22 protein-coding genes (2 of these 22 cut by a window edge) are annotated in these 57,671 nt (G+C 73.3%); 9 read left to right on the top strand and 13 right to left on the bottom strand.

The window, feature by feature from the left end:
- Positions 1 to 2,325 carry the 5' portion of a hypothetical protein gene (locus tag J2S44_RS30840; protein WP_310421033.1) on the bottom strand. It extends 3,771 nt beyond the left edge of the window, so the window shows 2,325 of its 6,096 coding nt (coding positions 1–2,325); it begins with the start codon at positions 2,323 to 2,325; the stop codon falls past the left edge of the window.
- A 676-nt stretch (positions 2,326 to 3,001) separates the two neighbouring features.
- On the opposite strand from J2S44_RS30840, the gene J2S44_RS30835 reads away from it, so the two are divergent.
- A complete protein-coding gene (locus tag J2S44_RS30835; protein ID WP_310421031.1) occupies positions 3,002 to 3,457 on the top strand; it encodes a MerR family transcriptional regulator in 456 nt (151 codons plus the stop codon).
- A gap of 244 nt (positions 3,458 to 3,701) precedes the next feature.
- Positions 3,702 to 4,790: an oxidoreductase gene (locus J2S44_RS30830; protein WP_310421029.1), complete on the top strand. Its 1,089-nt coding sequence runs from the start codon at positions 3,702 to 3,704 to the stop codon at positions 4,788 to 4,790.
- A gap of 124 nt (positions 4,791 to 4,914) precedes the next feature.
- On the opposite strand, the gene J2S44_RS30825 is transcribed toward J2S44_RS30830, so the two are convergent.
- From J2S44_RS30825 to J2S44_RS30810, 4 genes are all read right to left on the bottom strand, one after another.
- Positions 4,915 to 5,832 (bottom strand): alpha/beta hydrolase, encoded by a 918-nt coding sequence (locus J2S44_RS30825; RefSeq protein ID WP_310421027.1) that lies wholly within the window; start codon positions 5,830 to 5,832, stop codon positions 4,915 to 4,917.
- Positions 5,833 to 6,010: 178 nt separating this feature from the next.
- Positions 6,011 to 7,108, bottom strand: a complete 1,098-nt coding sequence (locus J2S44_RS30820; RefSeq protein ID WP_310421025.1) for an MBL fold metallo-hydrolase — start codon at positions 7,106 to 7,108, stop codon at positions 6,011 to 6,013.
- Positions 7,109 to 7,173: 65 nt separating this feature from the next.
- Positions 7,174 to 8,448 (bottom strand): hypothetical protein, encoded by a 1,275-nt coding sequence (locus J2S44_RS30815; RefSeq protein WP_310421023.1) that lies wholly within the window; start codon positions 8,446 to 8,448, stop codon positions 7,174 to 7,176.
- A 215-nt stretch (positions 8,449 to 8,663) separates the two neighbouring features.
- The gene (locus tag J2S44_RS30810) at positions 8,664 to 10,235 is read right to left on the bottom strand and encodes a Na+/H+ antiporter (protein ID WP_310421021.1); all 1,572 of its coding nucleotides are present in this window, start codon (positions 10,233 to 10,235) and stop codon (positions 8,664 to 8,666) included.
- Between the two features lie 189 nt (positions 10,236 to 10,424).
- Between J2S44_RS30810 and J2S44_RS30805 the strand changes: the two genes are divergently transcribed.
- Complete coding sequence (locus J2S44_RS30805; protein WP_310421019.1) at positions 10,425 to 11,168, top strand: MerR family transcriptional regulator; 744 nt, start codon at positions 10,425 to 10,427, stop codon at positions 11,166 to 11,168.
- 4 nt (positions 11,169 to 11,172) lie between these two features.
- On the opposite strand, the gene J2S44_RS30800 is transcribed toward J2S44_RS30805, so the two are convergent.
- From J2S44_RS30800 to J2S44_RS30790, 3 genes are all read right to left on the bottom strand, one after another.
- Positions 11,173 to 11,394 (bottom strand): hypothetical protein, encoded by a 222-nt coding sequence (locus J2S44_RS30800; RefSeq protein ID WP_310421017.1) that lies wholly within the window; start codon positions 11,392 to 11,394, stop codon positions 11,173 to 11,175.
- 79 nt (positions 11,395 to 11,473) lie between these two features.
- The gene (locus J2S44_RS30795; protein WP_310421015.1) at positions 11,474 to 12,604 is read right to left on the bottom strand and encodes a hypothetical protein; all 1,131 of its coding nucleotides are present in this window, start codon (positions 12,602 to 12,604) and stop codon (positions 11,474 to 11,476) included.
- Positions 12,601 to 13,119 carry a SigE family RNA polymerase sigma factor gene (locus J2S44_RS30790; RefSeq protein ID WP_310421013.1) on the bottom strand — a complete coding sequence of 173 codons (519 nt, stop codon included), beginning with the start codon at positions 13,117 to 13,119 and terminating at the stop codon, positions 12,601 to 12,603. The genes J2S44_RS30795 and J2S44_RS30790 overlap by 4 nt, the downstream gene beginning before the upstream one ends.
- A gap of 133 nt (positions 13,120 to 13,252) precedes the next feature.
- On the opposite strand from J2S44_RS30790, the gene J2S44_RS30785 reads away from it, so the two are divergent.
- From J2S44_RS30785 to J2S44_RS30760, 6 genes are all read left to right on the top strand, one after another.
- Positions 13,253 to 13,639, top strand: coding sequence for a nuclear transport factor 2 family protein (locus J2S44_RS30785; RefSeq protein ID WP_310421011.1), 387 nt, complete (start codon positions 13,253 to 13,255; stop codon positions 13,637 to 13,639).
- A gap of 65 nt (positions 13,640 to 13,704) precedes the next feature.
- The gene (locus tag J2S44_RS30780; RefSeq protein WP_310421009.1) at positions 13,705 to 14,490 is read left to right on the top strand and encodes a helix-turn-helix domain-containing protein; all 786 of its coding nucleotides are present in this window, start codon (positions 13,705 to 13,707) and stop codon (positions 14,488 to 14,490) included.
- Between the two features lie 67 nt (positions 14,491 to 14,557).
- Positions 14,558 to 16,339 (top strand): multicopper oxidase family protein, encoded by a 1,782-nt coding sequence (locus J2S44_RS30775; protein ID WP_310421007.1) that lies wholly within the window; start codon positions 14,558 to 14,560, stop codon positions 16,337 to 16,339.
- 111 nt (positions 16,340 to 16,450) lie between these two features.
- Positions 16,451 to 16,822, top strand: a complete 372-nt coding sequence (locus tag J2S44_RS30770; RefSeq protein WP_310421005.1) for a hypothetical protein — start codon at positions 16,451 to 16,453, stop codon at positions 16,820 to 16,822.
- Positions 16,822 to 18,354: a sensor histidine kinase gene (locus J2S44_RS30765; protein ID WP_310421003.1), complete on the top strand. Its 1,533-nt coding sequence runs from the start codon at positions 16,822 to 16,824 to the stop codon at positions 18,352 to 18,354. Before J2S44_RS30770 ends, J2S44_RS30765 begins: the two co-directional genes overlap by 1 nt.
- Complete coding sequence (locus J2S44_RS30760) at positions 18,351 to 19,004, top strand: response regulator (protein ID WP_310421001.1); 654 nt, start codon at positions 18,351 to 18,353, stop codon at positions 19,002 to 19,004. The genes J2S44_RS30765 and J2S44_RS30760 overlap by 4 nt, the downstream gene beginning before the upstream one ends.
- A gap of 168 nt (positions 19,005 to 19,172) precedes the next feature.
- Here J2S44_RS30760 and J2S44_RS30755 read toward each other — a convergent pair whose 3' ends face one another.
- The 5 genes from J2S44_RS30755 to J2S44_RS30735 form a co-directional block, all read right to left on the bottom strand.
- Entirely contained in the window at positions 19,173 to 19,451 is a 279-nt protein-coding gene (locus J2S44_RS30755) for a hypothetical protein (RefSeq protein ID WP_310420999.1), read from the bottom strand.
- A 112-nt stretch (positions 19,452 to 19,563) separates the two neighbouring features.
- Positions 19,564 to 27,261: a hypothetical protein gene (locus J2S44_RS30750; protein WP_310420997.1), complete on the bottom strand. Its 7,698-nt coding sequence runs from the start codon at positions 27,259 to 27,261 to the stop codon at positions 19,564 to 19,566.
- Positions 27,262 to 27,431: 170 nt separating this feature from the next.
- Positions 27,432 to 29,459, bottom strand: coding sequence for a hypothetical protein (locus J2S44_RS30745; protein WP_310420995.1), 2,028 nt, complete (start codon positions 29,457 to 29,459; stop codon positions 27,432 to 27,434).
- A 14-nt stretch (positions 29,460 to 29,473) separates the two neighbouring features.
- Positions 29,474 to 36,562: a hypothetical protein gene (locus J2S44_RS30740; protein WP_310420993.1), complete on the bottom strand. Its 7,089-nt coding sequence runs from the start codon at positions 36,560 to 36,562 to the stop codon at positions 29,474 to 29,476.
- A 102-nt stretch (positions 36,563 to 36,664) separates the two neighbouring features.
- A protein-coding gene (locus J2S44_RS30735) for a toxin glutamine deamidase domain-containing protein (RefSeq protein WP_310420991.1) crosses the window boundary here: on the bottom strand, positions 36,665 to 57,671 show its 3' portion. 3,089 nt of this gene lie beyond the right edge of the window; only the last 21,007 of its 24,096 coding nucleotides appear in the window; its start codon lies off the right edge, out of view; the stop codon is at positions 36,665 to 36,667.

Genomic DNA, 57,671 nt, shown 5'->3' with positions numbered 1-57,671 from the left:
ACCGAGGAGGCCGACCGCTTGAATGAGATCGCCCGGCAGCCACGCGTTGAACTTCACAAAGGCATCCATGGCCATTGTGCCGCAGACCGCCTCACGGTACCGATCAGCCATGATTCCCATTCGGGCGTAGTCGATCAGCGTCTTTTCCGCGTCGTCGTAATACCGGCCGTTGCCGGCGGGATCGGCACCGTTCAAGTCGCGGAACGCATCCTTATTTCCGACTTGCCCCGCCGCGATCGCTATGCTCCGCCCGGCGCTTCTCTCGTATTCGGGGCGTTGATTTGCCACACGAATGTGCGCTTGTGACGCCTGGACTTCTCGTGCAGCCTCTCGGCGTGTCCGGTATAGCGCTTTCTCTCTGGCATCAAGGCTGTTCACGATAGCCGTCCACCCCGGCACGTCCTGCCGTATGAGGCTTCCGTCCGCAGCCAAAGAGGCCCAGGCCGCGTACCGGCCGAGATTACTGAACGCGTCGGCCAGATTCCCATAGATCGCGTTGTAGTTCCGGTAAGCGCTGTCGAACCAGGTCTGCTCTGCCGCAGTCAGGCTGGCAAAGTTTTCGCGCCCATCGACGAGGATCCGAAACGCGTTCGCGGCGGAGGCGAACGCTTGCGATTGATCGGCCGGAAGGACACGGCTCGCGGTGGCTGTCGCTGCCGGAAGAGCATCACGAATTGCCCGGCGATACGCGGTCAATTCTGCCTGCTTCTGCGGGATCTCATGTCTTTGTACCCGCTGCGCCTGTCCCGGCACGCTCCCGGCCTGCAGCATCCTCACTACCAGGGGCTCAGCAGCTTCCGGCACCTTGAGGCCCAGTTCTTCACCCACTATCCGGTCGACGCCGGGCAAAACCACGCCGGATGCCGGCGCCGGCGGTGCGTCCTCTTGCCCGTCGACCCGGCCCATGTGGCCTCTGACCCAGGCGATCTGACCGAGCATGTCCTCGGTCTTCGCCACCACGGCGGCGAAGACCGCTCGAGCCTCGGCATCATCAGAAGAGTCCCGAAGCGTCAGATCGGCGAGGTCGGACCCCACCACGGACCACATCCGCAACGCGTTCTCCTCGGAGTCACGCAGATCCGACTCAAGAACACCACGCATCGCATCAGCCGAACTGAACAAACCGTCCAGCAGGAGCTGAGCCTCGCCCGCGACATCACCCACCGTTGCCGACTCAGCGACACCGGCCGCTCCGACCAAGGCATCCAGCAACCCGAACTGCTCGGCGAAGCCATCGTGAACCGGCCCCGGCCGCACCGGCACACCCGCCACCGCAGGACCGCTCGGGGTACTCGGCGCCGTGCCCGGATCCGTGATCGGCGGGTCCGGTAGGGCGGTGGCCGGTGCGGGCACCCGCAGCGCCATCGGGCTCGGCCCGGGCAGTGCGCGCAGCAGCGACACCGCGTCCTCGGGCGGCATCACTCGGATCGCGGCGCCGTCGTGCATCTCCGGGTCGATCCAGGCCAACCCGTCCGGGCGGGAGACCAGCCAGCCGAGGCCCGGACGGCCGGAGCCGGTCGGGGCCACGGTGACCAGCGCGCCCGAGCCCGGCGTCGCGACCAGCGCGTCGACCAGGTCCTCGGGGGCGGTGGGGGTCGCGTCGCCGCCCCAGGCGCGTAGCACCTCGGCCGCACTGATCGGGCGCATGCTTCGCAGTAACGCGTCCGGGTCGACGCCGTCCGGAATGCCGTAGAGCGCGATGCCGGCCGCGAGCGCGTAGGCGGCGCCGGACGGGGCGCGCTGCTCGTCGCCGCGCAGCTTCGGGCGGACGTGGAGGTCGTCGCGGATGGTGACGGCCTGCGCGACGAGTTGCTCCAGCCGTTGCCAGGACGGGGGCGTGCCGTCGAGGACGGAGCGCAGCGTCTCGCGGGCGGCGGCCTGGGAGCGGGACAGCAGACGTACCGCGGCGGGGGTGTCCTGGGTTTCAAGACCGGCGGCGTTCAGAGGTACGACACGGGGAGACGGGGTCAGGCCGGGGCCGAACGACGCGTGCTTCGGAATGCCGAAGGCGTCCGTGAGGCCGAGCCAGGCCTCCTGGTCGACGCGTTCGCCGGGGAGGGTGCCGAGCACGTAGCGGTCGCGGAGCAGGGCCGGGATGTCGTCGAGCACGCGGCGCAGCCGGTCGATCGCGCCGAGCTTGAGGCGGGTCTGCTCCTGGACGAAGACCGTGGTCGTGCCGGGCACCCGGCCGGCCCGCATGGCGCCGGTCAACAGGGTGGGGTCGATCGGCTCGGACATCGGCCCGTCGTGGTAGAAGACGCCGACCGGGATCGCGATGAATCGGCCGTCCGCGCAGAGCACGCTGATGTCACCGGCATTCGCCATGTCGTTCTCCTCACCGGCGGCGCCCCGAGGCCGAAGCGCCGATCTCCGATCGACGTAGCGCTATCCACTTTGGTTCACCGCAGAACACCAAAACTATGTCAATTGCCCAGAAATATTGAAATATCTGTCATGACGGACAATCAATCACACAGTGTGATGCAGGCCTACGCATCGGCCCAATGCGGACGGCAGTGTCAGCGTATCCGGCCCCATCCGGGTCCCGAGTGGCCACACGACGCTCATCCGCGCAGGCCAGACCGGGCTCGGCACGTAGCCCCCGCCGACCCACTCACGACGACGCCAGCACTTCGGCGGTTCACCATCAATCAACAGAAATGGCCTTCATCACGCACCATGGCCCTCTGAGGCAGCACGTGTCCGATCCGGTGCGCCGCGGCCTGATTCGTGCACGACCGCAGAGCCCGGTGCCGGGTCCTACGGCGTGAACGCGGACAGGTCGACGGCGGTGCCGTTCGGACGTGGTCGTGACGTGGCGGGCACGGCGTACCCCCGGATGGTGTGGTTGTGCAGTACCGAGCTCGGTCGGCATGGACGCGGCCGCGTCCCGGATCTCGCGCCAGCTGAGGGATCGTCGTCGTGCACCTTCCGGCCGCCGGAGCGGTGGGGTGTCACCGCAGGAACTACAGTCCGCTCCAGGTCAAGTTGAGGAGCGGGCATGTACAACAGCGGCGAGGTCACCGCGATCACCGGCCTGAGCGCGCACGCGCTGCGCTACTACGAGCGGGAGGGCCTGTTCCCGCACGCGATCGGGCGCTCCGGCGGGCGCTGGCGCACGTACACGCGGCAGGACGTCGAATGGCTGCTCGGCTGCAACCGGCTGCGTGCCTCGGGCATGCCGGTGTCGGAGATCCGGCGGTACGCGGAGCTGGTCGCGGCCGGGCCCGGCAACGAGGCCGAGCGGTTGGAGCTGATGCGCGCGCACCAGGCCCGGATGGAGGATCAGATGGCGGAGCTGCGGATCAGCCTCGACGCGATCGCGACCAAGGTGGCGGTCTACGAGGCCGCGGTCGGCGCCGGCACGGCCGGCACGCTGTGGACCGGTGACGTGCCGCTGGTCTGCCCGCTCGCGGCGCCGGAACTGGTGCGGGTCGACGCGGCGGACCGGTCCTGAGGCCGGCACGGCGGCGCTGCGGATCAAGCGGGCCCGGGCGGGCCGGGCCACAGCGGTCCGCTGACTCCGCCGCCGGAGGGGCGGGACGCCCGTAACCCCGGGCAGCCATGGATCCGGCAGCCATGGATCCGGCATCCGTGGATCGGGCATCCGTGGATCGGCGGTCGGGGGGACGGGCGGGCCCTGAATACGGCTGCCGCGGTCGGCCAGTGTGGGACTCCCGACGAGTTCCTGGAGGTAGACGGTGGCCACGACACCGAGCAACGATGAGACCGAGCCGCGGCGGCGGTTCTCCCGGCGTTCCGTGCTGCGGATGTCCGCGCTCGGCGCCTCGGCCGGCGCGGTCGGCCTGGCCGGTTTCGGTGCGGGCCGGGTCACCGCGGCGGGCGCGGAGCTGCCCGACTGGACCGCCGGTGACATCCCGCCGCAGCACGGCCGGCGCGTGGTGGTGACGGGCGGCAACGGGTACCCGAGGGACGGCCGGAGCGGGCTCGGCTATCACCAGGCGCTCGGGCTCGCACGCGCGGGCGCGGACGTGACGATCGCCTCGCGCGACCGGGTGCGCGGGGAGGAGGCGGTCCGCCGGATCAGTGCGGCGGCGCCCGGCGCGGTCGTGCGGTTCGAGACGCTGGACCTGACCAGCCTGGCGTCGATCAGCGAGTTCGCCGCGCGGATGAGCGCCGCGGGCGACCGGCTCGACCTGCTGATCAACAATGCCGGCGTGATGGCGCGCACCGGTCGCGAGGTGAGCGCCGACGGGTTCGAGCGCACGTTCGCGACCAACGCGCTCGGGCCGTTCGTGCTCTCGGCCCGGCTGCGGCCGCTGCTGCAGAACGGCACCGATCCGCGGATCATCTGGATGGCGAGCCTGCGCGGGCACGGCGGCACGATCAACTTCGACGACCTGCAGAAGGAGCGGGAGTACGACTACGTGCGCGCCTACGACGACACCAAGCTCGCCAACCTCCTGCTCGCCTTCGAGTGCGAACGCCGCAGCAAGGCCGCCGGATGGCGGATCACCAGCATCGCGGCGCATCCCGGTGTGGCACGCACGAACATCGTGCTGGACGGGCCCGGCCCGGACACCACCGAGGGCCAGCGCTTCCGCTACATCCGGCCGATGTGGCAGGACCCGGCACAGGGCGCGCTCCCGATCCTGTTCGCCGCGACCTCGCCGCAGGCGACCGGCGGCGGCTACTACGGGCCGAAGGGCTTCCAGAGCCTCCGCGGCCTGCCGGGCATGACGGTCGTCCCGGAGAACGCCCGGGACCCGCGGCTGGGAGCCGAGCTCTGGGCCGTCCTGGAACGGCTCGGTACGGTCACCTTCGGCTGATCGGGGCCGTGCCGGGTGACGGGTCAGTCCCCGGCCCGGTGCGGCCGGGACTCCTCCAGGTCCCGGCCGCGCCGGGCCCGGTGGCGCTCACCGCCCGGAACCGCTCCTTCGCCTCGCGGCGGGGTCAGAGGTGTTCGGTGTAGAAGGCGGCCAGCCGGTCGACGGCCGGGTCGACGTACTCCGGAACGTCGTACATCTCGTAGTGGCGGGCGCCTTTGATCACCATGCGGTCGACAGGGTTGGGCGCCATCTCCCAGAGCCGCCTGCCGGCGGAGTCGAAGCCGGTGCCGTCGAGGTGCTCGGCCAGGATGAGCTGCAGCGGCTGGGTCATGAGCTGGTCGACCAGGTGAAAGGCGTCGAAGCCGATGAGCAGCGGATCGCTCCGGGTGAGGCGGCGGTTCGTCGAGTTCCGGTGGCGGCCCCGGTCGGTGCGGTAGAACCGGATCGCCTGCAGGAGGTCGATGTCGGTCACGCCGGCGGCCTCGGCCTCCGCCATGGTGTCGGGCAGCCACTGCTCCCGCGTCAGCCGGCCGGCGCGGGTCTCCTCGATCCGGGCCTGAGCCAGCGCGTCCAGCGCGGCCGCCGGGCCGTCCGCCTGGAAACCGCGGAACGAGGCGCCGATCTCGCCGGGGTCGACCGCGCCGACCGCCCTGATCCGATGATCGGTACGGGCGGTGTGGATGGCGTAGCCACCGCCGGCGCAGATGCCGAGCACGCCGATCCGCTGCGGGTCGATGCCGGGGGTCACGCTGAGCGCGTCGATCGCGTAGGAGATGTCCTCACCGCGCCGGTACGGATCCTCGAGGTCGCGTGGCGCACCACCGCTCTCGCCCTGGTGCGCGGGATCGAAGACCAACGCCGCGATGCCCCGGGCGGCGAGACGCGACGCGTAGTTCGCGCCGATCTGCTCCTTCACACTGCTCCCCGGCGTCGACAGCACCACGGCGCGCCGCGGCTCCGCCGATTCGCCGGCACCGCCGGGCAGGTACAGATCTCCCGCGAGGTCGATCGGACCGCGCGGGATCGAGATGTGCTGAATCATGGGCGGGTCACCTTCGGTCGAGGGCGGCTGTGGACGGGCCGAACGTTCCGGGTCGCGGGCGGCGACGGCGCCGACGCACCGATCGGGCCGGTCGTCACGGTCAGGGCCGGTACCGGCCCGCACCACGGTTTCGCTCGATGTCCACCGCTCCAGTACGAACCATGTACCCACGACCAGGTCAACTCTCCCGGCGCCCTCGTGGTCGGAGCCGCAGCACATCGAGATCGTTACCGACGACGACCCGGCCGTCGAAGCCACGCTGTGCCTGCCGCTGCCAGCCTTCGTCCGGCAGCGCCTTTGCGCCGGGCGACAGGTGCGAGAGCACCAACGTACCGACCCCGGCACGCTGGGCGATGGCACCGACGGCGCGTACGTCCGTGTGGCTCTCGGTGAGATGTGCGATCTGTGCCTCGGTCAGGTCCGGTTGCAACCGCAGTGCGGCGAGGTCGATCACCTCGTGCACCAGCACGTCCGCGCCACGCGCGAGCCGGACCAGGTTGTCACTGACGGTCGTGTCCCCGCTGAACACGATCGCGCCGTGGTCGGTGTCGAAGCGGAAGCCGAAGGCCGGAAAGACCGGCGGATGGTCGACCAGGATCGCGCTGACCCGGACCCGGTCGTCCGCCATCACCGGGAACGGTTCCATCGGCGGGGCCACCGCGCCGGGACCGGCCACGTCGCCCGGTACCGCGATGTCGTGCGGCACGAGCATCTCGCCGATGTCCGGCCAGCCCTCGTCACGCAACCGCAGGTTGATGTCGTACGCCGCGGCATTGATCACGCCGGCGAAGAAGTCCACGGTGCCCGGCGTGGGCAGGTCCGGGTTCACGGTACGGACCGGCTGGCCCGCCCGCGGCGGTGGCAGCGCCCCCGCGCGTCCCGGTCCGTGGACGTGCAGCGGCATGCCGAGCGCGTTGACGCCGCCGAAGCGCAGCCACGGCAGGCTGAACGCGTCGGCGACGTGGTCGGAGTGCAGGTGGGTGAGGAACGCGGCCGGGATGCGTTCCGGGCTGATCCCGGCGCGGCCGATCTGGTCGAAGGCGCCGTGGCCGAGGTCGACGAGGTAGGCATACCCGTCCACCACGACGGCGGAGGCCATGCCACTGCGCCCGGCGAAGGGGACCGGCCCGCCGGAGGTTCCCAGCAGCACCAGGTGAGTGCCGGTGGCGGGTACGGTGACCGGCTCCGCGCCGGCCGCCACGCCGGGCAGGGCCGGGCCGGCCGCGGCGGCTCCCGTGACGGCGGCGGCCGAGCGGAGAAGATGACGACGGTTCATGAGGTTCTCCAGGATCGGGCACGGCGACGCCCGCCGGCCGGCGACCGGCGGGCGTCGCGCGGGCGTCAGGACAGGCAGGCCTCGGCACCGTTCCCGGTGAGCGTGCTGATCGAGCACACGCCGCTCACCGGGTAGTAGTCGCCCATGATGTCGGCCGCGGCGGCCGCGCCGCTCCCGTACGGCACCTGCAGGATGGATTCCGCGAAGCCGTCCACCGGAACCATGTTGCGGATGATCAGGACGTGCTCCGTGCGCGGCGTCCGCTGCGAGGTCGGCAGGAAGGTGAGACCGTCCGTGCCGGAGATCTGCGGTCGCGTGCTCTCCGGGCCGATGACGTAGGTGTAGAAGCCGTCGGCGTCCAGCGCGGTCTCGTCGTCGTACGCGCAGCCGTAGAGCGCGTTGCCGTCCGCGTCCTCGTTCACGACGGTCGACAGCTTGAAGTCGGTGAGTCCGGAGCACATCGACCAGTAGCGGACGTCGATGCCGTCCCGCGGCCAGGGTGCCGGTGACCGGCCCGCGATGTGCGACGGCGCCTTCCCACGCACGACCATGACCTCGTCCCGCTTCGGGGTCCACTCGGAGATGAGGTAGCCACTGTCGGGGTTCGGCAGCAGGCTGGAGTAGTCGATCCGCTCGAACGACACGTCCTGCGCGGCCCGTTCCCGCGACCGGACCGCCGGGTCGTCGCCGGGCGACAGGTACTGCTGCACCTCGGCCGGCAGATCCTGCACCCCGCCACGCGCCGTGCATCCCGGCAGCGTGGTGGACGAGCCCGCATCGGTGATCGTCACGCTCGGCAGCGGCACCTGTGAGGCGTCGCCGCCGTCCGGAACGTACACGCGATAGATCAGCAGACCGGTGTCGCCGGCCTCCGCCTCGTCCGAGGACAGCGGGATGGTGTTCCGGTCGCCCGGCCGCGCATCGTCGGACAGCGTCACGGTGAAGTGACCGCCGGGCTCGCCCGCCGTGGCGAACGGATTGACGCTGCCCTCGTCCGCCACGATCTCGTAGTCCGTGATCCACGAATCGACGCCGTTCGCCTGGAACGAGCCACCGCCGTTCTCGAACCCGTCGTAGACGACGAAGCTCGCGTACCGCACGTCCGGGTAGGTCCCGCGCAGCGTGACCGTGGTGTCGTCGCCGATGATGTAGGGCTGCACCCAGTAGGTGGCGTTGGTGTCCGGCCAGAAGACGTTGAACTGCTCCGGCGTCGACATGACCGGCCACGCGCAGTCCACCCCCCAGCGGCCGTCGGGAACACCGGCGGCCCCGGCCGCCGCCCCGCCGGTGGCCAGCGCGAGTGAGGTCGTGGCCGCCAGTACCGTTCGCACGTAGGTCAAGTCTGATCCTCCTCATCGGATGATCGGAACGCCGTACCGCGTCGGCGAACCGTCACGGATGCCAGCCTGGAGGACGGATCTGCCGCCATACTTCCGGCGGGCGACCCATTTGCTGACGATCATCGGAGTACGCGGTGCAGCCGCCCACCGTGCGCGCGACGGACGGCGAACCGTGCGGGGAACAACCGCCGCGCACCCGGTCGGCCCGAGCCGGGTCAGTCCTCGGCCCGGTGCAGCTGGGACTCCTCCAGGTCCAGGTCGCGCTGGGCCCGGGTGAGCACCTCGTCCGGGATCCGGCCCTCGTCGCGGGCGGTCCGGAACACCTCCCGTTCCGCCACGATCATGTCGTGCCGGAGCCGGCGGTAGGCCGCGGACGGCGTTTCCCGGTCCTGTCGGCCCAGCCGTTCCCACGCGCCGTGGTCGCGGTGCTCGGCCATCGCGCGGAGCCGTTCCACCACCGAGGCGGGTGCGTCGCCGGCCTGCCGCTCCAGCGCGTCCAGGGCGGCGCGGGTGGCCCGGGTCTGCACGGCGGCCTCGGCCAGCGCGTCCGCGGTGCCGGTGTCCTCGCGTACGCCGAGGCGGTTCGCCAGCCACGGCAGCGTGGTGCCCTGGATCAGCAGGGTCAGCACGATGATCGCGAAGGCCACGAAGACGAACAGGTCCCGCGGGTAGCCGCCGGGCACCTCGTCGGACGCCGGGAGCGTCAGCACGGCGGCCAGCGTGACCACGCCGCGCATGCCGGCCCAGGCGACCACGGTCGGCTGGCCGACCGGTGGGCGTTCCTCCCGGTCGCGGATCCGCGGGATCAGGCGCACCAGGTACGTCGCCGGGTACATCCAGACGAACCGGAGCACCACGATCGCGCCGAGCACCAGCGCGGTCGCCTGCACCGTGGTGACAAGGCCGGTCTCCAGGTCCGCGACCAGGTCCCGCAGTTGCAGGCCGACCAGCAGGAACACCACGCCTTCGAGCAGGAAGGTGATCAGACGCCAGACCGCGTCCATCTGCAGCCGGGAGGTCGGCGACAGCAGCTGCGGGCTGCGGTGGCCCAGGTAGAGGCCGGCCACCACGACCGCGACCACGCTGGAGGTGTGCAGCTTCTCGGCCACGACCACCACGACGAACGGGGTGAGCAGCGACAGCGCGTCGTCCAGCAGCGGATCCTCGATCCACCGGTGCAGCCGGGCGGCCAGGAACGCCGCCGCGAAGCCGAGCGCCAGGCCGCCGCCGGCGATCACCACCACGTCCCGGCCGATCTCCCAGAAGCCGACCGCGGTGCCGGTCAGCGCGGCACCGGCGATCCGCACCATGACCAGCGCGGTCGCGTCGTTGAGCAGGCTCTCGCCCTCGAGCAGCGTGATGATCCGGCGGGGCAGGCCGATCCGGCGGGCGATCGCGGTCGCCGACACCGCGTCCGGCGGGGCGACCACGGCGCCGAGCGCGACGCAGGCGGCCAGCGGCACCTGCGGCAGCAGCAGGTGCAGCAGGAAGCCGGTGATCAGCGCGGTGAAGACGACCAGGCCGACGGCGAGCAGCATGATCGGCCGCAGCGCCCGGCGGAAGGCCGGGACCGAGGTCTGCAACGCCGCCACGTACAGCAGCGGCGGCAGGATGCCGACCAGCACCAGCTCCGGTTCGACGTGCACCACCGGCACCCCCGGCACGAACGACAGGCCGAGGCCGGCCACCAGGAGCACCAACGGCGCGACGAACCCGAGCCGGCGCGCCAGCGCGGCCCCCGTCACGGCGATCACGATCAGTACGACCGTGTCCACGATCCCTTCCATGGCCGACAGCTTAGGCAGTGCGTCCAGCCGGGACCGGGTCCGCTTCCTCACACCCGCCGCGGACTTGACCCTGTTCCGGCCACAGGGTGTCGCCCCCGTCGGGCCGGGGTGCTGCCGGTGCCCCGGCCGCGCATACGCTTGGGCCTCCAGCCGCCGGCCGTGGCCGGTGCGATCCTGAAGGGGGCCGACGTGGCCTGGAGCACCCGGGAACTCGCCGAGCTCGCCGGCACCACGGTGAACACCGTCCGGCACTACCACCGGCTGGGTCTGCTCGACGATCCGGAACGCCGGTCCAACGGGTACAAGCAGTACGGCGTACCGCATCTGGTCTGCCTGCTGCGCATCCGGCGCCTGGTGGAGCTGGGGGTGCCGCTGTCCGAGATCGGCGCGGCCAGGTCGAACGGTGACGTCCCGCCGGAGGTGCTGCGGCAGGTCGACGCGCAGCTCGAGGCCGAGATCGCGCGCCTGCAGAAGGCCCGCGACGACATCGCCGTCGTCCTGCGCGACGGCGTGCCGGCCGACACCCCGGCGGGTTTCGAGTCCGCCGCGCCGCGCCTGTCCGCGGCCGACACCTCGCTCATCCACGTCTACACCCGGCTGTACGACGACGACGCCATGAAGGACCTGCAGCGGATGGCGGAGGAGGACATGGGCCCGGTCGCCACGGAGCTGGACACGCTCCCCGCGGACGCGGACGAGGCCACCCGGCAGCGGCTCGCCGAGCAGGTGGCACCGATGATCGCCCGGAACCTGGCCGACTACCCGTGGCTGAGCGACCCGGGCGCGCGGCTGACCGGGACCGAGCAGGCCACCCGGCAGACCTTCATCGACGCGGTGACCTCGCTCTACAACGCCGCGCAGATCGACGTGCTCGCCCGGGCCAGCCTGCTCGCGCACGAGCTGCTGCGCCTCGACCGCGGGGACGAACCGTGAGCCCTCACTCGCCGCGGATCTCCGCCCACCGGCTGTACGGGACCCACTCCCCGTCCATCCGCACCCGGCAGCCCTCGAGGGGCCCGTCCCACCGCGCTTCCGCGACACCCGATCTCGTCAGGTCGGCGCAGTTCGACTCCGCGAACCGAAGCGCGCCGTAGGCGGCCACGGCCATGATGACCGCCGCGAGCACGGCGAGCGGGATCCGGATACTCTTCTCGGTCACTTGATCACTTCCGTGCGCGACGATGCACCGTCGAGCGGCGCCGGGTGGCTGTCGCGGACTGCCGGCCGGAGGCGCCCGCTCAGTCCGCGCATGTCCAGGCGACGGGCGTCCGTGGGCCCTTGCCGCCGGGCTGTCCGGCGTAGCCGACGACCAGGCCGCTGTCGGAGATGTCCGTGAGGGTGACGACCGATGCGGGTTCGTACGCCAGCGACACGCTCACGCCGCCGCTGATCAGCGCGGACCCGGACGCGGCCCAGCCACGGGCGTTGACGGCGTACGACGAGGACACCCCCAGGTCGAACAGTTCGCCGGTGCGGCGGTTCCAGACCGCGCCGGTGGCGGCCGGTGCCAGCCGGCCGCTCACCCAGTCGCCGCGCGCGCCGGTGATCTGCTCGACGGTCCGGCCGTCCGGTCCGGACAGTGCCCGCACGCCGTCCGCCTCGCTCCAGGACACCGCGGTGGCGGACGACGGGGCGTCGCCGTCGACGACGCCGAGGACCGTGCCGGCGTCGGTGAACGCGTCCGCCGAGAAGCCGTGCGGCACCGGCAGCACGACCGGGGTCGGTGATCCGGCCTTCCAGAGCACCGTGCCGGCGTCGGCCGACGCGACGATGTCACCGGCCGCGTTGATCAGGGGCGCCGTGTCGAACAACCAGGTGCCGTCCGGGACGCCGAGCTCGGCCGGCACGCCGCCGGTGTAGCGCAGCACCACGGTCCCGGCAGCGGTGTCGGAGACACCGACCGCGACCCCGGCCGCGTTGACGCCGGTGAGCCGGGTCGTGCGGCCGGGGCCCGGTGGCAACGGCGCGGGCCGGCCGTCGGTCCACAGCGCCGGCTTGGCGTCCGGGCCCGCCGCCCGGGGGTCGACGGCCGCGCCGAAGTACGAACCGGCGACGTACCGTCCGGTCGGGTCCACCGCGTCCGGTGTCGCGTCGGTCACGCCGTCCGGCACCGGCAGCGGCGTCCTCGTGCAGGTCGGCGCCGCGGACGCGGCCGGTGCCGTCCCCGCCGGAGTCCGAATCGCGGCGGGGATCAGCGCGGGCGCGGCGGCCAGCGCGCCGACGACGACCAGCGCGGTCCCGCCCGCGGTCCACGCGGTCCGGCGGCGGCGTGCCCGGCGGCCCGCCTCGACCAGGCGCTGCGTGGTCAGCGCCGTGGGCGGCACCGGCAGCGCCTCCGCCCGGGCCCGCAGTTGCTCCTCCAGGGTCATGCCCGGCCTCCCGATCCGACCGCGTCCCATTCGCTCAGCCGGGCCCGCAGCGACGCCAGGCCGCGCGAACACTGGCTCTTCACGTTGCTCGTCGAGCAGCCGAGCGCGTGCGCCGTCTCCTCGACCGACAGTCCTTCGATGTGGCGGAGCACGATCGCGGCCCGCTGCCCCTTCGGCAGCGCCTGCAGCGCGGCCGCCAGTTCGTCGCGCTCACCCACGTGGTCGTCGGCGCCCGCGACGGTCGCCGCGTGCTCCGGTATCTCGCCGAGCCGCACGCGGGACCACAGCAGCCGGCGCTCGTCCAGGTAGCGGCGGACCAGGGCGCGGTGCACGTACCCGTCGAGGTTGCCGACCCGGGACGCGTGCTTCCAGTTCAGGTAGACGGCGGTGAGCGTGGCCTGCACGATGTCGTCGGCCCGGTGCCAGTCGCCGCACAGCAGGTAGGCAGACCGTCGCAGCCGGGTGAGCCGGCTCCGCACGTATTCCACGTACTGCTGTTCCAACTCGGCTTGCATCTCGCTCCGTCCGTGGACGCCGTCATCCCTTCTGAAGGCCGACCCGGGGTGGAGGTTGCGTCCCGCGGCGATCTTTTTGGGTGGTACATCCTGGCCCCGGCCGGGCCGCGCGCACCCGGTTAGCGTCGATGCCATGAGCAACGCTGTGGTGCAGCGCCTGATCGGCGCGCTGAACGGTCACGATCTCGACGCGGTGGAGGCCTGCTTCGGCCCGGACTTCGTGGGTGAGTGGCCGGCCCATCCGGCCCGGGACGTGCACGGCCCGGCCCGGGTGCGGCAGAACTGGGAGATGATCTTCAAGACGTCGCCGGACATCACGGTCGCGATGACGAACGCGGTCGAGGTCGGCGACGAGGTGTGGGGCGAGTGGCACTACACCAAGGCGGCGGGGCAGGACCTGCGTGGTGTCATTATCATCACGGTACGTGACGGCCTGATCCGCCGGTCGCGCTTCTACATGGAGCCGGTCGACGCCGCCGGTGCCGCGGTCCCGGGCGGCCCCCGGCTCGCCCGCGACTGACGCACGCCGCGGCCGGGACGTCTCGCCACCGGCGGGCTCCCGGCCGCGCCTGTCAGAATGGGCGCGTGTGGCGGGACGACGACTTCGGGACCGCGCTGCGGACCCTCCGGCATCGGCTCACTCCGGGTGAGGCCGGTGTGCCGGCCTCCCTGCCCGCGGTGCGGCGCGTGCCCGGCCTGCGCCGGGACGAGCTGGCCGGGCTCGCGGGCGTCTCCGAGGAGCATCTGAAGCGGCTGGAGCAGGGCCGGCGGCGCCCGTCACCCGGCGTGGTCGACGCGCTCGCCCGCGCGCTGCGGCTCGGCGCGGACGAGCACGCCCGGCTGCGCGCGCTGGCCGGGTTCGCCGCGGCGCCGGAACCGGACGGCCTGGTCCCGCGGCAGGTCACCGAGACGGCCCGCCGCATGCTGGACCGGCTGACCGAGGTCGCGGTCTGTATCTGCGACGCGACCTGGACGGTGCTGGCCGCGAACAAGCTCTGGCACACCGACGTGTGCACGATCCCGGACACGCCGGGCCGCGGCCGGAACGTGGTCTGGCGCGCGTTCACCGAGGCCGGACCGTCGGTGTTCCAGGTCCCGGAGCGCCTGGCCGGCTTCCGCGCCACCGTCGTGGCCGAGCTGCGCGACGCGGCGCACCGCTACCCGGCCGACACGGAACTGACCTCGATGGTCACCGATCTGCGTGCGCTGAGCCCGGACTTCGCCCTGCTGTGGGACGCGCCGCCGGTCCCCGGTGGCCACGCGGACCGGCTGCGCGTGCCGAGCCCGGTGCGCGGCGACCTCTACCTGGACCTGGACGTGCTGACGCTCAACCCGGGCGACCTGCGGGTCGCGGTGTACTCCGCGGGTTAGGCAGCGGTTGCCGAGGCGGGCGGGGCGCGCCGGGCGCGACCGTGGTGCGGTGTACGGAATCCTCATCATGACCGATCTGGTCCTCGCCACGCTGGTCCTGGTCGCCGCGCCGGTCGCCGGCGTCCGGCGGGCACGCCGTCGGCTCCACGTCCTCGCCGCGCTGGTGGCCGCCCGCGCGGCCGTCGCCGGGCTGCTGGCCACCGGTGGCCTGCTGCTCGCCGACTCCCGCCTGATCTCGCAGATCCCGCTGGCGGTGCTGCCGCTGGCCTGGGCGGTGTGGCGGCCCGGCCGGATCGCCACGCACGTCGCCGCGGCCGGTGCGCTGCTGTCGGTCTGGTGGCTGCTCGTGCCGTTCGGGCCCGGGGATGCCGCGTTCGTGGTGACCGGGTCGCTGACCGCGCTGGCCGCGGTCGCCGGCCTGTCCGCGATGATCGACCGCTGGCGCGGGTCCGGCTCGCGCCTGGCGACGATGCCGTGGCTGGCCGTGTTCGCGCTGGTGATCCCCGCGATCACGCTGGTGGTCACGGAGCGGGCCAACAGCGCGGCCGCGGACGCGCACCGGCACGGCGACGGGCAGGTGCGCGTGGATCAGCTGACCGGGCCGCGGGACCGGGAGCCGGACGTGCGGTTCACGATGACCGCGGCGCGCGGCCCGGTCACGCTCGCCTCCGGCCGTACCGTGCCGGGACTGACCTTCAACGGCACCGCGCCGGGACCGGAACTGCGGGTGGCCACCGGCCGGCTGGTCGAGGTGACGCTGATCAACACGGACGTCGCCGAGGGCGTCACGCTGCACTGGCACGGCGTCGACGTGCCGAACGCGGAGGACGGCGTGCCGGGCGTGACCCAGGACGCGGTCATGCCGGGCGGGCGGCACGTCTACCGCTTCGTGCCGACCCGGGCGGGCAGCTACTGGTACCACACGCACCGGGACGGTTCGGAGAACGTCCAGAAGGGACTGTTCGGCGCGCTGATAGTCACGGACGCCCCGGCGACGGACCGGTTCGAGCGGACCGTCTTCACGCACGTCTGGCCCGGCGGTGAGGCGGTGGCGCTGGACCGCGACGACCGGCCCGCGCACCAGGCCGTGCCGGCCGGCCGGGAGGTGCTGCTGCGCCTGGTGAACAGCTCACGGGAACCGCAGGCGGTCCGGGTCTCCGGGGTGCCGTTCACGGTCGCGGCGCACGACGGCAACCCGGTCGAGGGTGCCACGCCGCTCGCGTCCGGCACGGAGCTGCCGCTCGCGGCCGGTGGCCGCTACGACGTCGCGTTCACCATGCCGGACGGCGCGGTGACGGCCGGGTCCGGCGACGCCTCGCTGACGCTCGACCCGGCCGGGACCGCCGCGCCGGTGACCGCGGGCGGCGGGCAGGCCTTCGACCGGCTGTCCTACGGCGCGGGCGCCGCACCGGCCGCGGTCACCCACCAGCGCACGTTCGACCTGCGGCTGGACGACGGGTTCGGGTTCAGCCAGGGCACGTTCGGCTGGGTGAGCAGCTCGATCAACGGGCGCCTCTACCCGGCGGTGCCGACGCTGGAGGTGAACCGCGGCGACCGGGTGAAGGTCCGGATCGCCAGCCGGAGCATCATCGACCACCCGTTCCACCTGCACGGGCACCGGGTGCGGGTGCTCACCCGCAACGGCGTGCCGGTCACCGGCAGCCCGTGGTGGACCGACACGCTCAACGTCGGCTCCGGCGAGCTGTACGAGATCGAGTTCGCCGCGACGAACCCGGGCATCTGGATGGACCACTGCCACAACTTCGAGCACGGCGCGAACGGCATGATCATGCACGTCGCGTACGCGGGCGTCACGACGCCGTACTCGTCGGACCACTCCCCCGAGTAGCGGATGGCACTTTCGTACCACCGCCGCCCGTGAAGATCGGACTTTGCACCGACGATGCGGGCGCCGGATCCCGGGAGGCTGGAGTCATTCCAGCGATACCGAGGAGTGGTCATGCGAAAGGTCGCGATCGTCATCAGCGTCGTGCTCGTCGTGCTCTGCGGCGGCGTCGGGTGGTTCGCCTACCAGGCGTACGACATGGGAAAGCAGCTCGTCGACGCGAGCATCACGCAGCAGCAGTTCGACGCGCAGAAGGAGGGCACGCCGGAGGCGGAGGTCCGGGCGGCGCTGCCCGCGCCGCTGGAGAACGTCACCGACCGGGACCTGTACGGCGACGACCCGGCCAAGCAGGGCATGCCGGCCGGTGCGTCCTGCATCTACTACGGGGTCAAGCCGCTGGAGGACGTCGGGCAGGAGCCGATGTGGCGGCTGTGCTTCGTCGGCGGCGCGCTCGCGGAGAAGAGCCGCATTAGTCTTCCGGAGTAATGAACATGTCGTCGTGGTGGCGCGCGGTCCGGTCCGCCGGGCCGGCGCGCCTCGCCTATGAGGCCGGCCTCGCGCTCGTCCTCACCGCCACCGTCGTCGGGCTGCCCGGCGTCACCAGGGTCGAGCTGCCGGCGGTGGTGGCCGTGCCGGTCGGTCTCGCGGTCGTCGTGCTGGTCGCGCTGCGCCGGGCGTACCCGGCGACGGTCCTGGTCCTGGCCGCCGTGCTCGGCGCGGTGACCGGGCAGAACGGCCTGTTCCTGCTGTTCGGGCTCAGCGTCTCGGCCGGGCTGCGGGTGCGCGGCACCGTGCGGATCACCGGCACGTTCCTGGCGGTGCTGGTCATCCTGCTGCTCGGCGACCTGCGGGCGGCCGAGCCCGGCCTGGCCCAGGTGCTGTTCACGGCCGGCTCGTTCGTGGTCTTCCAGGCCCTGCCCGGGATCGTGGCCCGGATGACCGCGCAGCGCCACGAGCTGCTCCGGCTGATGCGGGAGCGCACCGAGTACCTGGAGGAACAGCAGCGGACCATCGCCGAGCGGGTACGGGTGCGCGAGGCGACCCGGATCGCCCGGGAGATGCACGACTCGCTCGGGCACCGGCTCACGCTGATCTCGCTGTACAGCGGCGCGCTGCGCACCGTCGCCGGCCGGGAGCCGGACCGGACCGACGAGGTGGTGTCGCTGCTGCACACCACGTCCACGCAGGCCATGGACGAGCTGCGGCAGATCCTGGCGGTGCTCCGCGACGGGCGGGACGGCGACGAGAGCGTGCCGGTCACGGCGCGGCTCGCGGACGCTGGCGCGCTGGTCGAGGGCGCGGTCTCCGCCGGTGCGCGCATCACGCTGCACCGCGAGGGCGAGCCGGCGCCGCTGCACCCGCTGATCGACCACGCGGCGTACCGGACGCTCCAGGAGGGCGTCACGAACGCGCTCCGGCACGCGCGCGGCGGCGAGATCCGGCTGGCGCTGCGGTACGAGCCGGACGCGCTGGTCGCGGAGGTGGTCAACGACCCGGGGCAGCCGACCGGCGCGCGCGGTAGCGGGCAGGGGCTGCGCGGGCTCGCGGAACGGGTCCGGCTGACCGGCGGCGTGCTCTACGCCGGGCCGGAACCGGACGGCGGCTTCCGGGTCGCGGCCACGCTGCCGCTGAGCCCGCAGGCGCCGTCGCCGGGCCCGGCCGACGACATGCGGGTCGAGCTGCGGCGGGTGGACCGGTCGCGGCGTCGCGCGTGGGTGCTGATCGCCGGCGCGGTGACCATGGTGCTGGCGCTGTGCGCGGGCACGTTCTGGGTCTCGGTCGACCAGTACATGCTCGGCCGGGACACCTACGACGCCATCCAGGTCGGCACGGCCGAGGCGGAGGTCCGTGCGCGGCTGCCGCGCCCGGACGCGGCGGTCGAGGACCCGGACCCGGCGGCCAGCCTGTCCTGCCTGACCTATCAGGCGAAGGTCGGCTTCCGTGCGGACTCGTACAACGGCCGGTACCGTTTCTGTTTCCGCGACGGTGCGCTGGTGTCGAAGGAGATGCTGGAGTGAGTCTCCTTCGGGTGGTGATCGCGGATGACGACGAGCTGACGCGCGGCGGCATCCGCCTGGTGGTGAGCGCACTGCCGGACGTGGAGGTGGTCGCCGAGGCCGCGAACGGCCGGGCGGCCCGCGAGGCGGTCGAGCGGCTCAAACCGGACGTGGTGCTGATGGACATCCGCATGCCGGTCGTCGACGGGCTGGCCGCGCTGCGCGCGATCACCGGCCCGACCCGGGTGATCATGCTGACCACGTTCGGCGAGGAACAGTACATCGACGAGGCGCTCGCGCACGGCGCCGCCGGTTTCGTGCTGAAGAGCTCCGCCGCCGAGGAACTGGGTCCGGCGCTGCGCGCGGCCGCGGCCGGTGAGGTGTTCCTGTCCCCGCCGGTCACCCGGCACGCGGTCACCCGGCTGCGCGGCCTCGGCTCCGGCGTCTCCGGTGACGCGGTGGCGCGGCTGGCCCGGGCCGAGCTCAGCGAGCGCGAGACCGAGGTGCTGCGGCTCCTGGCCCGCGGCCTGTCCAACACCGCGATCAGCGGCACGCTGGTCATCACGGAGAGCACGGTCAAGACGCACGTCAGCCGGATCCTGATGAAGCTGGACTGCGAGAACCGGGTCCAGGCCGCGCTGCTGGCCACCCAGGCGGGCCTGCTCGCATAGGCTGGGCGTCATGCATCGGAGCCGACCGTCCACCTGGCTCATCGACGCGCGGAGACCGCCCGGCCGATGCCGTCGGCCGAAGAGGGCGGCCGGGATGTCGGCGTGGAACAGCGCGGTGCCGCGGGAGAGCGACGCCTCGACCGGGCGGCGGTCCACGATGGACAGCAGTTACGGGCAGGTCATGACATGGACCGCGATCCGGTCGAGCACGGCGGCGTACTGCGGCATCTCGCCCTTGAGCGACTGGAGGCGCCGGGCCCAGGCGGCACGGCCACCGGCCCCGGCGTACGTGGGATGTCCGTGGATCGCGTCCACCACGGCATGCCGGCCGGCGCCGCGGAGGTGGAGCCGGACGGCGTCGAGCACGGCACGGCCGATGCGGTCCGGGTCGTGCACCACCGCCGGCTGCGGCCGGCGCTCGAGAAGGACGGTACCGGCAGTCGACATGTCACGCTCCCACCCGCGCCGCCGTGTTGACGACGCTCCGACGGCGTGACGACGTCGCCGGATCATCCACGGTTCACCGTCCGTTCACGACATGACCCGGATCACCGTCCGGTCAGCAGTTCGCGAGGGTGTAGTTGACCGCCTCGATCACGGCGGCCCGCGCGGGACTTCCGGAGTCACGCAGCATGTCGCGCAACGCGTCCAGACGTCCGACGAACGCGGTCCGGTCGATCGGGTCGACGCAGTCCGGTGGCGGCGCACCCGGCTTCCGCGCGGTGACGGCGACCGTCCGCACCCGGTCCAGGATGGACCTCAGCACCGGATCGGTGTGCGGGTCGCCGGCCGCCTGCTGCTCGGAGAGAGCCACCGCGTCCAGCACCGCCTCGAAGACGTCGGTCACCGCACGGTCGACCGCGGTCCGCTCGGCCGCCCGCAACAGGTCCAGTGCCTGGCCCGGGGCGATCCGCCCGGCCAGGACGAGCTGGAACAGCAGCCCGTCCATGGCGAACCGCTCCTTCCGGCCGTCGATCTGTGCCGCGAAGTCGTAGGCGAACGACGCCGGGACCGGCCCGCCCGTGTAGGCGGGTTCGACCGCGAGCACACTGCTCACGGCCGGGACCAGCCGCTCCGCGGGGCCGGGCGGCAGGCTGAGCGCGACCCGGAAGGCGGCGAGGCGCGCCCCGTCCGGGTCGTTCGCGATCGCCGTGTCGAGCGCGTCCCGTACCCCCGGGTCGGACAGCTCCTGCTCGTGTGTCCGCTGGTAGGCGACCGGGTCGTCGGCCGTGAGCAGCCCGGCCAGGACCGGGGGCAGCGCGGTGCCGTGCGGCGCGGCCGGGAGACCGCCGGCGGTCCGGAGCAGCTCGGCGGTCAGCGCCGGCGCCTCCCGCACCACGACACCGTGCTGATCGATCAGGCGCCACACCTTGGTCATGTCGCCGGTCACCGCCTGCTGGACGACGACCGGCCGGAACCGCTCACGCAGCCCGGCGAACACCTCGTCGGTGGCCTTGGTGCCCAGCGTGGTGAGCACGACCGGCACCTCGCCCCATCGCTGGTGCGCGCGCAGCGCGGGTTCGAGGTCCGTCATCGCCGCCGGGTTCACGGACAGCACCGGACGGGGCAGGCCCGCGGTGAGCGACGCCAGATCACCGTCCGCCCACGCCCCGAGGCTGCGCGCGGCCGGCACCGGCCGGGCCGGCGTCCGGCGGCCGGACCACAGCGGCCGCAGTACGGTGCGGGCCGACGGGTCGAGCTGGATCACGCCGGCCGCGGCCTGGTCCAGGAGGAACCGGAGGCTCCGCACGTCGGACTCGCCGGGCGTGCTGCGCTCGGCCCGCTCCAGCTCCCGCAGCGCGGTCCGGGCCACCTCGGCGGCGTCGGAGTGCGGGAACCGGTCGAGCACCGCGCGGACCCGTGCCTCCGCCGCGTCGACGTGCCGGCGCAACTCGGCGACCTGATCCCCCGCCGAGCGCACGCCCGGCATCCGGGGCAGCACCGGCGGATCGGCGTAGGCGACGTCGGCCCGGAAGATCTCCGGGTTCTCCGGGGCGGGCCGCGGCATCAGCAGCGGCCGCAGAAGCGAATGGACCGCGGATCCGGTGCCCCCGCCGAGGCTCACGACGCGATTCGCGGCCTGGTCCAGCAGCTGCCGGACGTGTCGGAGCTCGGCCAGGAGCTGCGCCTCGGCTATCTCACCCGAGTTCTCGGCCCGGGTGACAACCGATCGCAGGCCGCTGACCGCGTCCCGCCAGAGCCGGGCGACGACCCGGCCCTCGTCCGGATCGTCCGCCAGGGTCGAGGTGATGGCCGGGACGGCGAGCGCGACCGACTGCCGGAGGTGGAGTGCCTGGCGGTACGCGCTGCGCGAGGCCCGGTGCGCCGTGGCGAGCGCCTCCCACCCGTCCGCGTGGTACGGGTTGAGCACCAGGACGCTCTTGCCCTCGTCCACGATGTTCCGGTGCCCGACCTGGATCGACCAACCGGCTGCACGCAGCTCGGTGAGCAGGTGGTGCCCGTCGTGCGTCTGCAGCAGTTCGTCGACGGCCAACGGCGGGCGCACCTCGATGATCCGGCCGTCGGGGGCGACCTTCGCCCGCGCCATCGCCGTGCGCGTTCCCGAGGTCAGCCGGTACAGGCCGAAGCCGGGGAGGACGAGGTCGTCACGCAGCCGGGAGCCTTGCGTGACGATCGCGACGATCAGGCCGAGGGAATCGGTGTCCGCGACACCCGGTCCGCTGCGCTCGCCGATTCTCCGCTCGAAGTGTGCGAGGGGGTCGTCCGCACCGGGCCAGCCACCGCCGCGGGCGATCCTCGCGAAGTGCCGGAGGTCGTCCGGCGACAGCGGCGGCGCCGTCCACCGGATGCCGCCGTCCGGGCCGGCCGAGGATCGCAGCAGGTGACGGTCCTCGCCGGTGGCGGGATCCACCACCCGGAAGGCGTCCTCGGCCACCCGGCGCCCGGAGACCGGACGGGTACTGCCGTCGCCCATCGTCTCCGGGATCACGTCGAGCGGCTGCCCGCCCACGGCCGGCGCCCAGGTGGGCTCGGTGTCGGTCCACGCCGGCCGCAGCGTACGCGGGACCGCGAAGTCGCCGTCCGGTAACGTCCAGCCCAGCTCTCCGAGCCGCTTGCGGGCCGTCGCGTGGGCGGTCCCCCGCTCCTGGCGGTAATCGCGGGCGCCTTCGACGGAGGTCGGCCGGGCCGCCATGCGGTAGGCCCCTTCCCAGATCCTCCGCTCGTCCTCGTCCGCGACGTACACCACGTCGAGGTGACGACGGTCGCTGACGCCGGAGGCGGTGGCGTAGAAGACGGCCAGGTCCGGCCCACCCGGCACGGCCGAGGCGTTGCCCAGCCAGTTCATGACGACGCTCTCGGCGTCCTCGTCGAGCTCGACGTCGATCACGCCCCGCGGACGCCCGTCCGGGCCGTACACGTCGAATCCGAGGAAACCGTGCGGCTGCGCGTCTCCCTCCCCCGGCGCCCTGGCCACCACGTAGGAACCGTCCGCGGCCCGGCCGACGGTGTAGGGCGGCAACACCGGGGAGCCCGGCCGGAACATCACGCCCATCGGCGGCAGGGGCGTGGCACCGTGCAGCGCGTCCATCAGCCGCACGTCGGCCTCGTGATAGTGCCTCATGACGGACGACAGATCGTCGAGCGCCTCGTCGAGCGGCATCGTGCTCAGCTCAGCGGCCAGGTCGTCCAGTCGCCGGCCGACGAGGGCCAGCCCCTGGATCCCGGCGATCACCGACGCGGGTACGGTCCGGCTGTCGTCGCGGGCCAGCGCGTCGGCCCAGGTCTGCAACTCGCGCAGGCGAGCACGCGCGGCATCGACCACCGCCTCGACCTCGGCGATCGTGGTGGGCAACATCGACGTGATCTCGTCCCGGAGCGCCCGCACCGACGACGAGGTGCGCTCGGCCTCGGCTCGGCGCGTGGCGTCGTCGCTCTCCCCGACAGCGTCCAGGAGGTCCTCGGTGGGCATCTGGCCCGGGATGATCACCGGTAAGGGCTGCGGAGATTCGGGCGCCGGCACGTGGCGCCTCTGGTGCACCTCGGTCAGCGTGTCCCAGGCGGAGGCCGTGTACGGATTGAGCGTCACGGAGCGCGAATACTGGTTGCTGTCGTTCGTGCGATCGGTTTCCACCGTCCACCCGGCGTCGTAGACGTCCGCGAGACGACGGCGCGCCGGCGCGGGGTCGCGAAGGTCCGCCGGGAACTGCGACCGGTCGAACGCCAGCGGAGGCCGGGCCATGACGGCTCGCCCCTCGACGTCGACCATGGCCCGGACCAGGACGAATTCGTCGCCGAGGACCATCCCGTAGAGCCGGAAGCCGAGCAGCAGCCGGTCCAGGCGCAGGAGCTCCCCGTTCGTCACCACGTGACGGACGAACTCCTCGGCCGTCATCTCCGGCAGGCCGGCCCGGTCGCGCGCCTCCTCCCAGTGGCTCCGGTCGGCCGCCGGGAGCAGCTCGGCCGACCAGCGCTCGCCGCCACCCGGCGCGGTCCACGCGTGCAGCCGGCGCACGACCTCACCGACCTCCGGATACACCACCTCGAACACGCCGTCCGGCGCGTGACGACCGGACACCCGGCGGGAGAAGCCACCGGCCAGCGTCTCCGTCACGATCGCCAGCGGCTCCCCGTCCAGCGTCGGTGCCCAGTCCGGGGCCTCGTCCGACCACTCGGGCCGCAGCTCGTACGAGTCGGAGAAGTCCCCGCCGGGCAGGGTCCACCCGGAGGCGATCAGCCGATCCGCCATGGCCTCCGGGGCGGCGTCGCGCTCCAGGCGATAGATGCTGATGTCGTCGAGGAGGAAGGGCAGCCCCCGCATGCCGAGCTCGTCCCGGAGGAACCGCCGCATCTCCTCGTCGTGCACGTCGACCACGTCGAGGAACTCGTGATCGCTCATCAGCTCCGCCGCGTAGAAGATGTTCAGCGCGACGGCGCCGGGGATCTGGGAGACGTCCCCGAGACGGATGATGACGGAGTCGTCCGACACCTCGGTCGTCGACTCGATCGTGCCGCGGAACCGTCCGTCCGGACCCAGCACGTCGAAGCCCCGGAAGCCGTGCGGCTCGTCCACCCCCCGTGCGGCCGCCCTGGCCACGACGAACGAGCCGTCCGGCGCGACACCCACGGTGTGCTCCGGGTAACCTTCGATCAGGGATGGTCGATGCAACTCGTGGAGGGTGGGCAGCGCGTGCGCGCCGCGCACCGCGCGCGACATCAGCCGTTCCGCCTCGGTGTAGGTGCGCACCAGCTCCTGGAGCGGACTGGAATACTGATCGGGGTCGAAGCTGATGTCCCCCTCGGAGTGCCGCACCAGCAGTGCACGGAACGTGTCCAGCGCGGCGCGGGCGGCGGCCACGTCCTCCGGCCGCGCTCCCGGGTCGGCCATGGCCTCGTCGAGCCCGGCGAGTGCCCGGTCGTGCGGCCCTCCGTCCCAGTTGCGCAGTACGTCGCGGGCCGCCTCCGCCTGATCGAAGCCCGACGGTTCCGGCTCCTCGTCCCCGGCCACCGACCTCGGGCCGACGGTCGACGCGTCGGACGCCCAGTCGTCCGGGTCCTGCACCTGCATCGGGAAGACCCGCAGCTCGTTCGCGTGCGACTGATGCGCCTGCGCCGTGGTCACGGCGTTCCAGGCGAACCCGCTGTAGGGGTCGATCGTCAGCGTCCGGGTGCGCGCGTCGACGCGATTGCGGTGACCGGTCCACACCGTCCACCCGGCACGGCGCAGCTCGGCGATCGGGTCGGGTGCGGGCGCCCCGGGGCCGCCGTACACGGCCTCGTCGAGTGCCAGCGGCCGGCGCGCCCGTACGACGCGTCCGTCCGCGTCGACCGTCGCCCGGACCAGGAAGACCTCTTCGTCCAGCTCCAGGCGGTACAGGCCGAACCCGGGGATGGCCAGATCGTCCCGCACGCGCGTGCCACCGCGCACGACGGCCCGGACGAATTCGTCCGCCGTCAGGTCCTCCGCGCCGAACGCCCGGGCGACCGACGGTGAGAGCGCCTCGCCGGACCACCGGGGGACGCGGTCCTGCCCGATCCAGGAGTGCAACCGCCCGACGACGGCACCGGTGTCCGGGTTGACCACGGCGAATCCACCGTCGTCGAGGTAGCGGCCGGAGACCAGCCGGACCGACTCGCCGTCCAGCGTCTCCATGACCACGGACAGCGACTCGATGCCGTCCGCCGTGACGACCACCGGCGCCCAGCCGGGATCGACGCCGGTCCACGCCGGTCGCAGCACCCGGCTCGCGGCGAACCCGTCCGTGGGGAGCGTCCAGCCGCGCTCCTCGAGCCGCTCACGGGCCTTCTCGTGGCTGACCGTCCGTTCCTGCCGGTAGTCACGCGGATTCGCGTTCGGGCCGGACAGCTCCTCCATCCCGTACGCGTTCTCACGGATGTCCCAGACCTTCTCGTTGCCGACCCGCAGCGACAGGAAGAACTCGCCGGCGCTCACGCCGGTGGCGTAGAAGGTGGTCAGGTCCAGCGCATCCGCGACGTCGGACAGGTTGGTCAGGAAGTCCGTGGCGACGAAGCCGCCGGTCGCCGGGCCGGGCTCCGTCGCGTCGATCGACGCCTCGATCGTCCCGCGCGGGAGCCCGTCCGGGCCGAACACCTCGAAACCGGAGAATCCGTACGGCTTGTCGTCCCCGGGTCCCGGCGGCTTGGCCACGACGTAGGAACCGTCCGGCGCCACCCCCACCGTGTACGGCGGAAGCGCCGACGCGGTCGACACGGCCCATGTGGGGCCGGTGCCGTCCTGCATGAGAACGGTGAGCTCGTCGGCCGCGGGGAGCCCGGTGACCGGGCCGTCCGGCAGCGCGCCGCCGCCGGGCGCCCGGAACATCTCGGACGCGGGCGCCAGCACCCGGCCGGCCCGTACCATCTCCGACACCGGCGACAGCACCGCGGTGGCCGGGAGATCTCCCAGCAGCGCCACCAGCATCTGGTTCACCAGCTCGTACCGCTCCACGACCGCCCCGGCCCGGGTCCGCGCCGCGTCATCCGACAGACCGGGGAGCCGGCCGGCCAGCTCCTCCAGCGCCGGCCCGAACCGGTCGAACACCTCGCGCACCGCCTCCGCCGTCGCCCGGCGCGGCGCCGAGACCTCGGACGATCCGCGCACCACGTCGATGGCGGACAGCACCCGGTCGCTGGTCGCCGCCCACCGTGACAGCGCGCCGTCGACCGCGGCCCGCACACCGTCCACGGAGGACGGCAGCCGCGACGTCACCTGCAGCGGTGGTACCGGCGGCATCCCGGCCGCACCGACGTAGTAGTCGTAACCGGGCGCCGGGGCGGTGTCCGTGGCCGGACGGTTCCGCGGATCGACCCGGAGCGCGGCGGGCTTCGCACCGGGCAGGGCGCGCAGCAGTGCCACCGCGTCCCGCGCCGGCATCAGCCGGATGGCGGCGCCACCGTCCAGTCCCGGGTTGATCCAGGCCAGGCCCTCCGGCCGGGAGACCAGCCAGCCGAGGACCGGGTCCGTGCCGGTGGCGTCGGTCCGGATCAGGGCGCCGGAGCCGGGCGTGGCGAGCAGGGTGGTGACGATGTCGGCCGGGTCGGTGGGGATCGCGGATCCGCCCCAGGCGCGCAGCACCTCGTCGGCGCCGACCGGTCGCACGGAACGCTTCAGCGCCGCCTCGTCGAGGCCGGCCGGGAGTCCGAACAGCGTGATGCCGGCCGCCAGCGCGTACGTGGCGCTCAGCGGGCTGCGTTGCTCGTCGCCGCTCAGCCTCGAGGGCACCAGCAGGTCGTCGCGGATGGCGGACGCGCGGCCGGCCAGCGCGACGAGCCGGTCCCAGGACGGGGGCGCGCCGGTCAACGCGGCGTGCAGTGTCTCCCGGGCGGCGGCCTGCGCGCGGGACAGCACACGTACCGCCGAGGGGTTGTCCTGGTTCTCCAGACCCGATTCATCCAGCGGTACGACGCGGCCGGAGCGTTCCATGCCGGGCCGGTACGGCGCGTGCTTGGCGAGGTCGAGCTGCTCCGTGAGTTCCCGCCAGGTCGCCTGGTCGAGTCTCTCGCCGGGGAGGGTGCCGAGGACGAGGCGGTCACGGATCGGCGCCGGCAGGTCGGCGAGCGCGCGGCGCAGTCGTTCCATCGCGCCGGGCTTGAGCCGGGTCCGCTCCTGGACGTAGACCATGGTGGAGCCGGAGGCGCGGTCGGCCCGGAACGCGCCGGTCAGCGCTATCGGATCGACCGGATCGGCCATCGACCCGTCGTGGTAGAAGACGCCGCCCGGCACCGCGATGAAACGGCCGTCCGCGCAGATCAGTCCGAAGGCCCCGGCATTCGCCACGCCGCTCTCCTCACCCCGTCCCGCCGGACATGGCGGCACCGATGACCAACTGACGTGGCGACCGGATCAACGGTTCACCATCAATTAACAGAAGTTGCCCCTCCTAGGCTCCTTTTTCAGGTATCCGGCCCGCGGGCCCGCCTCGGTGCGGAGGCGGGCCGGGCGTCCGGTCAGGGACACGTGGTCACGTAGAGCGCGACCTGGTTGAGGCCTTCGGCGTGCTGGGGCATCTGCTTCTGCAGGTCCTGGAGACGGCGGATCCACTGGGTGCGGCCGTCCCTGGGCAGGTACGTGCTGTGGCTGTAGATCATGCCCTTGACCGTCTCGGTGTCCGCGCCCTGCAGGTGCAGGTGCAACGCCTTGAGGATGGCGCGGCTGGCGCCGTCGTCGAGCGTGCCGAGCGTGATCGCGTCGATCTCGGCGAACGCGGCGTCGCGCGCGGCCGGCTCCTGGGCGGCCACGGCCGGGACCGCGGCGAACAGGCCGTCGGCCTTGTCGTCGCCACCGGCGCGGTAGGTGAGCAGCGTGTCGGCGAACACCGGGTCGCGGTCGAGCACGTCCAGGAACGCGGCGTGCGCGGCGAACACACCGGACGCGCCGAACTCCGCGATCCGGGGCCGCAGTTCGCGCAGCGCGGTCCCGTGCTCGGCCAGCGCCGTCCGGACGGCGTCCGCGTTCTCCAGCGGCGTGGCCAGGTACGACGACAGCGCGTCCGGGGCCTTGGGCAGTGTGGACACGCGGCGCCGGCCGGCGTACGCGGCCAGCAGATCCGCGGTGATCTCCTTGGCCGGCGGCACCGCGGTCGCGCCGCCCACGCCGGCCCACAGGTTGTCCAGGCTGAACCCGGTGCCGGTGCCGGCGGTCTGGTGCAGCAGCGGCACCCGGTAGTGCTCGACGATCCGGCGCAGCTCGCCGCTGACCGTGCCACGGGTGATCACCACGGGCACGCCGCGGTTGTTGGTGTGCTGGAACAGCTGCCAGTCGAGCGCGGCCAGCTCGGCCGGGGTCGGCGCGTCGGACAGCCGCTCCGAGCCGATCACCACGACGGACTGGTCGAGCCGGGCCGCGGCCTCCGCGACGCGGTCCATGAACCGGGACGGCACCCCGCCGATCACGTCCAGCGTCCGCGACCCGCCGAAGTCGCGGTACGCGGCCGCGGCACCGGAGTGCCGCACCGGCTGCCGCGGGCCGTCCACGCCGGGCCGGTCCGCCGCCAGGTCGAGCAGGCGGGTCTCCAGGTCCATCTCGCCGCCGAGCGGGGCGATCCGGATCGGCCCGGCCGGGTCCGCGGCGAAGACCGTGGCCTGCGCGGTGCCCGGGTCCACGAAGGACAGCCCGCGCGCGTCGTTGATCGCCAGCGTGACCTGGTCGCCGACCTGCACCAGCGTGTGCGAGCCCATGGGACTGCCGGCGATCGCCGCGAGCAGGTCACCGTACCCCTGGATCAGCTGGGCGGTCTTCGGGAAGTCCGCCACGGTCAGCGGCGTGCCGCTGCGGCGCAGCACCTCGCCGTAGGCGTGCGCGACGAGCGCCGGTGGCAGGCCGATGCGCACGCCGCCCTGGCCGTCGAAGACGATCCGGGCCGACGGGTACGTCGTGGAGAGCACGCCGTCGAGCAGTTCCTTCCCCTGACCCGCGTAGGGATCGGGGGCCCAGTGCCGGGCCGGCATCACCCGCAGGAGCTGCGCCTGGTCGACCGGCACGATCCGCAGGTCCCGGGAGAAGCCGATCAGCCGGTTCCGGTCGACGCCGCCGAGGTCCACGGTCGCCAGGATGTCCACCGGCAGCCCGGCCGCGTCCGCGCGCGCCGCCGCGTCCGCGACGGTCAGGTTGTGCTCGCCGAGCGGCCGCTCCACCATCCGGTCCAGCGCGTAGTCCGGGTGCCCGTTCAGGAACTGGTAGAGCAGGCCCCGGGCGACCCGCTGACCGTGCGTGCCCGCGTTGCCCGGTGTGCGCACGCCGTCGTCGCCGACCCGGGTGGTGGCCGGCGCGAGGTCGTCGAACGCCTCCGTCATGCCCTTGCCGAGCGTGATGTACGTGTAGCCGTCCGGCGCGATCACGTCGAACGCGGCCAGCATCAGCGGGTCGTCGGTCAGCGCGGCCATCCCGTCCCGGCGCAGGTGCAGGCCGGAATCGGTCGGGATGATGTGGTCGAGGCAGATCGCGTCCATGACGCGCTGGGTCAGCGGAAGGGTCACGGCAGGCTCCCGGGTCAGCAGTTGGAGAGGGTGTGGGTCAGGGTCTCGATCAATGCGGCGCGGGCCGGGCGCCCGGTGCCGCGCAACAGGTCACGCAGGCCGTCCAGGCGGCCGACGAACGCGGCGCGGTCCACCGGGTCCAGGCAGTCCGGCGGCGGCGCGCCCGGTGGTCGGGTGGTGTCGGACACCTTCCGGACCTTGGCGAGGACGGCCCGCAGGACCGGGTCGGTGCCCGGGTCCCTGGCCGCCTGCTCGTCGGTCAGCGCCATCACCTCGGTGACCGCCTCGAAGACGACGGCCACGGCCCGGTCGACCGCGGTCCGCGCACCGGCGCGCACCAGGTCCAGCACCGCGTCCGGGGTCATCCGCCCGGCCAGCGCGATCTGGAACAGCAGGCCGTCCAGGGCGAAGCGCTCCCGGCGGCCGGCGCCGGCCAGGGCCAGGAAGTCGTAGGCGAACGACGCCGGGACGGGGCCGCCGGTGTACGGCGGCTCGACGTCGAGCAGGCTGCGCACGGCCGGGGCGAGCCGGTGCGTGGCAGTGCCGTCCAGGCCGAGCGCGACCCGGAAACCGGCCAGCCGCTCCCCGTCCGGCGCGGTGGCGATCAGCCGGTCGAGCGCGTCCCGTACCCCCGGGTCGCTGAGTTCCGCGGCGTTTCCGCGGTGGTACTCCGCCGCGCCGTCACCGGCCGTGAGCAGGCCGGCGAGCACCGGCGGCAGCGCGGCGCCGCGCGGTGCGGCGGGCAACCGTGCCGCCTCCTCGAACAGCGTCGCGGTCAGTCCCGGCCGCTGCATCACCTGCGTGCCGTCCGGACCGGACAGCCGCCACACCATCCGGAAGTCCATGCCGACGATCGCCTCCGCCTGCACGACGACCGGCCGGAAGCGCTCGCGGAGCGCGGCGAACGCGTCGTTCGTGACCCCGTTGCCGACGGTGGCGACGACGATCGGCACCTCGCCCCACCACTCGTGCGCCCGGAGCGCGCGTTCCAGCTCGTCCAGCGCGGCCGGCGTCCGGCCGCTCAGGTCCACGGTCAGCACCGGCCGCCGCACACCGGCGGTCAGCTCGCCGAGGTCACCGGCCGTCCACGGGCCGATGCTGCGCGGTGGCGGCAGCGGGCGGGCCGCCCGGTGCCGCCCGGACCACAGCGGCCGCAGCACCGGTTCGGCGCCCGGATCGAGCCGGAGCACCTCGGCCGCGGCCTGGTCCAGCAGAAACCGGAGATCCGTCACGTCGTCGTCGGTGGGCGGCTGCCGCTCCGCGCTCCTCAGCCGCTCCAGCGCGGTGCGCACCAGCTCGGCCGCGACGGAGTGCGGGAAGCGGTTCACCACCTCGGTGACCCGCTCGGTGGCCGCGTCGACGTGGGCGCGCAGCTCGGCGACCGGGTTCTGCGGCGCGAGGAGGGGCGGCGGCACCGGCGGGGCCGTGTAGGCCACCTCGACCCGCCGCACCTCGACGTCGCCGGACACCGCCAGACCCGCGTGGGCCGCCGTGTCCGCCCCGTCCATCGCGATGATCAAGGTCCGCGCGGTGAACGCGCCGGCGCCCAGGTAGGTCACCCGGTTGTCGAACGTCACCAGGCGCCAGTAGGCGTCGACCGCCCCGGTGTCCGGCTGCTCCACCTCGATCGGGTACACGATGTTGAGCCCGTACGCCCGGCGGAGATCGTTGAGCCCGCCGTCGTAGGAGGGCGCGACGAACAACGCGGTGCCGGCCAGCTCGGGCTCCGCGGCGAGCAGCGCGGACAGGCGCGCGGCCGCCATGTCGGTGCCGTCCGCGACATCGACCACCACCAGCGGGTGGCGCATCCTCGTCGCGGTCCGGCCGAGCGCGCCGGCCCAGTCCGGGGTGCCCGGCTGCGCGCTGAGCCAGCGAACGCCGGGCTCCGGTGCCCCGGCCAGCCAGGCCGTCCCGCGCCGGGCCCGCACGGCCGCGGGAAGCGCCAGCTCCGCCTCGTACGCCCGGTTCGCCTGCCGGGTCAGCTGCTCGTTCCAGTACCGGGCCTGGCCGGCGGTCAGCCGGCGCGCGCCGTACGAGCGCACCTCGACCGGCACGTGCTCGATCAGCAGCGCGCCGTCGGCCAGGTCCAGCGGCGCCTCGGTGGTGAAGTCGATCGCCTGCGACTGGGTGACCCGCTCGGCGCCGGCCACGAACGCGCTCTTCGCGTACTGCTGCAGCGTGAACGACCGATGCGTCGGCACCAGGTGGAAGTTTCCCACCGTCCACTCCGGGGCACGCCCGGTCGCGCGCAGGCGCTCGTCGTAGTCCGGGATACGCGCCCGGACGCTCGCCTCCAGGCGCTCCCAGATGGTCCCCCACCGCTCCCCGAGGAAGGTGACGGCCTCGGCCGGCAGCCGGTCGAGCAGGTCGGCGAACGCGTCCACCCGGGACAGCACCGCGATCTGCACCTTGTTGAGGCCGTGCTCGCTGACCGGCCAGGTGGCGACCCCGGCGAAGTTGTCGTAGAACAGCGCCGCGTACCCGGCGACCAGTTTCGCGGTCGCCGCCGCCTCCGGTCCGCCGGTGGCGGCGAGGAAGTCCGCGGCGAGCCGGTCGCCGAACGCCAGACCGTCGGTCAGGTGGTCCCGGGTCAGGTAGCCGTGGTCCTGGTCCCGCCAGGTGTGGTCGCGGACGTGCTCGAGGAAGTCGCGCATGCCGGACAGCACCACGCCGTGCGTGAAGTGGTAGTGGGATCCGGGCGCCTCCCCGACCGGCGGGCGGCCGACCGAGACGTCGGCGCCGAGCGGGGTGAGCGTGACGTCGACGCCGGACCGGGCGAGGAACTCGTGCAGCGACATGACCGGGCCGGCGCCGTACGGGCCGGGCAGCTTCGCGGTCTGCTCCGCCATCCGCGCGAACGCGTCGAAGACCCAATCCGGGTCGTCCCGCTGGAACTCGTGCGGGTGCGAGCGCATGATGCCGCTGACCCGCTCGATGATCGCGGTGGTCACCCCGCGGCCGTCGCCGCCGGCCGCGATCGCGTCCGCCCGGTCGATGTAGTAGCGGCCGTCCGCGCCCCGGTAGACCGTCTTGGTGTCCGTCTCGACCCGGAAGCCGCCGTACGTGCCCACCGCCAGCAGCGCGCCGCGCAGCGTGCTCAGATCCTGCCCCTCGCCGAGGAAGAGCATCACGGTCTCTTCGTCCTCGACGCCGGAGCCGCGGTATCCCTTGCTCACCGGCGGGTCCAGCAGCGACGCGGTGCGCGACCGGGACTCCGGCTCCGGTCGTTCCGGTGCCGGGACCACCACCCCGTCCGGGCCGATCACGATCATCCGGGTGTACGTGTCCGCGTCGAAGTCGGCCGGCGTCTCCCCGGGCCGGCCGGCCCGGGGCTTCCCGCCGCGATCGGTCAGGTTCACCCACCGTACGCCCTGGTCAGCGGTGCGATAGGCGGCGTAGACGTGCCCGTGCGGCGCACCGGCCCGCTCGGTCAGCACCACGGCCGTCGAGCCCGGGGTGAACCGCGGGTCGCCGGCGAGCGACTCCCAGCCGCCGAACCGCTCCCAGTCCTGCCGGTCGCCGAGCCACGTGCCCGGCAGCGGCTCCTCCCGCGTGCGCGGCACCCGCACCCCGGCGCGGTGCAGCCGCCCCATCAGGCTCTTGACCAGGGCGAGACATTCCGCGACGGTACGGTCGCCGGTGTGCCGGGCCAGGCGACGGCCGGACGCGACCACGTCCCGGAACAGGGTGGTCAGCTCCGCGGTGGTCAGGGCCGGCGTGGGCACCCGCTCCGGTTGCGGCACCGCGCGGGCCAGCGTGTCCAGCCGGTCGAGCGCGGCCCCGAGGCGATCCGGGGTGAGGTCACCCTCGCCCAGCTCGATCACCCGGTTGTCGAACGTCACCACCCGCCAGTACCGCGCCGCCACCGGATTCGCGGCACCCAGCGTCCCCGGTAACCGGGTGATCACCGGATAGATCATGTTGAGCCGGTGCGCCTGACGGACGTCGTTGAGCGCCCGGTCGAGCAGCGGCACCCAGAACAGCGCGCTGCCGGCCAGCCCCGGCTCGTCACGGAGCAGGTAGGACAGCTCGGTGGCGGCCTCCTCGCCGGCACCGTCGAGCGCCACCATCTGGCGTCCCCGCGCGGCCGCCGTCGCCTCGAGGCGGCGGACCGCGGCGGACGGCCGGCCGTACGGGCTGCCCCAGCGCAGTTCCGTGTCCGCGACCGGGCTCAGCCAGGCCCGGGCACCGGCGGCACGCTCGGCCGGGCCGACGGCCAGCGCCGCGTCGTACGCGGCGGCGGCGCGCCGGGACAGCTCCCCGTTCAGCTGCTGCGCCCGGCGGGCGGTGATCCGGCGGGCGACGTACGAACGCACCTCGACCGGTACGTGTTCGCGCAGGAGCGCGCCGCCGGCCAGGTCCAGCGGGGCCGCGGTGGTGTATCCGATCGCGTCCCACTGCGTCACCCGCTCGGCGTCCAGGACGAACGCGCTCCGCGCGTACTCCTCGAGCGTGTGCAGCCGCCCGTGGGTGAGCGCGTGCCGGAAGTCGTCCTTGAAGAAGAACCGCTCGTCGTGGTTCCTGGCCCGGTAACGCGTGGTGTAGTCCGGTATCCGGGCGCCGATGCTGAACTGCAGCTCCGCCCAGATCCGGTCCCAGTTCTCGCCGAAGAACTCGACCACGTCCATCGGCATCCGCTCCAGGATGTCGGCGAACGCGTCGACCCGGGACAGCACCGCGATCTCCACCTTGTTCAGCCCGGCGTAGATCGGCCAGGTGGCGGCACCGGCGAAGCTGTCGTAGAACAGGGCCGCGTACCCGGCGATCAGGTTCGCGGTGCCGGACGCCTCCGGGCCGTCCTCCAGGAACCACTCGGCCAGCTGATCGCCGAACCGCAGGCCGTCGGTCAGGTGCTCCTGGGTCAGGTAGCCGAGGTCCAGGTTCCGCCAGGTGTTGTCGCGGACGTGCTCGAGGAACTCGCGCATCCCGGAGAGCACGACGCCGTGCGTGTAGTGGTAGTGCGAGCCGGGCTCGTCGCGGACCGGCGGGCGCCCGACCGCGGTCCGCAGGCCCAGGTCGGTGAACTCGAGGTCGAGGTCGAGCCCGGAGAGGAACTCGGTCAGCGGCATGACAGGTCCGCCGCCGTCCGAGCCGGGCAGCGTCCTGGTCTTCGCGGCCATCCGCCCGAACGCGTCGAAGACCGGCTCCGGGGCCGGCCGGTTCACCTCGTGCGGGTGCGACCGCAGGATCCCGCTGACCCGTTCGATGATGGCGACGGTCGTCGCCCGGCCGTCGCCACCGGCCGCCCGCGCGTCCACCGGCGAGGCGTACAGCAGGCCGTCCGCGCCCAGGAAGAACCCCTTGGTCTCGACCTCGATCCGGTACGTGTGGCCCGGTCCCCATGCCAGGACCTGGCTGCGGGCGTCGTTCGGCACGATGCCCGGCGGGAGGAAGAGCATCACCGACTCCTCGTCCTCGACACCGGAGCCGCGGTAGCGCCGGTCGGCGCGGTCGGTCATCGCCAGCGCGGTCGCGTCCGGTCCCGCGGACTCCGGCGGCGCGACCGGGACGGTCACCGCGGTGCCGTCCCGGCGGAAGATCCGGGTGCGCAGGTCGACCGCGCCGGCGGCCTTCGGGAGCCCGTCGCGGCCGGGGACGGTCATCTCCGCATGCGTGCGGACCCGGTCCGCCTCGCGCGTCGCGGACGGGTCCACCCACAGCACGCCGTCGGCCGTGCTCACCACCAGGAAGGCGTGGCCGATCGCGCCCGGCCGTCCGGAGAGGACGAACGCGACGCGGCCGGGCTCCTCGCCGACGATCCGGCCGATCTCCGCCCAGCCGGTGGTCCGCGGCCAGGTGCGGGGCGCGCCCCAGCCGGCCCAGAGCCCGTCGTGCAGGTCGAGGTCGTCGCGGGAGCGGCCGTCCGGCGGGGTCAGCGCGACGCCGAACCGGCCGAACAGCTCGTCGCGGGCCACACCGATCGCGGCCGCGCAGTACACGTCGCCGCTGCCGGAGCCGAGCCGCGCCACGATCCGGCCGGTCAGCGCCCGCATCCCGGCAGCCGTGAAATCGGCCGGATCCGGCGGGGCCACGGCTCCGCCCGCTGCCGGGCCGACGCGCGGTCCCGTCTCGCCACGCGGTTCCGTCTCGCCACGCGGTCCGGCCGCGCCACGCGGTTCCGTCTCGCCCTGCGGGTTCGCCTCGCCGTGCGGGGTGACGCGGGCCGCGACCGGGGCGGTGCCCAGCATCGATACCGCGTCCCGGGGCGTCAGCACACGGATCGGGGCGTCGTCGTCGGCCTCCAGATCGATCGAGACCAGACCACCCGGCCGGGACACCAGCCAGACGAGGCCGGGCCGGCCGGCGCCGGGTGCCGGCACCCGGACCAGCGCACCCGACCCCGGCGCCGCGGCCAGCGCGGCCACCAGCTCACCGGCGTCCACCGCGGCCACCGGCCCGCCCCAGGCGCGCAGCACCTCGTCCGCCGGGATCTGCCGCACGTCGCGCCGCAGCGTCGCGGGGTCGGCGCCGCCGGGCACGCCGAACAACGCGATCCCGGCCGCCAGCGCGTACCCGGCGCCGGACCGGCCGCGGTGTCCCGGCGGCAGGCCCAGCTCACGGCGGATCGCGGCGGACCGTACGGCCAGCAGCTCCAGGCGTTCCCAGGAGGGTGGCGTGCCGTCCAGGGCCGCGCGCACCGTCTCGCGCGCGGCCGCCTGGTCGCGGGGCAGCACCCGTACCGCCGCGGGGTGGTCCGGGTTCTCCAGACCCGCGGCGTCCAGTGGGACGACGCGCCGCGAGGGCGTCAGGCCCGGCCGGTACGCCGCGTGCCTGGCCAGGCCGAGCTCGTCGGTGAGCCCGAGCCAGGCCGCCTGGTCGGCGGCCTCGCCGGGCGGCGTGCCGAGCACCAGACGGTCCCGGGCCGGTGCCGGCAGGTCGTCCAGCGCGCGGCGGACCCGGTCGGTCGCGCCGATCCGGGTCCGGGCGCGCTCCGGCACGAAGACCGCGACCGCGCCGGCCACCCGGGGCGCCCGCAGGGCACCGGCCAGCGCGGCCGGGTCGACCGGTTCCGCCATCGGACCGTCGTGGTAGAAGACGCCGCCGGGTACCGCGATGAAACGGCCGTCCGCGCAGACAAGACGGAAATCCCCGGCGTTCGCCATGATGTGCTCCTCACCCGGCGCCGCCGTACCTCCGACGGCGCCGATCACCTCTTGACGTCGCGCCCGCCCGCACGGTTCACGTGAACGCGGGGTAAATCGCGATCAGCAGTTGGCGAGGACGTAGGTGAGCGTCTCGATCAGCGACGCCCGGGCCGCCTGACCGTCGGCGCGCAGCATGTCGCGCAGCGCGTCCAGGCGGCCGACGAACGCGGTCCGGTCGACCGGGTCGACACAGTCCGGCGGCGGCGTGCCCGGCTCCCGCGCGGTGCTGGACACCTTCTCGACCCGGGCGAGGATCGCCTTGAGCCGTGGATCGGTGTGCGGGTTCGCGGCCGCCTGCTCCTCGGTGAGCGCCATCACGTCGGCCACCGACTCGAAGACGTCGACGACGGCCCGGTCGACCTTGTTCCGCGCGCTGGCCCGCAGCAGGTCCAGCGCGAACTCCGGTGACATCCGCCCGGCCAGCACGATCCGGAACAACAGGCCGTCCATGGCGAACCGTTCGATCCGGCTACCGGTCTGGGCCAGGAAGTCGTAGGCGAACGTGGCCGGGACGGGACCACCGGTGTACGGCGGCTCCACGCCGAGCAGGTTCGTCGTGGCCGGGACCAGCCGCTCCGTGGCCGTGGCGTCCAGGCTGAGCGCGGCCCGGAAACCGGCCAGGTGATCCCGGTCCGGCGCGGTCGCGATCACCGTGTCCAGTGCCTCCCGCACGCCCGGGTCGGTGAGCTGCTCGTGGTACCGCCGGTGGAACTGTTCCGCGTCCGCCCCGGCCGTGAGCAGGCCGGCGAGGACCGGGGGCAGCGCGGTGCCGATCGGTGTCGTCGCCAGCCTGGCCGCCTTCTGGAACAGGGCCCTGGTCAGCTCGGACACCGAGGTGGCCGGGTCGGCGTCGACGAGGCGGCCGTTCTGGTCCCACAGCCGCCACACCGACTCGGAGGGGCCCAACACGAACTCCTCCGGCGTCCTCTTCTTCATGGACTGCTCGATGACGACCGGTCCGGTGTGCTCACCGGCGCCGGCCTCCCGCATCCGCTCAAGGAGTGCGGTGAACTCGTCCCTGGTGGCCTTGGCACTGTGCGTGGTGACGACGATCGGCACCTCACCCCACCACGCGTGCTCACGGAGCGCGCGCTCCAGCCGCTCGATCGCGGCCGGAGTCCGGCCGCTCAGGTCCACGGTCAGCACCGGACGGTTCAGCCCGGCCGTCACCGGGCCGAGGTCACCGGCCGTCCACGGGCCGACGTGGCGCGGCGCCGGCACCGCCCGATCCGGCGCGATCCGGCCGGACCACAGTGGCGCGAGCACGCCGATCGTGCTCCGGTCGAGCCGGATGAGCGCGGCCGCGGTCTGGTTGAACAGGAGCGCGAGGTCGGTGATCGAGCCGTTGCTCTCCAGCGCGTCCACGGCTGCGCGCCACAGCGCGGCGGCATCCGAGTGCGGGAACCGATCCAGCACCTCGGTAACGCGCGGGGTGGCCGCGTCGACGTGCTTGCGCATCTGAGCGATCTGGTCCGCGACGGTCAGTCCGCGCGGCAGCGGGGGCAGCACCGGCGGGTTCGTGTACGCGACCTCGGCCCGGAATACCTGGACATCGCCCACAGTGGCCGCTATCTGCCGGACCAGTTGCGTGACGCCGGTCACCGCGCCGCCCACCCGCTCATCCGGGTTCCGGCCATGCAGCGCGTTCAGCAGCGCGACGGCGTCGCCGAGGTGTGCCCGGTGCTGGGCCAGCATGCCGGCGTATCCGCCCAGCGTGTTGACCGGCGCCCCGGTCGCCACCGCCACGACGGCGCGCAGCGTGTTGCGGATCACGACGTCCCGCGGGCCGCCGTCGGCCACCTGCTGGGTCAACTGCCAGAGACCCTGCACGGTACGGACACCGAGCTCCGGTTCATCGTCCATCCGCATCTCGCCGTCCGAGTCGGAGGCGTCGCCGATCATGCTGAACAGCAGATCGTGCCGGGCGTCCGGATCGTCCGCTCCCAGGTACTCGTAGGCCGATGCCCCAATGTCCAGTGCGGACAGCTGCCAGGCGGCGAGGAACCCCCGGGTGCGTGCGTCCGCACCGGGATCCTGCTGGATCGCGGTCAGTTGCCCGGTGATCAGCGCACCGAACGCCGGCCCGGCCGCATCTGCGAACTCCCGCAGCCTCTCCTGCGCCTCGTGCGCGCGCCTCGGATCGCGTGCCGCGAGCCAGGTCCGCACCGCGGCGGCGGCCAGCCCACGTGGTACCACGGCGGCCGGGCCGGAGCCGGCCAGCCGGTGCATGGCAGCCGCCCACATCGCGCCGGTGTTCGGGGTCAGGGCGTTGATCGCCGATCCCGCGAGCGCGATCGCGCCGGCGGTGTCACCAGCGAGCATCATGCCGATCGCGTCCGCCATGTGCCTCTCGGCCGGCGGCGTACCCGCCGCGCTCCGGACCACCGACTGTGCGAGGCCGAAACCCTCCGGGGTGACCGCGCTCAGCAGCGCACCCAGCGCATCCGACCGCTGCTGGGACCGGCTCTCCCGCAGCACCGCGAGCGCCTGGTCCGGCCGCAGCCCGTGCGAGCCCCGCTCCAGGATGCTCAGCACGGTGCGGAGCTCGTCGATGCGCCGTCCGGTGACGATCGCGTCGCCGACCATGGCCCAGTCCCGCCAACGGCCGATGCGGTCCTCGGTCAGCCAGCGACGCGCGATCGGCTGCGCGATCGCGGCCGCGATCCGCCAGATCCGATTGGCGAAGTCGGAGTTGCCGGCCGCGCTCTCCACGCGTGCGCGCAGTACCAGCATCGAGGACCACGTGTCGCGCTGCTCGCTGGTGATGCCGGCCTGAACGGCCGCCCGCAGCTGCGCGGCGGACTCGGCGGTCTCGCCGGCGGCGGCGTGCCGGACCGCCCGGAACATCGCCGCGTGGACCGGGGAGCCGGTCACCGCGCCGCCGATGTCCTGCAGCGGTACGGTGCGCAGTGGGTCCAGCCCGGCGATCGCCGCGTACCCGGACCGGATACCGCCGGCCAGATACCGGAAGTTGTCCCGGGTCTGCGGCATGGTGACCCGGCGGGCACCGTAGGAGCGGACCTCCAGGATCGCGAGGCCGTGCCGGACCCGTCCGCCATTCGTGTCCAGTGCCGGGAACGTGGTGGTGCTTCCCCACACCAGCGGCGGCGGCATCGCACGGCCGGTGAGGGCGGCGTCCACGTACGTGCCGACGGCCGGCTTCTCCTGGGTTCCGTACTCCGCCCAGTTGTCGCGGGTGATCCCGGCCAATTCGGGATGGTCGGCTCCGGCCTGTCGCATCCGGTCCAGGAATGCGTTGTTGCGCTCCAGGTAGAGCCGGCCGAGCGCACCGCGGATCTCGTCCGCCTGCAGCGACAGGCCGAACGCCGCCCACCACGGCAGGTCGCCCCAGAGCAACCGGTGATCGTGCCGGGACAACGTCGCGACGTGCGCCTTCGGGATGTTCCGGCTGGGTGTCCAGGAGTCCATGTAGCCGCCGCTGTGCGAGTAGAGCAGCGTCGTGACGCCTTCGACCGCCGTACCCACCCGGTCGGGGAAGGCGAAGCCGAGTGCGCCGAGGAAGTCGGCAAGGTGCGCGGCCACGCCGGCGCCGAACTCGGCGCCCTCCTGCTGCCCCGCCTTGGTCCGGTACGGCACCGGTCCCAGATCGGTGCCGTAGGTGACGGTCGAGTCCCGCCATGTCCCGTCCGTGACGTCAGACAGGAATCCCTTCAGCATTTCGGTCGGCACGCCGAACGACAGGTGGACGTGGTTGCCACCCTCGTCACCCTCGGGTGGCAGGCCGATGGCCGTGTCACCGATGCCGGGCGCCATCTGGAAGCTGCTGCCGTCGAGGACCCCGGCGAGGTCCTCGTCCGGCCGGCCGGGCTCGGTGTCGACGTTCTCGAACCGTTGCTCGACATCCGCCAGCTGCTCCCAGAACTCGTCGGTGTCCTGGATCCGGTTCTCCTCACCGGGCAGGATGCCGAGAACTCCGCTGCGCAGTTCGACGATGTCGGCGCTGATCGTCCACTCGTCCTCCTCCTCCGGGGTGAGGTGGTAGACGCCGTCCCGCTCGTAGAGCAACTTCGTGTCGGAGAGCAAGTCGATGCTCTCGTCCATGGTGGAGGCGAGCACCTTGTCGTTCAGGACGCCGGCCGGCAGCACCATCGGCATGGTGCGCTCGGCCTCGATGCCACCGCCCCGGTATCCCCGGCTGACCGGGGGATCCAGCAGCGGCGCGGACCCGGACTCCGAGGCCGGCGGTGCCGGGCTCATGGACCTGGCCACCACGCCGTCCGGATCGATCACGATCGCGCGGGTGTACGTGTCGGCGTCGCTCGGCAGCTCTCCCGGCGCACCCACCCGGGGTGCTGCACCGCGATCGGTCAGGTTGATCCACAGGACGCCGTCGTCCCCGGCGTGGTACGCCGCGTACACGTGCCCGTACGGCGCTCCCGCACGCTCGGTCAGCACCACGGCCAGCGATCGCGCGCCGAGGTTCGGGTCGGTGCCCATCCGATTGCTCAGGTCCGACCAGGAGCCGAAGCGCTGCCAGTCCTCGCGGTCGCCGAGCCAGGTCTCCGCGTTCCGGCCGGGCGTAGGCTCCTCCCGGGTGCGGGCGAGGCGCACCCCGTGCCCCTGCCAGTCGCCCGGATGCAGCCTGCGCACCAGGTCCTGCACCAGTGCGAGGCACTCAGCGAGGCTCCGGTCCCCCGTGCTGCCCGCAGCCCGGTCACCGTTGGTGACGACGACCTGCCAGAGCTCCCGCAGCTGGTCCCCCGTGAGCACGCCGGCCCCCGATTGCCCGGTCGGCAATGCGGAGAGCAGGGCGTGTACCACCGGTGATGCCTGTGGGGTCAGCAGCTCGCCGGAGAGGGCTGACAGCTGCCGGCGTTCCGTTTCCAGGGCCCTCCGGTCCACCGGGACGGTGGACCATGGCCGCTCCCGGCCCGGCGCACCGGCCAGCATGGCGGTCAGCGCCGCGTGCTGCCAGTGGATCCGTTCGGCCTGCTGGCGTACCGGGTCGTGGCCGAGTCCGGCGGACACGCGCGCGGCCAGCTCGCCGACCGCGGCGGCCTCGGCGGCACCCGGAGTCCCGGCGCCGGGCTTCACCCGCACGGTGCCCAACGGCAGGGCGACGCGCAGCTCACCGGTGTCCCGATGCACGGTCGCGGACCGCAGCAGCGGCGCGAGCGTGCTGGTCCCGGGCAGACCGGTGGTGGCGAGGATCGACATCCGGACCGCCGCGGCCAGGTCCGCCACGCCGCCGGTCACCACGTCCACCGGGTACGGCCGGCGACCGCCGTCGACCGGGCGGAACGTCGCGGCCGGGACCGGAAGCACCGTGTCCGTGTCCGGCAGCGCCTGCGCGATCAGCTCGCGCGCCAGCCCGTAGCGGAGCATCAGCAGGTCGAGCCGCGTCTGCGCGACGTCCTCCGGCAGTGTGCCGAGCAGGTCCGCGAGATCGCTCAGTCCGCGGTGCACGCCGTCCAGCGCGTTGCGCGCGGCGTCCGCGGCCTGCCGCCGTGGCACCGGCATGCCGGCTCCCGCCGCGGTGTCGAGCGCCGCGACCACGGTACGCACGTCCGTCCAGCGGGACAGCGCGCCGTCGACGACCGCACGCAGATCGGCCTTCGACACCGCCGGCGTCGCCGGGAGCAGCCCCGCCGGGATCGGTGGCGGCACCGTCACCAGCCCGACGAACGGGCTCCCGGCCGGTTGCTGGTAGCGGATCCGGTGGGCGTCCGCCACCGTGCGCCGCGACTGGTGCTGGTACGGGTTGACCTCGACGACCCGCCGGGTCGCGCTGAGGCGGTTCTGGTGCCCGGCACGCACGGTCCAGCCCGCCGCGGCCAGATCCCTGAGCATCAGGTGGCCGTCCCGCTGGAAGCGGTCCCCGTCGATCGCCAGCGGGCGCAGCGCCCGGACGACCCGGCCGCCGCGGTCGAGCGTCGCCCGCACCTGGACGATGTCGTTACCGACCGGCAACCGGTAGAGATCGAATCCCGGCAGCAGGAAGTCTCGGCCGACCCACTCTCCGTCGGTGACGACGGTCCGTACCAGGTCCTCGCCGGAGTCGAAGCCCCGCCGCCGGGCGAGGGCGTCGTAGAAGCGGACGTCCTCGGCGGACAGCGGCGGTACGGTCCACCGCAACTGGCCGTCCGCGCCGGTCCAGGATCGAAGCCGGCGCACGACCTCGCCGGTGCCGGGGTCCACCACCTCGAAAGCGCGGCCGTTCTGGACGTACCGGCCGGAGACCAGGCGGGTGACGTTACCGTCCAGCGTCTCGGTGGCCACCGCCATCGGCTCGTCGGTCGCCGGGTCCAGCGGCATCCAGTGGGCGTCGTCGCTCGTCCACGCCGGGCGGGAGATCCGGCCGCGCCGGTCCGGCAGCGACCAGCCGCGGCTCTCCAGCCGGTCCCGCGCCGTCTGGTTCGTCCGGACGCGGTCGTGCTCGTACTCCCGGAAGGTGGAGTTGGCCGGCACCGGCAGCTCGGTCATGCCGTAGTCCTGCGCGCGGACCCGCTGGACCTTCGGGTTGCTGACCATCAGTGACCGGAAGAAGGGCTTGTCGCCGCGCGCGGTCAGGTGATAGGTCGTCAGGTCGAGCGCGCCCGGCACGCCGGAGGAGTTGAACGGTTCCTCGGCGCCGGACCAGTCCGTACCCTCCCGGGTACGCGCCTCCATCGTGCCGCGCGGGCGGCCGTCCGGGCCGAACACGTCGAAGACCGCCTGCCGGGGCCGGGCCGGGTCGGGCCGCCTGGCCACGACGTACGAGCCGTCCGCGGCCAGCCCGACGGTGCCGCGCGGCAGCGCCCCGGCACCGGCGTCCCGTGGTGGGAGTCGCGGGCGGTGCGGGATCGGCGGCTGCGACGGCTGGCCGTACATCATGAGGACGGCCGGATCCGTCGCCGGTGTCACGCCGGCGGGCGGACCGAACACCTCGGAGACCGGTGGCAGGCCCGAAGGACCGCCCAGCGCCTCCGCCATGAACCGGTCCACGTCGACGTACACCGCCGGCAGGCTGTCCAGAATGCCCCGCGCGGCCCCGTCCGAGACGTCCCCACGCCGGCCGGTGACGATGTCCAGGCCGGTGCTGATCGTTCCCAGCGCGGTACGCGCCGCGCGGGCGGCCACGGTCTGCAACTCCGTCAGCGCGTCGCGGGACGACAATTCGTCCAGCGCCGTCGAGGCCTCGTCGCGCGCCTGCGTCCACCGCGACCGCACCGCCTCCGCGGTGTCCCGCACGCCCGCGGACGACCGCGTCGGCTCGGGGTCACCGACCGCGGCCGGGTAGACCTGCGGGTCGAAGCCGGGCGGTGGGCCGGAGTCCTCGTAGTCGCCGGTGGTGAGCGACATGACGTACCACCGGTTGCCGTCCCGGAAGTAGTGCCGGCCACCGGTCTGGACGAACTGCTGCCGTGGTGGTGCCGGCTCGGAGTCCGAGTCGGACTCCGAGCTGGACAGCAGTGTCATACCGCCCGCGTCCTCGGTGAGCCCGAGGAAGTCCTCGTGGTAGGCCGGGGCTGTCGCTCCGTCCCCGTAGAGGGACCACACACCGTTCTGGTTGACGTGCCAGCGGTGCAGGTCGTCCTGGAAGAACTCGGTGCCGCCGTAGACGGTCCGGCCCGCGCCGCTGCCGTCCGGGTGATCGCGCTCGCTGAGCTCGGCCAGCATGTGCATGAGCTCCTGCGCCCGCGGCTCCGTCATCACCGTGACGGCACCCGGGTCGCCCGCGGCTGCTTCGCGGATGTCTGCGGCACGGCCGCCGTACGCCGGGATCTGCCAGCTGTCGCCGGCCTCACCGACGTTGCGGGCCTCCACGGCCACGTACGGATCGTTCGGGTCGGCCGCGTTCGGCAGCAGGCCGAGGACCCGGTTCACGCCCATCGTCTGCTGCGTGCTGACGATCCGCGGCGGGTTGCGGTGCAGGAAGTTGAGCAGCATGTCCCGCACCGTGGGACCGCCCGGCCGGCCCAGGCCGAGGATTCCGGCCGGCGTGTGCTGCCCGTAGAGCAGCGGCGCCTCCGCACCCGCGAAGATGCCCAGGAAGTCCTGGTGGTGGTCGTGCAGGAAGGTCTGCGCGGCGGCCGTGAGACCACCGCCGCGCAGCAGTGCCGGATCCGCGCGCACCACGGTGGAGAGGAACCGTTTCGGCAGCGGCAGGCTGGTCGGCGGGTTGTTCGGGTTGCTCGCCCGCGCCATGCCGAGCGCGAACAGGTAGGCGGTGGTGGCGACGCCGGCGACCTGGCGGATCTCCTTGTCGGACGCCGCCGGGTGGGCGGCCGCGAAGTCCCGGGCGAACGACGACCCGCGGACCAGCGCGCGGGTGAGCTCCTGGTAACCGGTGGCGCTGTTGGCCGCCAGCCAGGAGTAGTAGCGAGTCAGGTCGCTGAGCCGGATGTCCGGCGTGAAGTGGTTCAGCGTGACGTCCGCGGCGTGCGCGAACTCCGCGTCCGGGTCCGGGTTCGGCGCGAGCCGCGGGATCACCCGGACACGCTCCGCGCCGGGCCGCACCGTGAACCGCGGGTCCGCCCCGAAGATCTCCTGGAGCGTCATGCCCTCGCCCGGCACCCGGCGCAGCAGCTCCTGTGCGGCCATACTCTCCGCCGCGTACGCGTCGAGCGTCGGCATGCCGGGGTTCACCGCGGCCTGCCGCGTGGCCGGCCTGCTGCCCTCCTCGATGTGGTAGCCGTACACGTCGTTGAAGTGGCTGTCGCCCGCCAGCTCGAACGTGCCGGCCGACACCAGCACCGTGCTGACCGGGTCACCGGCGAAGTCGTCGGGGAACTCCAGCGCCAGGAACGGGTACTCCTTCTCCCGGCCCACCACGCCGGCGGCACCGGTCCGCGGATCGATCGGGTCCGTCAGCGCCCGCGCCAGCGAGTCCGACTCCATCTCCGAGGAGATCTGCGTGATCTGCCGACCGTCCGGCTCGGTGACGTAGGCCCGCGCGTCCAGGCCGCTCGGCAGCCCGCCGTGGTCGTGCCGGTGCCGCATCTGCCACCGGCTGCCGGCCCGGTCCAGGTTGTCCACCCAGATCGTGCCGTCCGCCGCGTGATGCAGGAACACCGCGTGCCCGACCTGGCCCGGCCGCCCCGCCCGGACGAACGCGGACCGGCCCTTCTCCGCCCGCAGCACGTCGAACACCGCGTCCCACGCCAGGCCCGGCAGGCGTGGCCAGGTCCGCCAGTCCCCCATCGCGGCCAGTGCGCCCCGGCCGACAACCGAGTCGTCCACGGTCCGGGAGCGCACCGACCGGTCCCGGAACGCCGACGTCGGGTGCAGGTAGAGCCGGTCGTGCACCTCGCCGAGCAGCAACTCGCAGTAGGCCGGCTCGTCCGGCGAGACCCGGGTGCGGGCCAGGTCTGCCAGCTGCCCGAACTGCGGGACGCTCAGCGGTGGCGCCAGCACGGTGGACGCGGTGATCGGGGATGGCAGCAGGTCCGCCACGAAACGGTCGACCGGTGCCAGATCGGCGAAGTCCAGCCGGGCAAAGTCGTACGCGCCGAGCGCGGTCTGGACCTTGATGTTCGTGGACTCCAGCGTGGCGTCGGTGACCGACGCGGGCTTGAGGTCGGCGGCCAGCTGGAGGAATGCCTGCCATCGTTCACCGGCGGCCGCGGTCCTCAGCTCCGGCAGCCGCCGCTCGAGCGCTTCCAGCACCGTCCGCATCCCCGCGGCCGGCAGCGCGCCGAGCAGGCTGGACGCGAGGTTGAGCGCGGCGGGTGCCCGGGAGGTGCCGAGCTCCATCCGGAAGATCTGCGGCTCATGGCTGATCGCCACGGTGCTGCCGTCGTTGAGCATCATGTACCACGCGGTGCCGTCGTAGTAGTACCGGATACCGGTGGGGCCGTTGTAGAACCCGGGCGACCGCCCGGCCGGCCTGCTCGACGACGAGCTGCTGCTGCTGCTCAGCAACGAGAGCGAGCCCATGTCCTCGATGTAGGAATCGTCGTAGCCGTCGTCCTGGACGACGGGCGCCGGCTCGACCGGCGCCTGGGTGCCGTACCAGGACCAGGAGCCGTCCTCGTGGTAGCGATGCCACTCGCCGAGGTCATCCTGGAAGTACGTGTTACCGCCGACCGTGGTTACACCGGCGTTGCCGAGTCCGTTGCCGTTGACCGGCGCACCGGCCGTCCGGCTCAGCCTGCTCACGTCCCGCATCCACTCGACGGACCGGCTGTCCTTCATCAGCGGGCGGCCGACGTTGGCGCGGGCGAACTGCGAGGTACGCCCGCCCCACGGCGCCTCCCGGAAGGTGTCCCCGGACGCGCCGACGTTCCGCAACTCCCAGGGGACGAACGGATCGCCCGGGTCCGCCGAGTTGGGCCGTAGGGCGCTCAGGGTCGTCTTCACACCGAGCGAGGCCGAGACGCGTGGGTCGCGTGCCGGGTTGCTCTGCAGGAAGGCCAGCAGGCCGTCCACCACGCCCTCGTCGGTGCCGGCGCCCATCTGGAGCAGTTGCGCGGGCGTCGGCGAGCCGTGCAGCCGGAACGCCTCGCCCGTCGCGAAATCGCTCACGATCCGCTGGCGGTTGTTGTGCAGCCAGTTACGCACCGCCTGCGGAAGCGCGGCCCGCAGCATGCCGAGCCGCCGGACGCGCGGCACCGAGATCACGAAGAGCTTGCCGGCAGCCTGGTTCGCGTAGAGGTCGACCGTCGCCTGCGACCGGGCCAGCGCGATGCCGACCAGGTGCATCGCGGACATCACGCCCTCCAGCTTGAGGAGCGTCTTCGCCGAGGTGTTCGGGTGCGCGGCCGCGTACCGGGCCGCGATCAGCGAGCCGGCCACCTGTGAGCGGATGATCTCGGCGTACCCCTGCGTGCTGTTGTTGCGCAGCCAGGTGAAGAACTGGGGGATGCCGCTCAGCCGGATATCCGCGGTGAACTGGTTGAACGTGACGTCCGCGGCGGAGGTGAAGTGCGTGCTCGCCGGGTCCGGCGTGAGCCGGGGGATCACCCGCACGCCGGCGGCGTTCGCCGGCACCTGGAACCGCGGGTCGGCACCGAAGATCTCCTGCAGCGTCCGGCCCGCCGCGGGCAGCGACCGCATCAGGTCCTGCGCTGCCGCGCTCTCCTGGAGATAGGCCTCGAACCCGACGGTGTGCGTGCCCGGCGTCCGTGGCGTGGCCGGCTTGCCCACCTCCTCGATGTGGAACGCGTAGTCGTCGCTGTCGTGCTCGTCCGCGATATAGCGGAACGTCGCGCCGCGCACCAGCGTCGTACCCAGCCGATCGCCGACGAAGTTCGCCGGGAACTCCAGCGCCAGGTAGGGCAACTCCTTCTCCCGGCCCACGACGCCGGCACCCGCGACGCGCGGGTCGATCGGGTCGGTCAGGGCCCGGGCCAGCGAGTCCGACTCCGGCTCCGGCGCGATCGGCCAGTCCTCGGGCGCGATCCGGCGCCCGTCCGGCTCGGTGAGGTAGGCGCGCACGTCCAGGCCGGTGGGCAGCCCGCGGTGATCCTCCCGATCGCGCATCTGCCACCGGTTGCCGGCCCGGTCCAGGTTGTCCACCCAGATCGTGCCGTCCGACGCGTGGTGCAGGAACACCGCGTGCCCGATCCGCCCCGGCAGGCCCGCCCGCAGGAACGCGGACCGGCCCTTCTGCGCGCTCACCATGTCGAACGCCGCACTCCACGCCGAGCCGGGCAGCCTCCCCCACGACCGCCAGTCACCCATCGCGGCCAGCGCGCCGCGGCCGATCGCGGAGTCGTCGACCACCCCGGCCGGCCGCGTGCCGCGGGTGAAGGCGGACGTCGGGTGCAGGTAGAGCCGGTCGTGCACGTCACCGAGCAGCAGCTCGCAGTAGGCGGGCTCGTCCGGCGACACCCGGCCGCGGGCCGCCTCGCCGAGCAGCCGGAACTGTTCGGCGGAGAGCGGCGGCCCCAGCACGGTCGTCGGCGCGATCCCGCCGAGCCGGTCGACCGCGACCTGGTAACCGGGGAGACCGGTGAGGCCGGTGGCGGACGCGATCAGCCGGTCCAGCGCCTCCCGGATGCCACGGTCGTGCAGTTCATCCGTGTTCCGGCGGTAGATCGCCTCCGCGTCGTCCGTCGTGGCCGCGGTGAGCAACCCGGCCAGCACGGGCGGCAGCGAGGTGCCGTACGGGGCTCCGCGCAGCCCGCCCGCGGCCTGGAACAGCCGGGCGGTGAGCCGGTCGTCCTCCATGACGATCCGGCCGGACTGATCGGTCAGACGCCACCGGGACGTCCCGGCGGCGGGCAGCTGCTGGATGAGGATCGGACGGAACCATTCGGTCAGCCCGGTGAAGCCCTCGGTGGCGGCCGTCGCGGCGGAGGCGACCACGATCGGCAGTTCCTGCCACCACTCGTGCCCGCTCAGCGTGCGGCGCAACTCGTCCAGCGCCGCCGGTGCGCCGGCGACGTCGACGGTCACGACCGGGCGGCGGACCCCGGCGGTCAACCCGGTCAGGGCGGCACCGCTCCAGCCACCGATCGTGCGCGGGGCAGGGAGCGTGCGGGAGACCTCCGGGTAGCCGGACCACAGCTCCGCCACCGCGGGCAGGACGGTCCGGTCGAGCCGGATCAGCGCGGCCGCGGCCTGGTCGAGCAGATGGCTGAGGTTCGCGGCCTGGACGGCGTCCGGGTCGGTCACCTCGTCCAGTTGCCGCACCGCGTCGCGCCACAACTCGGTGGCGCGGGCGTGCGGGAACCGGTCCAGCACCGGGGTGACCCGCTGTGCGGCGGCATCGGCGAGCGCGCGCCGGTCGTCGACCTTGGCCTGCGGCGTGAGCGCGAGCCGGGACCGCGGGGCACGCGGGCCGTCGGAGTGCACCGTGATCAGCCACTGGTTGTTGTGGTCCCAGGCGCCGCGGCCGCTGCCGCCACGCCCGCCGCGCTGGAACCGCCGGGCGAGCCGGGCGGGATCGCTCGGGCCGGCCTGGGACGGGTCCTGACCGTACGGTCCCGGCGGTGGGTAGTCGTAGGACGGGGGCGGCGGCGGTGCGTACCCGTAGAAGGGGTCCTGTTGCGGCGGCATCATCATCGGCATCTGCCGCGGCGGCACCGGCACCGGCTGCGGTCCGAAGCCGGGCGGCGGAGCCTCGGGCGGCGCCACGGCCGTCCGGGTCATACCGGCCATGGCGCGCATGAACTGCAACGCCCGTTCCTCGTGCATGAGGACCGGGCCGGCGTTGGCGCGCACCAGTGTCCCGGTCGGCCCGCCGATCCGGGGCGGGGTGTAGTGATCCATCATCTCGTTGCCGATGTCACGGCCCTCGATGAGGACTGCCGGGTCGTCCGGGTCGTCCGGGTTCGGTTCCAGCCGGTCCTGGACCAGCGACATGCCGTACGCGGTGCGCGTGCTGATCCGCCGGGGCGGATTGTTGTCCAGGAAGTTCAGCAGCGCGTCGTGCACGCCCGCGGTGCTGCCCGCGCCGAGTTCGAGCACCTGCCCGGGCACGCCGTACCGGGGCATGTAGGGGGCGGTCAACCCCGCGGTCAGCTCGATCGCCGGCCCCGCCGCGAGCCGGAAACCGTCAATGATCCGCGCCTGGTTGGCATGCAACCACCGCCGGATCGGCGCCGGCAGGCCGCGCCGCACCACCCGCGGATCGTGCCGGACCGCGCTCGACACCCACGACTTGGCCAGCGGGAAGTTGTGATCGATCAGGGCAAAATTGTGTGCGTAGGCGAGGCCGAGCGAGTAGAGGAACATGAGCGTGCCGTAGCCCTCGAGCTGCATCGCGGCCTTCAGCGGCACGTCCGGCATGGTCTGCCGGAGCTGGACGCCGAGTTGCCGCCCGAACTCCAGGGCACGGTTTATCTCCATCTGGTGCCGCGTGCTGTTCTGCACGAGCCAGGAGTAGTACCGCGTCAGGCCGCTCAGCCGGACCCCGACGGTGAACTGGTTGGCGGACGCGTCCGCCGGGTTCCGGAAGATACCGTTCGGGTCGGGCGCCAGGCGCGGTGTGACACGGATGTGCCGGGCGTAGTCCGGCACCGTGATCGTCGGATGGCCGGCGAACAGGTCGCCGAGCTGCGCGCCGTACGGCGGAAGGTTGCGCAGCAGCCGCTGCGCCGACGCGCTCTCCGCGGCGTACTCGTCGATGGCGTCGCCACCCATCGCCCAGAGCGGGACGCTGATCTCCTCGATGTGGTGCTCGAACCCGGGGTCGCCGGTCCGCCCGTCCACCGTCCACGAGAACGTCCGGCCGATGATCAGCGGCCGGCTGGTCACCTCGCCGACGAACTGGACCGCGATGAACGGGTACTCCTTCTCGCGTCCGATGTAGAGGCCCGTGCGCGGGTCGGCCGGGTCGGCGGTGAGTCGCGCGAGGGAGTCGGCCTCCGGCGCGGAGACCAGGCGCGGATCGGTCGACTGCCGGCCGTCGGCCTCGGTGACGTACGCCCGCACGTCGAGCCCGGTGGGGAGGTCACGGAGGTCGTCCGGGGACGTCATCCGCCAGCGTCCGCCGCCGGCCGTGAGGTTGTCGACCCAGACGCTGCCGTCCGCCGCGTGGTGCAGCACCACCGCGTGCCCGATCGCGCCCGGCCGCCCGGCCCGGGCGAAGACGGAACGACCCCGCATGCCGCGGACGACGGACCACGCGGTCGCCCAGGCGTCACCGCCCAGTCGTGGCCAGGACGTCCAGTCGCCCATCCCGGCGAGCGCACCGCTGCCGAGCACGGAGTCGTCCACGGTCGCGGCCGCGGGCCGCCGGTCGAGGAACGCGGACGTCGGATGCGCGTACAACCGGTGATAGACCTCGCCGAGCAGCACCTCGCAGTACGCCGGGTCGGACACGTCCACCCGGGCGCGGGCCCAGTCGCCGAGCGCACCGAACTGCCCACCGGTCAGCGGCGCGGTGAGCACGGTCTGCGGGGTGACCTCGTCGCGGCCGGTGTCCGCCGCCGTGGCCGGCGGCCGGTCGTCGCCGGGCGGCGGCGGCAGCTCGCCGATGATCCGGTCCAGCAGGCGCAGGTACCGGTCGCGCGGGCCACCGCGCGGCAACGCGTTCAGCTCCTCGACCTCGGCCGGCGTGAGACCGGCCGGGTCGGGCTCGCGGAGCGGGTCGCCCATCAGGCTGCCGAGCACGTGCGGACGGTGCGGCGCGGTCCCGTCGAGGTACTCGTCACGCATACCGGCGCTGTGTGCGATCTCGCCGGCGACCAGCACCGGGCTCGCGTCGGTCCGCCAGTTGCGGTGGTCCATGGGACGGGTGTCCCCCGGCGCGAGCAGGTTCACCGTCAGGTGCGCCTGTTCGGGCGACGTCGCCTGCTCCACGGTCACGTGCAGCAGGTCGCCGTTCGGCAGCCGGAGGGCGGGCTGGTTGAGGTAGTAGCGGACGCCGGTCACGGCGACCGCGTGCATCGCTGCCGCGGCCGCCGGCGTGGCGCCGTCGTACCAGACCCGGACGGTCAGGTCGGTGACCGTGTCGGAGCCGATCCGGAGCCGGCGGGCGTCGAAACTCGCGTCCACCACGTACCGGCTGCCGGGCGACGCCGGGTCGGGCCGGGACACCGGGTCGGTCCAGCTGTGCCGCCGCGGCACCGCGGTCGCGCCCTCGCGGGCCGCCGCCCAGCCGGGATCGTCCGACACGACCGGTACGCGGGCCGGAAGCGGTTCGTCCGCGTCGCCCGTACCGGCGGGTGCGCGCGCCGGTACGCCGGGCGCGGTGGCCGGGTTGAGCAGCCGGGTCCAGCGGATGCCGCCGGGCGGCTCCTCCGTGCGCGTGTCGGGCGAGAGCAGGCGCAGCGCCGAGGGCGGCAGCATCAGCGGCGGGAGCTCCGGTGCGCCCTGCCCGACCATCTCCCAGGTGACGGCGCGGACCTGGGCGCGGACCTCCGGCTGTTCGGCCAGGAAGGTCAGCACGGACTCCCAGATCAGCGCCGGGTCCTGGTGGCTCTCCACCAGCCCACGCACCTCGGCCAGGTTCAGCGTCCCGGAGTCGGCGTGCAGCCGGTACAGCAGGCCGGCCGCGACGCTCAGAACCAGCTGCTCGGTCGCGGCCTGGTCGAAGTGCCGGGCGGGCCGGGCGGCACCCGGCAGCCAGGTGTTGCCGAAATCGACGGAGAAGACGCCGGTGGAGACGCGCGGCAGATTGAACCGGTCCGGCAGGCCGAGTGCCTCGGCGAGTGGGCCGAAGACCGACTGCGACGGGCCGGACCGGGTGACGACCTCGATCATCACGTTCTCGCGGGTGTACTCCGGTACGACGTCCGGCACCTCGTCGGGCACCGCACCGGAGAGCGCGAACACCCGGTTCTCGTACGCGTTCCGGGTGTAGTTCCCGCTCAGCGCGCTGAGGTACGCCGGGAGGGCCGCGTGCCCGGCCGGCGCCACGATCACGTTGTTGACCGGCCGTGCGATGGCGTTCGTGGACCGGGTCGGCTCACTGCCGACCGCCACCGGGATCGGCGAGCTGACGATCCGGCTCAGCTCCGCGCCGAGGTCGCCGGTCAGCCGGTTGTCGCTGTCGGTGTAGACCCCGCCGAACCGGTACAGGATCTCCACGCGCAGCAGGTCCGAGCCCGCGGCGAAAGCGGTCGGGATGCCGCGGCTGCGCTCCGCCGCAGCCAGCGAGTGCAGGTTCATCGGGGCCTCGGCGGAGAACACCTCGTCCACGTTGACCAGCCGGACACCGTTCGTGTCCGCCCACTCCGCGAACTCCCGGATCGCGGCCTGCTCCGGCGTGCCGGTCGCCGCCGCGCGCGCGTCCACGATCTGCGCCCTGGTGAGGTCGGTCCAGAGCACCACCTCGAACCCGGACCGGGCGCGCATCTCCGCGAGGTAGTCGCGGAACGAGCCCTGGGCACCGTCCGCGGCCAGCGGCCCGCCCATCCAGATGGAGTGCACGATTCGTGGAATGGCGACGCGCTTGTGCTTCAGCAGCCCGTTCGGGTCGCGTTTCGGCATGAACCGCCGCGTCGACCGGACCACGGTGTCCGGCTCCGCTACCGGGTTGATCTGCCCGCTCAGTGGTCCCCGGGCGAGGTCTGCCTGCCGGAAGAAGGAGGCCCGCTGGTCCGACTCCATCTCCAGGAAGTCGATGCCGGCGAACGCGGCCGGGCGGTGCAGGGGCGCGCGGACGCCGAGGTAGTCCGGGCCGATGACCCGCCGGGTCAGCGCGCCCCGCCCGCCGGTGTGGGCGCCGACCGACCGGTACGGATCCCACCGGTCGCGCAGTGACCGGATCAGCCGGGCGGCCGACGGACCCGACGGCGCGCGCGGCGGCACCGCGGCGCCGGCCGGCCGGGCGGTCGCCGGTGAGCCCGGCAGCGGCGTGCGGTCGCGGTGCCGGTGCACCTCGGCCAGGGTGTCCCAGGCCTTCCGGTGGTACGGGTGCAGCACCAGCACGCGGGCGGCGAGGTCGACGCTGTTCCGGTGCCCGACCCGGACCGTCCAGCCGGCGGCCCGCAGCTCGGCGATCAGGTCGCGCTCGTCACCGTCGCGAATGTACTGATCTTGATCGATCTTCATCGGCCGGCGCGCGCGCACGACCCGGCCCTGCGCGTCGACCATGGCCCGGACCAGGACCGGGCCGTCCTCCCCCACCGCGCGGTAGAGCGTGAAGCCGGGCAGCGTGAGGTCGGCCCGCACCGGTTCGCCCGACGCGACGACGTCCTGCACGACCTGCTGCGCGGTCCGGCCGGTGGCGCCGCCGAGCGCCGCGTAGAACCGTTCTTCGGCCGGTGACAGCGGGGCGTCCGACCATCGGTCCCCGCCGCCCGGAGCGGTCCAGGAGTGCAGCCGGCGGACCACGGTGTCACTGCCGGGGGCCATGACCTCGAACGTGCCGTCGTCGGCGAGCCTGCCCAGGACGGACCGGGTCACTCCGCCGTCCAGCGTCTCCGTGACCACCCGGAGCGTCCCCGCCGGGTCGGTGCCGGCCCATGCCGGGCGCAGCGACTGCGGAGTGCCGAAGTCACCGGCGGGCAGCGTCCAGCCGGCCGTCTCCAGCCGCCGCCGCGCGACGTCCTGTGCGGCCGCGCGATCCAGCCGGAGGTCGGTCAGTTCCGGGCCGGTGCTCTCGGGCACGGACAGCAGCGTCGTCCCGTACCCCTCGGTGAGGGTCTGCCGGAGCCGTGGGTTGCCGACGTCCAACCATTGCAGGAACCGGCGGTCGCTGATCCGGGCGGCGTAGAACGTGGTCAGGTCGACCGCGCCGGGCACGTCCGAGATGTTCTCGATGACGTGCACATCGACGGAGTGATCCGCCTCGGGGTCCGGGTCGTCGGGGAACCGCTCGGGCTCGTCGATGAACGTCTGCACGGTGCCGCGCGGGAACCCGTCCGGCCCGAACACGGTGAGGACGTACGGATCCTCACGGCCGGGCGCGGGCGCGTGGGCGACCACGTAGGACCCGTCCGGCGCCACACCCACGGTGTTGGCCGGCAGCGTTCCGGAGCCGGACAGCAGCGGATCCAGGACCGGTCGCGCGGACTCGTCCAGCCGCACGACGGCGGCCGCCGACTGACCCAGCAGCAGCCGGAGGTCCTGCAGTTCCTGCATGATCAGGCCGTCGTCGTTCATCCGGGGCAACCGGCCGGCGGCGAAGCCGCGCGCGGTCTCCGCCGCCCGCGACCAGAGCGAGGCCACATCGCCGGACTCCGGGTGCCGCGCGAGGATCTCCGACACCTTCGGCACGGCCCCGTCGACCGTCGCGACCAGATTCCACACCCGTTCCACCGCGGTGCGGCCGGCCGGCATCGGCGGCATCACCACGCCGTCGAACGTGACCTCGGCCATCCGCACGTGGAGGTTGAAGAAGTCGTCGGGTCCCCACGCGGAGAAGCCTGCGGACGACTGACCACCACCACCGCCGGACGACGCGGGGTACTGGCCGGAGGGCGCGGGCTGCGACGAGGTGTCCACCGAGACGTGAATCCGGCCCTGGTACATCTGGAACCGTACCCAGGACTCGGCACCGGTCCCGGCGGGCGGGTCGACGAGGTATCCCGCGGGGATCAGCACATCACCCGGCGTCACGCCGAACGAGCGTTGCAGGGCCAGGTTGCGCACCTGCGACTGGGGGATGCGGCCCGTGCCCCGCGGGGTGAGGGCCAGGGTCGAACGGTGGTCGATGAACTGCCCGACGAGCTCGGCCAGCCATGAGGTGTGGACCGGCGCGGAGTACGGGTTCCCACCGGATCTCCCCGAGACACGGATCGAGCCGCCCTCGATGTCGAGGACCAGTGGGATCGCGTAGGAGGTCCACTTCGGGGGCCCGGACGGGGTGACGCCGGCCTGCAACACGAACGTGCCCCGGCCGTCCCGCAGCTCCGTCAGTCCCATCGGGACGCCGTCGACCTGCCAGACGCGCTGGGCGTTCCGCGTGAGACCGGCCCTGGGCGGGGACGCCGCGGGAAGACCGGACTCCAGGTACTGGCTGATCCGGGCGACGTCCATCCGCCCGGCCGGCCAGTTCACGTACGCCGGCGTGTAGCCGGGCCAGGCCGGTGCTGGAAGGGTCTCGGTCTTCCAGCCGGGCGCCCAGTCGTTGAGGTAGAACAGCGCGGCCGCCTGCGCCATGTCGGCCGGGCGGGTGAAGACGGTGGACAGCAGCCGGGTCAGGGCCTGGTACTGCTGGTCGCCCTCGGGCAGATGGAGTTTCCAGCCGTTCAGCGGCGGTGGCGAGCCGAGCGACGAGCGGAACTGTCCCAGGTTCGCCTGGCCGGTCGGCAGCCAGGTCTGCTCGGTGCCGTCCAGGGAGGCCAGCTGCATGCCGATACTGATCTTGACCTGCGTCTGGATCACGGCGGCCAGCAGCGAGCCACGCCAGAGGCGCCACTCCGGGTGGTCCTCCGGCAGCAGGTTGACCATGCTGAAGGACAGGCCGAGCCGCTTGTTGCGATGAGCGTCGATGGCCATCTGCGCGTCCGTCAGGTACGGATAGTCGGCGTCCCAGCCGGGGGCGCGCTCGTCGTACCCGTGATCGAAGCTCGACCGTGGGTCGCCGGCCAGGCGATACAGCACTTCCCGGTCGCGGTGGTACAGCCCGGTGAGCCGCCCGTAACCGTCCGCGCCGGCGTACCGGCTGAGGAACCGCGAGCTCGCGTGTACGTGGCTGCCCGCCTTCTTGACTATGGTCTCCCCGGAGTAGAAGAAGCCGGTCGGCGAGTTCCGGTCCGGGATCAGGACGGGATCCTGGATGTGCACCGTGGCGCCCACCTCAGCGAGGATCCCCTCGATCTGCAGCAGCTGTTCCCACGTCTCCGGTGAGTCGACGAGAATCGGTGAGACGATCTCCCCGTCCACCGTTCCGTCGGTGATGAAGGACCACTTCCCGGATGTGGGATCTGGCAGGTCCTGCTGCTGCGGCGACGCGGTCAGCCCGAGCTCGTACAGCCGCTGACCGATCCGGGCGAGGCGTTGCCGCACCGAGACGGACTCGATGTCGTCCTCGCCCTCGATCCGGTCACGGGCCGGGAGCACGAACTCGATCTCGATGCCGAACGGGACCTTCGAGGCCGCCCCGTCCATGGCGTTGTGCTTGTAGAACGGGATGGGCAGCAACCCCTGCCGGATGCGCTGCTGCATCCACGCGGGCATGTCGGTCAGGCGTGGTGGAAGGGCGAGCGTGGTGAGGTCGTCGACGGTCGAGCGGACCGGTGCCGGCGCGGCGGGTGGCGGGCTGAGCATCGGCACCATGACCGGGAATGCCGTGACCTCGGTCCGCGGCGCGGACGGCGCGAACAGCAGTGGTTCCAGGACGTGTCGCGCCGACCGGTCGAGCGCCACGATGCCGGTCGCCGCATGGTTGAGGAACAGCAGCAGGTCGCGGAACTCGTCCGCGAGCCGGGCGTCGTCCGGCGCGTTCGCGTTGCGCTCGGCGAACGACGTCAGGCCGGCCACCGCCGTACGCCAGACGAGGTTCGCGTCCGTCGCCGTGGGGTGCCGATCGAGGGTCTCCGTCACCCGGGATTCGACCGACCGAACGGCCTCGAGCAGTGCACCGGCGCGGTCCCGGACGGGGAGACCGGTGGTGTCCGGCGGCGACGCCACCGGGCCGAGCGCCACCTCGTGCCGGCCGAAGTAGACCCAGCCCTGTCCCTCGACGTACCGCATCCGTACCGAGGGAGGCGCCGGAAGCTGGGTGGACTCGCCCAACGACACCGGCTCGGCCGTTCCGGCCGTCCCGGCCCGGGCGATCGGCCGG

Origin of the sequence: Catenuloplanes niger, assembly GCF_031458255.1 — a bacterium.
GTDB lineage: Bacteria > Actinomycetota > Actinomycetes > Mycobacteriales > Micromonosporaceae > Catenuloplanes > Catenuloplanes niger.
Note: the sequence above shows the minus strand (reverse complement) of the source record. Positions and strands in the feature narration are given on the sequence as shown.

What these genes read in the sequence shown, in the direction of transcription:
- J2S44_RS30835 (WP_310421031.1), top strand. Translation starts at nt 3,002, where the DNA reads ATGTACAACAGCGGCGAGGTCACCGCGATCACCGGCCTGAGCGCGCAC.
- J2S44_RS30825 (WP_310421027.1), bottom strand. Translation starts at nt 5,832, where the DNA reads ATGATTCAGCACATCTCGATCCCGCGCGGTCCGATCGACCTCGCGGGA.
- J2S44_RS30820 (WP_310421025.1), bottom strand. Translation starts at nt 7,108, where the DNA reads ATGAACCGTCGTCATCTTCTCCGCTCGGCCGCCGCCGTCACGGGAGCC.
- J2S44_RS30810 (WP_310421021.1), bottom strand. Translation starts at nt 10,235, where the DNA reads ATGGAAGGGATCGTGGACACGGTCGTACTGATCGTGATCGCCGTGACG.
- J2S44_RS30795 (WP_310421015.1), bottom strand. Translation starts at nt 12,604, where the DNA reads ATGACCCTGGAGGAGCAACTGCGGGCCCGGGCGGAGGCGCTGCCGGTG.
- J2S44_RS30790 (WP_310421013.1), bottom strand. Translation starts at nt 13,119, where the DNA reads ATGCAAGCCGAGTTGGAACAGCAGTACGTGGAATACGTGCGGAGCCGG.
- J2S44_RS30785 (WP_310421011.1), top strand. Translation starts at nt 13,253, where the DNA reads ATGAGCAACGCTGTGGTGCAGCGCCTGATCGGCGCGCTGAACGGTCAC.
- J2S44_RS30775 (WP_310421007.1), top strand. Translation starts at nt 14,558, where the DNA reads ATGACCGATCTGGTCCTCGCCACGCTGGTCCTGGTCGCCGCGCCGGTC.
- J2S44_RS30770 (WP_310421005.1), top strand. Translation starts at nt 16,451, where the DNA reads ATGCGAAAGGTCGCGATCGTCATCAGCGTCGTGCTCGTCGTGCTCTGC.
- J2S44_RS30765 (WP_310421003.1), top strand. Translation starts at nt 16,822, where the DNA reads ATGAACATGTCGTCGTGGTGGCGCGCGGTCCGGTCCGCCGGGCCGGCG.
- J2S44_RS30755 (WP_310420999.1), bottom strand. Translation starts at nt 19,451, where the DNA reads ATGTCGACTGCCGGTACCGTCCTTCTCGAGCGCCGGCCGCAGCCGGCG.
- J2S44_RS30740 (WP_310420993.1), bottom strand. Translation starts at nt 36,562, where the DNA reads ATGGCGAACGCCGGGGATTTCCGTCTTGTCTGCGCGGACGGCCGTTTC.